This window comes from Streptomyces sp. NPDC098789, assembly GCF_044759975.1.
In the GTDB taxonomy this organism is placed as follows: Bacteria; Actinomycetota; Actinomycetes; order Streptomycetales; family Streptomycetaceae; genus Streptomyces.
This window is the reverse complement of sequence record NZ_JBIWAJ010000003.1, coordinates 405195-462865: the sequence shown is the minus strand read 5'-3', so window position 1 is coordinate 462865 and position 57671 is coordinate 405195. Positions and strand designations below refer to the sequence as shown.

General features: G+C 73.1%; 39 protein-coding genes and 3 pseudogenes (1 of these 42 only partly in view). 19 read left to right on the top strand and 23 right to left on the bottom strand.

Translation table 11 applies throughout. The features are described 5' to 3' along the window. Positions 1 to 2234 carry the final stretch of an amino acid adenylation domain-containing protein gene (locus ACIQWR_RS09410; protein WP_404006155.1) on the top strand. The gene continues 8698 nt to the left of window position 1, outside the view, so only the last 2234 of its 10932 coding nucleotides appear in the window; the start codon falls outside the window, past its left edge; its stop codon occupies positions 2232 to 2234. Then, a complete protein-coding gene (locus ACIQWR_RS09405) occupies positions 2221 to 3924 on the top strand; it encodes an ABC transporter ATP-binding protein (RefSeq protein WP_404006153.1) in 1704 nt (567 codons plus the stop codon). Before ACIQWR_RS09410 ends, ACIQWR_RS09405 begins: the two co-directional genes overlap by 14 nt. An 85-nt stretch (positions 3925 to 4009) precedes the next feature. Here ACIQWR_RS09405 and ACIQWR_RS09400 read toward each other — a convergent pair whose 3' ends face one another. After that, the gene (locus tag ACIQWR_RS09400; RefSeq protein ID WP_404006151.1) at positions 4010 to 5122 is read right to left on the bottom strand and encodes an alpha/beta hydrolase-fold protein; all 1113 of its coding nucleotides are present in this window, start codon (positions 5120 to 5122) and stop codon (positions 4010 to 4012) included. Positions 5123 to 5300: 178 nt separating this feature from the next. On the opposite strand from ACIQWR_RS09400, the gene ACIQWR_RS09395 reads away from it, so the two are divergent. From ACIQWR_RS09395 to ACIQWR_RS09385, 3 genes are all read left to right on the top strand, one after another. Next, positions 5301 to 5513, top strand: a complete 213-nt coding sequence (locus ACIQWR_RS09395; RefSeq protein ID WP_404006149.1) for an MbtH family protein — start codon at positions 5301 to 5303, stop codon at positions 5511 to 5513. Positions 5514 to 5593: 80 nt separating this feature from the next. After that, positions 5594 to 7174, top strand: a complete 1581-nt coding sequence (locus tag ACIQWR_RS09390) for an amidohydrolase (protein WP_404006148.1) — start codon at positions 5594 to 5596, stop codon at positions 7172 to 7174. Then, positions 7171 to 7428 carry a hypothetical protein gene (locus tag ACIQWR_RS09385; protein WP_404006146.1) on the top strand — a complete coding sequence of 86 codons (258 nt, stop codon included), beginning with the start codon at positions 7171 to 7173 and terminating at the stop codon, positions 7426 to 7428. Before ACIQWR_RS09390 ends, ACIQWR_RS09385 begins: the two co-directional genes overlap by 4 nt. Positions 7429 to 7504: 76 nt before the next feature. Here ACIQWR_RS09385 and argB read toward each other — a convergent pair whose 3' ends face one another. The 5 genes from argB to ACIQWR_RS09360 form a co-directional block, all read right to left on the bottom strand. After that, entirely contained in the window at positions 7505 to 8446 is a 942-nt protein-coding gene (gene argB, locus ACIQWR_RS09380; RefSeq protein WP_404006144.1) for an acetylglutamate kinase, read from the bottom strand. A 20-nt stretch (positions 8447 to 8466) separates the two neighbouring features. After that, the gene (argJ, locus tag ACIQWR_RS09375) at positions 8467 to 9618 is read right to left on the bottom strand and encodes a bifunctional glutamate N-acetyltransferase/amino-acid acetyltransferase ArgJ (RefSeq protein WP_404006142.1); all 1152 of its coding nucleotides are present in this window, start codon (positions 9616 to 9618) and stop codon (positions 8467 to 8469) included. Next, complete coding sequence (argC, locus tag ACIQWR_RS09370; protein WP_404006140.1) at positions 9615 to 10658, bottom strand: N-acetyl-gamma-glutamyl-phosphate reductase; 1044 nt, start codon at positions 10656 to 10658, stop codon at positions 9615 to 9617. Before argC ends, argJ begins: the two co-directional genes overlap by 4 nt. After that, entirely contained in the window at positions 10655 to 11338 is a 684-nt protein-coding gene (locus ACIQWR_RS09365) for an isochorismatase family protein (protein WP_404006138.1), read from the bottom strand. The genes argC and ACIQWR_RS09365 overlap by 4 nt, the downstream gene beginning before the upstream one ends. Positions 11339 to 11659: 321 nt before the next feature. Next, positions 11660 to 12490 (bottom strand): aminoglycoside phosphotransferase, encoded by an 831-nt coding sequence (locus ACIQWR_RS09360; RefSeq protein ID WP_404006424.1) that lies wholly within the window; start codon positions 12488 to 12490, stop codon positions 11660 to 11662. A gap of 552 nt (positions 12491 to 13042) precedes the next feature. Here ACIQWR_RS09360 and ACIQWR_RS09355 point away from each other — a divergent pair. Next, positions 13043 to 13786, top strand: coding sequence for a restriction endonuclease (locus tag ACIQWR_RS09355; RefSeq protein WP_404006137.1), 744 nt, complete (start codon positions 13043 to 13045; stop codon positions 13784 to 13786). A gap of 38 nt (positions 13787 to 13824) precedes the next feature. Here ACIQWR_RS09355 and ACIQWR_RS09350 read toward each other — a convergent pair whose 3' ends face one another. Beyond that, complete coding sequence (locus tag ACIQWR_RS09350) at positions 13825 to 14253, bottom strand: ATP-binding protein (protein ID WP_404006135.1); 429 nt, start codon at positions 14251 to 14253, stop codon at positions 13825 to 13827. A gap of 176 nt (positions 14254 to 14429) precedes the next feature. Between ACIQWR_RS09350 and ACIQWR_RS09345 the strand changes: the two genes are divergently transcribed. After that, on the top strand, positions 14430 to 15719 hold the full coding sequence (locus tag ACIQWR_RS09345) for an aromatic acid exporter family protein (protein ID WP_404006133.1): 1290 nt from the start codon (positions 14430 to 14432) through the stop codon (positions 15717 to 15719). On the opposite strand, the gene ACIQWR_RS09340 is transcribed toward ACIQWR_RS09345, so the two are convergent. From ACIQWR_RS09340 to ACIQWR_RS09325, 4 genes are all read right to left on the bottom strand, one after another. Further along, positions 15655 to 16215, bottom strand: a complete 561-nt coding sequence (locus ACIQWR_RS09340) for a DUF6817 domain-containing protein (RefSeq protein WP_404006131.1) — start codon at positions 16213 to 16215, stop codon at positions 15655 to 15657. The two genes, ACIQWR_RS09345 and ACIQWR_RS09340, sit on opposite strands and share 65 nt — an antisense overlap. 97 nt (positions 16216 to 16312) lie before the next feature. Then, positions 16313 to 17581, bottom strand: a complete 1269-nt coding sequence (locus tag ACIQWR_RS09335; protein ID WP_404006130.1) for an MFS transporter — start codon at positions 17579 to 17581, stop codon at positions 16313 to 16315. A 44-nt stretch (positions 17582 to 17625) separates the two neighbouring features. Then, positions 17626 to 19638 carry a PEP/pyruvate-binding domain-containing protein gene (locus tag ACIQWR_RS09330; protein ID WP_404006127.1) on the bottom strand — a complete coding sequence of 671 codons (2013 nt, stop codon included), beginning with the start codon at positions 19636 to 19638 and terminating at the stop codon, positions 17626 to 17628. After that, positions 19635 to 21086 (bottom strand): acetyl-CoA carboxylase biotin carboxylase subunit family protein, encoded by a 1452-nt coding sequence (locus ACIQWR_RS09325; RefSeq protein ID WP_404006125.1) that lies wholly within the window; start codon positions 21084 to 21086, stop codon positions 19635 to 19637. The genes ACIQWR_RS09330 and ACIQWR_RS09325 overlap by 4 nt, the downstream gene beginning before the upstream one ends. A gap of 386 nt (positions 21087 to 21472) precedes the next feature. Here ACIQWR_RS09325 and ACIQWR_RS09320 point away from each other — a divergent pair, with 386 nt between their 5' ends. The 3 genes and pseudogenes from ACIQWR_RS09320 to ACIQWR_RS09310 all read left to right on the top strand — a co-directional run bounded on the left by ACIQWR_RS09320 (position 21473) and on the right by ACIQWR_RS09310 (position 25185). After that, positions 21473 to 23233, top strand: coding sequence for a diacylglycerol kinase family protein (locus ACIQWR_RS09320; protein ID WP_404006422.1), 1761 nt, complete (start codon positions 21473 to 21475; stop codon positions 23231 to 23233). Positions 23234 to 23303: 70 nt separating this feature from the next. Then, positions 23304 to 24251, top strand: coding sequence for a YihY/virulence factor BrkB family protein (locus tag ACIQWR_RS09315; RefSeq protein ID WP_404006123.1), 948 nt, complete (start codon positions 23304 to 23306; stop codon positions 24249 to 24251). 129 nt (positions 24252 to 24380) lie between these two features. Then, positions 24381 to 25185 (top strand): annotated as a pseudogene (locus ACIQWR_RS09310) (phosphatase PAP2 family protein). 35 nt (positions 25186 to 25220) lie between these two features. Here ACIQWR_RS09310 and ACIQWR_RS09305 read toward each other — a convergent pair. The 5 genes from ACIQWR_RS09305 to ACIQWR_RS09285 form a co-directional block, all read right to left on the bottom strand. Further along, entirely contained in the window at positions 25221 to 27716 is a 2496-nt protein-coding gene (locus ACIQWR_RS09305; RefSeq protein WP_404006122.1) for a glycoside hydrolase family 9 protein, read from the bottom strand. A gap of 171 nt (positions 27717 to 27887) precedes the next feature. Next, positions 27888 to 29330 carry a GH1 family beta-glucosidase gene (locus tag ACIQWR_RS09300; protein ID WP_404006120.1) on the bottom strand — a complete coding sequence of 481 codons (1443 nt, stop codon included), beginning with the start codon at positions 29328 to 29330 and terminating at the stop codon, positions 27888 to 27890. 49 nt (positions 29331 to 29379) lie between these two features. After that, positions 29380 to 30273: a carbohydrate ABC transporter permease gene (locus ACIQWR_RS09295; RefSeq protein ID WP_404006118.1), complete on the bottom strand. Its 894-nt coding sequence runs from the start codon at positions 30271 to 30273 to the stop codon at positions 29380 to 29382. A 4-nt stretch (positions 30274 to 30277) separates the two neighbouring features. After that, positions 30278 to 31297 carry a carbohydrate ABC transporter permease gene (locus ACIQWR_RS09290; RefSeq protein ID WP_404006116.1) on the bottom strand — a complete coding sequence of 340 codons (1020 nt, stop codon included), beginning with the start codon at positions 31295 to 31297 and terminating at the stop codon, positions 30278 to 30280. A 143-nt stretch (positions 31298 to 31440) separates the two neighbouring features. Beyond that, positions 31441 to 32799, bottom strand: a complete 1359-nt coding sequence (locus ACIQWR_RS09285) for an ABC transporter substrate-binding protein (protein ID WP_404006114.1) — start codon at positions 32797 to 32799, stop codon at positions 31441 to 31443. A 443-nt stretch (positions 32800 to 33242) separates the two neighbouring features. Between ACIQWR_RS09285 and ACIQWR_RS09280 the strand changes: the two genes are divergently transcribed. Next, on the top strand, positions 33243 to 34295 hold the full coding sequence (locus ACIQWR_RS09280; RefSeq protein WP_404006112.1) for a LacI family DNA-binding transcriptional regulator: 1053 nt from the start codon (positions 33243 to 33245) through the stop codon (positions 34293 to 34295). A gap of 130 nt (positions 34296 to 34425) precedes the next feature. On the opposite strand, the gene ACIQWR_RS09275 is transcribed toward ACIQWR_RS09280, so the two are convergent. Continuing rightward, positions 34426 to 36174, bottom strand: coding sequence for a glycoside hydrolase family 6 protein (locus tag ACIQWR_RS09275; RefSeq protein WP_404006110.1), 1749 nt, complete (start codon positions 36172 to 36174; stop codon positions 34426 to 34428). 716 nt (positions 36175 to 36890) lie between these two features. Here ACIQWR_RS09275 and ACIQWR_RS09270 point away from each other — a divergent pair. From ACIQWR_RS09270 to araA, 7 genes and pseudogenes are all read left to right on the top strand, one after another. Next, positions 36891 to 37886: pseudogene (locus tag ACIQWR_RS09270) on the top strand (cellulose binding domain-containing protein); the annotation flags it as partial. Continuing rightward, positions 37862 to 38887: pseudogene (locus tag ACIQWR_RS09265) on the top strand (sugar ABC transporter ATP-binding protein); the annotation flags it as partial. The pseudogenes ACIQWR_RS09270 and ACIQWR_RS09265, both read left to right, overlap by 25 nt. Beyond that, positions 38884 to 39930 carry an ABC transporter permease gene (locus ACIQWR_RS09260; RefSeq protein WP_404006109.1) on the top strand — a complete coding sequence of 349 codons (1047 nt, stop codon included), beginning with the start codon at positions 38884 to 38886 and terminating at the stop codon, positions 39928 to 39930. The pseudogene ACIQWR_RS09265 and the gene ACIQWR_RS09260, both read left to right, overlap by 4 nt. After that, positions 39927 to 40901: a galactofuranose ABC transporter, permease protein YjfF gene (gene yjfF, locus ACIQWR_RS09255; RefSeq protein ID WP_404006108.1), complete on the top strand. Its 975-nt coding sequence runs from the start codon at positions 39927 to 39929 to the stop codon at positions 40899 to 40901. The genes ACIQWR_RS09260 and yjfF overlap by 4 nt, the downstream gene beginning before the upstream one ends. Positions 40902 to 41036: 135 nt before the next feature. Then, positions 41037 to 42743 carry a ribulokinase gene (locus tag ACIQWR_RS09250; RefSeq protein WP_404006420.1) on the top strand — a complete coding sequence of 569 codons (1707 nt, stop codon included), beginning with the start codon at positions 41037 to 41039 and terminating at the stop codon, positions 42741 to 42743. Beyond that, a complete protein-coding gene (locus ACIQWR_RS09245; RefSeq protein ID WP_404006107.1) occupies positions 42740 to 43411 on the top strand; it encodes an L-ribulose-5-phosphate 4-epimerase in 672 nt (223 codons plus the stop codon). The genes ACIQWR_RS09250 and ACIQWR_RS09245 overlap by 4 nt, the downstream gene beginning before the upstream one ends. 16 nt (positions 43412 to 43427) lie before the next feature. Continuing rightward, positions 43428 to 44939 carry an L-arabinose isomerase gene (gene araA, locus ACIQWR_RS09240; protein ID WP_404006106.1) on the top strand — a complete coding sequence of 504 codons (1512 nt, stop codon included), beginning with the start codon at positions 43428 to 43430 and terminating at the stop codon, positions 44937 to 44939. Between the two features lie 118 nt (positions 44940 to 45057). Here araA and abc-f read toward each other — a convergent pair whose 3' ends face one another. Beyond that, positions 45058 to 46656 (bottom strand): ribosomal protection-like ABC-F family protein, encoded by a 1599-nt coding sequence (gene abc-f / locus ACIQWR_RS09235; RefSeq protein ID WP_404006105.1) that lies wholly within the window; start codon positions 46654 to 46656, stop codon positions 45058 to 45060. Between the two features lie 247 nt (positions 46657 to 46903). Next, positions 46904 to 47389, bottom strand: coding sequence for an MFS transporter (locus ACIQWR_RS09230; protein ID WP_404006104.1), 486 nt, complete (start codon positions 47387 to 47389; stop codon positions 46904 to 46906). Here ACIQWR_RS09230 and ACIQWR_RS09225 point away from each other — a divergent pair. Continuing rightward, positions 47284 to 47634 carry a DUF4259 domain-containing protein gene (locus tag ACIQWR_RS09225; RefSeq protein WP_404006103.1) on the top strand — a complete coding sequence of 117 codons (351 nt, stop codon included), beginning with the start codon at positions 47284 to 47286 and terminating at the stop codon, positions 47632 to 47634. The genes ACIQWR_RS09230 and ACIQWR_RS09225 overlap by 106 nt on opposite strands. An 88-nt stretch (positions 47635 to 47722) precedes the next feature. Here ACIQWR_RS09225 and ACIQWR_RS09220 read toward each other — a convergent pair whose 3' ends face one another. Genes ACIQWR_RS09220 through ACIQWR_RS09205 form a run of 4 tightly spaced genes read right to left on the bottom strand, consistent with a single transcriptional unit; the run spans position 47723 to position 57503 of the window. Further along, positions 47723 to 50575, bottom strand: a complete 2853-nt coding sequence (locus ACIQWR_RS09220) for a condensation domain-containing protein (protein ID WP_404006102.1) — start codon at positions 50573 to 50575, stop codon at positions 47723 to 47725. After that, on the bottom strand, positions 50565 to 52358 hold the full coding sequence (locus tag ACIQWR_RS09215) for an amino acid adenylation domain-containing protein (RefSeq protein ID WP_404006101.1): 1794 nt from the start codon (positions 52356 to 52358) through the stop codon (positions 50565 to 50567). Before ACIQWR_RS09215 ends, ACIQWR_RS09220 begins: the two co-directional genes overlap by 11 nt. Before the next feature lie 46 nt (positions 52359 to 52404). After that, on the bottom strand, positions 52405 to 54321 hold the full coding sequence (locus tag ACIQWR_RS09210) for a non-ribosomal peptide synthetase (RefSeq protein ID WP_404006100.1): 1917 nt from the start codon (positions 54319 to 54321) through the stop codon (positions 52405 to 52407). Further along, positions 54318 to 57503 (bottom strand): amino acid adenylation domain-containing protein, encoded by a 3186-nt coding sequence (locus tag ACIQWR_RS09205; RefSeq protein ID WP_404006099.1) that lies wholly within the window; start codon positions 57501 to 57503, stop codon positions 54318 to 54320. The genes ACIQWR_RS09210 and ACIQWR_RS09205 overlap by 4 nt, the downstream gene beginning before the upstream one ends. Positions 57504 to 57671: the final 168 nt, after the last annotated feature.

Genomic DNA, 57671 nt, shown 5'->3' with positions numbered 1-57671 from the left:
GCGTGCTGCTCAACACCGTGCCCATGTGGACGCGGGCCCGGCCGCACGACACGGTCGGGGAGTACCTGTCGGCCGTACAGGCCGCCCGGGTCGACGCGATGGAGCACGAGCACCTGGGGCTCGGCGAGATCCAGCGCGCCAGCGGCCACGACACCCTGTTCGACAACCTGTTCGTGCTCCAGAACTTCCTGGACATGGACGCGCTCCACGAGATGAACGCCCGCCACGGCATCACCGACGTGAAGTCGGACGACTCCACCCACTACCCGTTCACCTGGGTCGTCACGCCCGGCGACCGGCTCACGGTCAAGCTGGAGCACCGCCACGGCGACAGCGCCGACGCCCGTCGCCTCCTCGACGACTACGTCGGACTGCTCCAGGACCTGGCCCGGTCCACCGGACCGGTGGGCGCGCTGCCCGGCCTCGGGCCGGTGCCCGGGCCCGCCGACCGCACGGAGATCGGCACCGACACGGTGGTCGACCGCTTCGACCGGGCCGCCGACCGCGCACCCGGGCGGATCGCTCTCGTCGCGCACGGCCAGAGCCTGACCTTCGCCGAACTCCAGAGCCGCAGCCGCCTGCTGGCGGGCGTACTGGCCGGACGCGGCATCGGCCCCGAGAAGACCGTGGGCCTGGCGATCCCGCGCACGCTGGACTGGATCGTGGCACTCTTCGCCGTACTGCGCACCGGTGCGGGGTACGTGCCGCTGGAGCTGGACCACCCGGACGAGCGGATCGCCACGATCGTCGCGGACGCCCGGCCCGAGGTGATCCTCACCGTCAGTTCCGTCTCGCCCCGGCTGACCGGCGACCTGATCGAACTGGACCGGCCCCTTCCGGAGGCCGAGCCGCTCGTGACGTTCACGCCGGACGACCCGGACCGGCTGCGGCACCCCGCGTACACGATCTACACCTCCGGTTCGACGGGGAAGCCCAAGGGCGTCGTGACCGAGTACGCCGGACTCACCAACATGCTGATCAACCACCAGCGCCGCATCTTCGCACCGGTGCTGGCGGAGCACGGCGACCGGATCTTCCGGATCGCGCACACCGTGTCGTTCGCCTTCGACATGTCGTGGGAGGAGCTGCTGTGGCTCGCCGACGGCCACGAGGTGCACATCTGTGACGAGGAACTGCGCCGCGACGCGCCCGCCCTGGTCGACTACTGCCGTGAGCACGGGATCGACGTCATCAACGTGACCCCGACCTACGCGCAGCAGCTGGTGGCCGAGGGCCTGCTCGACGACCCGGACCGGCGCCCCCCGCTGGTGCTGCTCGGCGGCGAGGCGGTCACCCCGACGCTGTGGAAGCTGCTCGCGGAGACCGAGGGCACGGTCGGCTACAACCTGTACGGACCCACCGAATACACCATCAACACCCTGGGAGTCGGCACCTTCGAGTGCGAGGACCCGGTGGTGGGCGTGGCGATCGACAACACCGAGGTGTTCGTCCTGGACCCGTGGCTGCGGCCGCTGCCGGACGGGGTCCCCGGCGAGCTCTACGTCTCGGGCGTCGGCATCGCCCGCGGGTACCTGCGCCAGCCGGCCCAGACCGCGCACCGGTTCGTGGCGTCCCCGTTCGGCGAGCCCGGCGAGCGCATGTACCGCACCGGTGACCTGGTGATCCGGAGGCCGGACGGCAACCTGATGTACCTCGGTCGCACCGACCAGCAGGTCAAGATCCGGGGCCACCGCGTGGAGCTGGGCGAGGTCGAGGCCGCGTTCGCCGCGCACCCGGCGGTACGGTTCACCGCCGCGGTCGCCCAGCCCGACCCGCAGGTCGACGGCGCCTACCGGCTGGCCGCGTACCTCGTGCTCGCCCCCGGCTCCGACCTGGCGGCGGCCGCCGCCGAAGTGGGCGCCGGACTGCCGGACTACATGCGCCCGACGCACTACGCTCAGGTCGACAGCATCCCGCTCACGGTCAACGGGAAGGCCGACACCAAGGCCCTGCCGGAGCCCAAGCCGCTGGGAGCACTGACCACTTCGGGCGAGCGCGGCCCGGAGACCGAGACCGAGACGGTGGTCTGCGAGTTCTTCGCGGAGGCCCTGGACCTGGACGACGACGAGGTGAGCGCGGTCGGCGATTTCGTCTCCCTCGGAGGACACTCCATGCTGGCCGTACGACTGGTCGGACTCCTGCGCCGCGAATTCGGCCCCGTGATCACCATCCGTGACCTGCTCACCCTGCGAACCCCCGAAGCGATTGCCCGGCACCTCGATGACAATTCCTGACGTCCAGGGATCCCGCCGCCCGGGATCCGACATCCTCCGCACCGCCATACGCCGCAATCGCGGCGCCATGGTCTGGGGCACCGTCCTCATGGGCCTGTACCAGGCGGGCGAGACCGCCTTCCCGATCGCACTCGGCCTGATCGTCGACCACACGATGCGCCAACGGAGCCCGGAGGCGCTCGCCCTCTCGGTCGCCGCGCTGGCCGTGATCATCACGACGGTGTCGCTGTCGTGGCGGTTCGGGATGCGCATCCTGCAGAAGGCCAACACGACCGAGGCCCACGAGTGGCGGGTGCGGGTCGCGGCCTGCGGCCTCCAGCCGGTGGCCCGGGACGTGGACCTCAAATCCGGCGAAGTGCTCACCATCGCCACCGAGGACGCCGACCAGACCGCCGACATCGTCGAGGTCGTGCCGATGCTGATCAGCTCCTCGGTCGCGGTGCTGGTCGCGGCGGTCGCGCTGAGCCTGGCGGACCTGCGGCTCGGCCTGCTGGTCATGGTGGGTACGGTCGCGATCCTCTCGACCCTCAGCGTGATGTCGAAGCGGATCGGCAGCAGCACCAAGGAGCAGCAGGCCAGGGTGGCGCGGGCGGGTGCGAAGGTCGCCGACCTGATCACCGGCCTGCGCCCGCTGCACGGCTTCGGCGGCAACCAAGCGGCGTTCCGGTCCTACCGGAAGGTCAGTACGGAGGCGAAGGAGCAGGCGATCACGGTCGCCCGGGTGAACGGTGCCTACACGGGCGCCGCGCTGGCCCTGAACTCGATCCTCGCGGCCGCGGTGACCCTGACCGCCGGCTGGCTGGCCTTCGACGGGCAGATCAGCATCGGTGAGCTGGTCATGGCCGTGGGCCTGGCGCAGTTCATCATGGAACCGCTCAGGCTGTTCTCGGACATGCCGAAGTACGTGATGATGGCGCGCGCTTCGGCGGAGCGGATGGCCCTGGTGCTGTCCGCCCCGCCGGTGGCGGCCCCGGGGACGGCGCGACCGGCCCCCGGTGGGGACCTGGAGATCGACTGCGTCCGGTACGAGTCCCTCCAGGGCCTGAAGTTCCACGTCCCGGCTGGCGAGTTCACGGCGATCACGGTCTACCAGCCGGGGGCGGCGGCGGAGCTCGCCTCGATCCTGGCCGTGAACGTACCGCCGGCCGCCTACGGCGGAGCGGTGCGGCTCGGCGGGCAGGACCTGGCGGAGCTGGCCGTCGAGGCGGTCCGCGAACACATGCTGGTGAACCCGTACGACGGGGAGATCTTCGCGGGAACCCTCCGCACGAACATCGACCCGTCGGGCACCAGCGGCTCGGTCGCCGAGGCCGTCGAGGCGTCCATGCTGACCGATGTCGTCGCCCTGCACCGGCAGGGACTCGACTACGAGGTGCGCGACCGCGGTGCGAACCTCTCCGGGGGCCAGCGCCAGCGCCTTTCGCTGGCCAGGGCCCTGGCCGCGGACTCCGACGTGCTCGTCCTGCGGGACCCGACGACGGCCGTGGACGCGGTCACCGAGCAGCTCGTCGCACGCAACATCGCGAAGCTGCGCCGGGGCCGTACCACCGTCGTCATCACCAGCAGCCCGGCGCTGCTGGACGCCGCCGACCGGGTCCTCGTCGTGGACGACGGAGTCGTCACGGTCGAAGGCACGCACCGGCACCTGCTGGCCACCGACCCGGCGTACAGCGCGGCGGTGACGCGGTGAGCCGGTGAACGCGTTGACCGGGTGACACAGCGAAGGGGCCAGGGGCCCGGCGATCCGCCGGGCCCCGGGCCCCTTTCATCGTGCGTCAGGCCAGTGCCCAGGCGACGTCCCTGAGCAGGGCCTGCCGCCAGCCCGCCCGGTCGTGGCCCGAGGCCGAGCGGGAGATCCGTACGGTCGCACCGGACTCCTGCGTGAGGGCCTCGACCCGTTCGCAGTGGGGGAGCATGCGCGTCTCGTGCTCGCCCAGGTCGAAGGCGATCCGCAGGCCGGTCGGGGCGGGCCGCTCCCGCAGGCGCGCGGCCATGGTGCCCCCGACCGGACCGCCCAGGGGGTCGGGGAGATCCGCCGCCTGCGCCGTCCACCAGAACGAGCCCGACTGACAGGCGACCCGGGACACCAGCTCCGGGAACTCCGTGGCCGCGTACAGGGCGCTCAGTCCGGCGAGGCTCTGCCCGGCGACCACCAGATGGTCGGGGTCCGCGGGCACCCCGCACTCCGCCACCAGCGGCAGCAGCTCGTCCCGTACCGCCTCCCACAGCTCCGGTCGGCACCCGAATTCGGCCGGCCGGTCCTTGGCCGGTACGAAGACCAGCGTGACCGGGGGCATGTCGCCGGCGGCGAAGGCCGCGTCGAACGCGGTCACGGCGGGGTGCAGGTGGAGCCAGTCGTCCCCGTCGAGCAGGAGGACCACCGGTCCGCCACCACCCACCGGGTGGACCCGCACGGTGCGCCGTCCGCCGAGCCGTTCGCTGGCCCACCGGATCCGGGTGCGGGGCAGCGGCAGCACGTCGTCGGCGCCGACGGCCGGCCAGTGCGGCTGCGGGGGAGCGTCCGGGGTGGCGGCGATGGACCGGTCGCCGCCGGCTCCGACCGGGTTCAACGGGTCGGCGTAGGAAGCGCCGTCCGCGAGGAACTGGTAGGTCACCCGCAGGCGTGCGGGCATGGGCACCTCGGCGTACCAGCAGTCCGTGTCACGCCACCGGAGCAACGGCACCGGATCCGACCAGCTCTCGAAGTCGATGACCGCCGGGGTGCCGCGCCACAGGAACAGGGCGGCCCAACCGCCGTCACCGGAGGGCGCGTACGCGGGCCCCGCCGCCGCCCAGAACGCGTCGGTGCCGGGCGCGTCGGACAGGCCGAAGGCGGTGAAGGGACTCTCCCCGCCGTCCTCGGCCCGGACCCGTTCGCGTACACGCATCAGTGTCTCCTTGTGAGGGGGAATGGGAAACGTTAAGCTCTTGGTTTAGGCGAGCCTAACCTAAGTGTCTGGTTCACCTCCTTCCCGACCCCATAGTTCATTCACGATCGAGCCGCCGCGCGGGTCCACCCGCCCGACGGCACCCGCCGGTCCATCCGGCTCCAGGAGGAACCCAAAGATGAGCACCAACCCGTTCGACGATGCCGACGGCCGTTTCCTGGTCCTGGTGAACGACGAGGGCCAGCACTCGCTTTGGCCGTCCTTCGCCGAGGTGCCGGGTGGGTGGGCCGTCGCCCTGGAGGAGACCGGCCGCGACGCGTGCCTGGAGTTCATCGAGTCCGCGTGGACCGATCTGCGCCCCCGCTCCCTCGCGGCGGCCACCGGCGCCTGACCGGGGCGGCCCGGAGCCGGTCGGCCTCGGCCGGTCCCACTTCCCCGAGACGAGACCGCTGAGCGACGGACGGACTGCCCATGCTGTGCACGAGGTTGACGAACGCGAACTTCCTCACCATGGACCCGGTCCACCCGGTCGCCCACGACCTGGGCATCTGGCGGGGCCGGATCGTGGGCCTGGACGAGGCCGTGACCGCACTCCCCGCGCGCGAGGTCATCGACCTGCGGGGCGCCACCGTACTGCCCGGGTTCATCGACAGCCACGTCCACTTGGCGTGGACCGGGCTCAAGCGGAGCGCACCGAGCGTCGCCCCCTGCGAGCGGGTCGAGGACGTGCTGGCGGTCGTGGCGGAGGCGGTCTCCCGCCACGGCGCGACCGGCGCCTGGGTGGACGTGATGGGCTACGACCAGCGGTCCCTGGGCCGTCACTTGACCGCCGCCGAGCTGGACACCGTCAGCCGCGGGCGCAAGGTGTTCCTGATGCACGACTCGGGTCACGGGTGTGTGGTCAACAGCGCGGTCCTGCACCTCCTCCCCGCCGATGTCCCGCACCAGGACGGCTTCCTGGCCGAAAGCGCCATGACCGCGGCGCGCCGGCTCCGGCTGCCCTACGCCCAGGCCGAGATCGCCGACGCCGTCGAGCGCGCGGCCCGTACCTGCCTCGCCGAAGGCGTGACCGCCGTCGCCGAGGCGGGCATCGGAGGCGGCCTGCTCGGCCACAGCCCCGTGGAACTCGGCGCCTATCAACTGCTGCGGGACCAGGGGCGGTTGCCCCTGCGGGTCCAGCTCATGGCGGCGGGCGACACGATCAGCCCGCGCGACACGCACCGGGAGGACGGCTTCCCCCGCGCCCTGGACCTGGGCATGCGCACCGGATTCGGCGACGACTGGCTGTCGTTGGGTGCGCTCAAGATCTACACCGACGGCGGCATGATGGCCCGCACGGCCGCCCTCACCGCCCCCTACACGGGCATGGACCACACCGGCCAGCTCCAGGACGATCCCGAGGTCATCACCCGGCTCATCGTGGACGGCCACCTGGCCGGCTGGCAGCTCGCCGTCCATGCCATCGGCGACCGCGCCGCCGACCTCGCGCTCGACGCGCTGGAGCGGGCGCAGCGCCTGAGACCCCGCCCGCAGGCGCGGCACCGGATCGAACACGCGGGCCTGATCCGCCCCGACCAGCTCCCGCGCTTCGCGCGCCTCGGCGTCAGCGCGGTCGTCCAGCCGACCTTCCTGTACTCCTTCGGGGACGACTACGCACAGGTGATGGGCGCGCAGCGGGCACCCTGGATGTACCGGGGCCGCGGGTTCCTGGACCACGGCGTGACGCTCGTGGGGAGCTCGGACCGGCCCGTCACGGACGGGGCGCCGCTCCGGGCCGTCCAGTTCATGGTCGAGCGCGCGTCCGCCTCCGGCCGGCTGATCGGTCCGGACGAGGCGATCACCGTCGAGGAGGCGCTGCGCGCCTACACGGTCGCCGGCGCGTACGCCTGCCGGTGGGATGACAGCGCCGGCAGCCTCACCCCGGGCAAGCGCGCCGACCTGGTCGTCCTGGGGGACGACCCGCGGCGTGTCGAACCTTCCCGGATCGGCGGCATCGAGGTCGTGGCCACAATCATCGACGGACGCGAAGTGACGGAAGAAGGAAAACTGTGAGTGGTGTCATCGGTACGGGCCCTGTGGGCGTCCAGGCCACCGGCATGGAAGAGCTCTCCCCGCTGTGGGAGGCGCCCGCCGTCCCGCCGCGCTGGGTGATCTGGCACGCGGGCCGGGGGGAGTCCATGGTCTTCGACCGGTACTTCAACATCCCGGTCGATGTGGACGACGCGGTCCTCGGGGAGGTCCTGCGCCGGATGCGCGAGGCGGGGGCGCCGGAGAGCGACACCTACCCCGGCCGCGCGTGCGGATAGCAGCGCGGCGGCGAGGCCGTTCACGGGGCGGGCGGAGCGGTGCCGCGTTGTCGGCGGTCACGCGCCGCCCGCCCCTTTACTCGTGCTCCTCGTCCTCGTCCGGAACCACCGTGGTGCCCGGACCGTTCTCGGTGAAGACGCCGCCCAGCAGCGCGTGCGGCACCCGGCCGTCGATGACCTGCGCCCTGTGCACGCCCGCGCGTACGGCCCGCAGGCAGCCCTCCATCTTGGGGAGCATGCCGCTCGCGAGTCCCGGCAGCAGCGTCTCCAGCTCACCTGCCGTCAGGCGTTCGATCACCTCGGTGCTGTTCGGCCAGTCCGCGTACAGTCCCTCGACGTCGGTCAGGACCACCAGCCGGTCCGCGCCGAGGGCCACGGCCAGGGCCGACGCCGCGAGATCGGCGTTGACGTTGTAGACCTGTCCGTCCGTGCCCCGGGCGACCGGCGAGACCACGGGGATCCGCCCCTGTTCCAGCAGCGTGCGCACCGTATGGGGCTCCACGGCCACGACGTCCCCGACGAGGCCGATGTCCACCGGCCGCCCGTCCACCCACGCCGGGCGCCGAACGGCGGTCATGGTGTGCGCGTCCTCACCCGACAGGCCCACGGCGAAGGGACCGTGGGCGTTGAGTGCGCCGACGAGCTCCCGCTGGACCCGGCCGGTGAGCACCATGCGGACGATGTCCATCGTCTCCGGCGTGGTCACCCGCAGCCCGGCCTCGAAGCGGACCTCCAGGTTCAGGCGGTCGAGCATCGCACTGATCTGCGGCCCGCCGCCGTGCACGACGACGGGACGCAGGCCCGCGTGCCACAGTTCCACCACGTCCTGGGCGAACGTCCGGTGGAGCGAGGGGTCCACCATGGCGTTGCCGCCGAACTTGATGACGACCGTGCGGCCTTGGAGCTCCTCCAGCCAGGGCAGGTCCGCCGCGGTCGGCTCGGTGGCTCCGGCGGCTCCGGGCGCTCCGGGCGTAGGGGCCGCACCAGCGGTACCGCGTTGTTCGAGGAGCGTCCTCATCCGTGTCGTCTCCGTCCCGTTCACGAGCTGTACGCGCTGTTCTCGTGGACGTACTCGGCCGTGAGGTCGTTGGTCCAGATCGTGGCGGAGGCGTCTCCGGAGCGCAGGTCCACGGTGACGGTGATCTCGCGGCCCGACAGGTCGACCTTGTCCCGGGACTCACCCGCCGCGCCGTCCCGACACACCTGGACACCGTTGATCGACACGTCCAGGCGGTCCGGATCGAAGACGGCGGAGGTGGTGCCGATGGCGGACAGCACGCGGCCCCAGTTCGGGTCCTCCCCGTGCAGCGCGCACTTGAGGAGGTTGTTGCGGGCCACGGACCGGCCCACCTCGACGGCGTCCTCGTCCGAGGCCGCGCCGACCACCGTCACCTCGATCTCCTTGGAGGCGCCCTCGGCGTCCGCCACCAACTGGCCCGCCAGATCCAGGCACACGGCGTGCACGGCCTCGGTGAAGGCTCCCGTGTCCGGTACGGATCCCGAGGCGCCCGACGCGAGCAGCAGCACGGTGTCGTTGGTGGACATGCAGCCGTCCGAGTCCACCCGGTCGAAGGTGGTGCGTACCGCCTCGCGCAGTGCGGTGTCGAGCACGGCCGCGCTCACGTCGGCGTCCGTCGTCAGGACCACCAGCATCGTGGCCAGTCCGGGGGCGAGCATGCCCGCGCCCTTCGCCATGCCGCCGACCGTCCAGCCGTCGCGGGACGCCACGGCGGTCTTGTGCACCGAGTCCGTCGTCTTGATCGCGACGGCCGCGTCCTCGCCGCCCGTGGGCGACAGCCGGTCGGCGGCGGTGGCGATGCCGGCCGTCACGCGGTCCATCGGCAGCCGTACGCCGATGAGGCCGGTGGAGCAGACCGCGACCTCGTCCGGGGCCACGCCCACGGCCCGCGCCGTGCGCTCGGCCATCTCCCGCGCGTCGTCGCCGCCGGCCGGGCCGGTACAGGCGTTGGCTCCACCGGAGTTGATGACGACGGCGGAGGCCCGTCCCCCGGCGAGCACGCGCCGGGACCAGCGTACGGGCGCCGCCTGCACGCGGTTCGAGGTGAAGACACCGGCGGCGGCGCGCGACGGCCCCCGGTTCACCACCAGGGCCAGGTCCGGATCACCGGACTCCTTGATGCCGGCGGTCACTCCGCAGGCAAGGAATCCCCGGGCGGCGGTCACACTCACGGAGCCACTCCATTCGTGGGCAGGCCCAGCCATTCGGGCAGGCCGAGGGCGATGTTCATGCTCTGCACCGCGCCACCCGCGGTGCCCTTCGTCAGGTTGTCGATGGCGCTCACGCAGATCAGCCTGCGGGCGTCCGGGTCCACGGCGATCTGCACCTGGGCCGTGTTGGAGCCGAGGACGGCGGCGGTGGACGGCCACTGACCGGCCGGCAGCAGCCGGACGAACGGCTCGTCGGCGTACGCGGCCTCGAACACCGCGCGGACCTCCCGTTCCCCGGTGGCACTCGCCGCCACGTCGGGGCGGAGCCGGGCCGAGCAGGTGGCCAGGATGCCCCGCGGCATGGGTGCCAGGGTGGGGGTGAAGGAGACCGTCACGCGTTCGCCCGCCACCCGGGACAGGTTCTGCGCCAGTTCGGGTGTGTGTCGGTGGCCGCCCCCGACGCCGTACGGGCTCATGGAGCCCATCACTTCCGCGCCGAGCAGGTTCGCCTTGAGGGACCGACCGGCGCCCGAGGTCCCACTGGCCGCGACGATCACGGCCTCGGGCTCGACCAGCCGGGCCGCGTAGGCGGGGAACAGCGCCAGAGTGACCGCCGTCGGATAGCAGCCCGGTACGGCGATCCGCGTGGTGGCCCTCAGTTCCTCCCGGGCTCCGGGCAGTTCCGGCAGGCCGTAGGGCCAGGTCCCGGCATGGGCCGAGCCGTAGAACCGCTCCCAGGCGGCCGGGTCGCGGAGCCGGAAGTCGGCGCCGCAGTCCACGATCAGGGTGCCCGGCTCCACCGCCCCGGCCAGCGCGGCGGACTGCCCGTGCGGCAGCGCCAGGAAGACCACGTCGTGGCCGCGCAAGGACGCCGCGGAGGTCTCCGTCAGCATCCGGTCGGCAAGGTCGGACAGGTGGGGTTGCACGGACCCCAGCGGCCGGCCCGCGCTGGTGTGCGCGGTCACCGCGCCGATCTCCACACCGGGATGCGACGCCAGCAGGCGCAGGATCTCCCCGCCCGCGTAGCCGCTGGCACCGGCCACCGCGACCCGTACGGTCATGTTCTTCCGTTTCTCTCGATACGTGCGAGGGTGCGTGGCACCCTGCCGAGCAGCAGGTCGCGCAGCACGGCCTCGGTCGTGCACACCACCCCGCTGCGTGCCGCCCACCGCAGGGCCATGGCGTGCTCCTCGGCGGTGAAGTCGGCCACGGCGTCGGCGATGACGAAGGGCTGGATGTCGTTCATGAACGCATCGGCAGCCGTCAGCAGGACGCCGAGGTGGGCGTACACCCCACAGACGATCAGCTGGTCGCGCCCCTCCTCGCGCAGCAGTCTTCCGAGGTGGCTGCGGAGGAAGGCGTTGTGCCGCACATTGGCCAGCACGTGCTCGCCCGGGCGCGGGGCGAGTGGCTCGATGATCGCGGCGGCCCCGGGATCGTCGCCGATGCCGGGGCCCCAGACATCGGCGACCAGGCCGCGCTGACCCGGTTGTTGGGCGGCCGGCTCGGCGCTGAAGACGACCGGTATGCCGAGCGTCCCGGCGAGTTCGCGCAGTGCGGCGATGTTGTCGACGAGCTCCACGACGGGGGACTGCTCCGCGGGGAACGCCCCCACGAAATGGTTCTGCATGTCGTGTATCAGCAGGGCGGCGCGGCCGGGATCGACGGTCCAGCCGACGCAGGACGGGGGAAGCGCGGAGCGGTCAGGCATGGGGTAGGAGTCGGCGACATGAGGCCCCATGGTGAATTCCTTCCCCTGATGGCGCGCGCTCGCGCAGCCCCGCTCCCCGACTGAGATTTAGCTTAGCCTAACCTAAGTGTGCGGTTGTGTGGTCGCCCTGGCCATGCGGCTCGCCCAGCGACCGATCGCACGCAACTGCTCTTCGGCCGAGTCGAGTTGCCCGCGCGTCTGGGCGGCCATGGCCCGGGTGGTCGCCGTATCGCAGGCGATCCACACGTGATCGCCGGACTCCAAGCGCGTGGGAAGCGCCGATCGCAACGCCTCGGCCGGCCCGCCCCACCGTCGCGCCGCGGCCCGGGGACGACTCCCGCGGCCGTGCCGTCAGGTGGTGCCGCGGGTGGCGAGGAAGGTGGCCCATGCGGCGGCGGACTGGGCGATCGAGTCGGCCGTGGGCCTCTTTTCGGCGGCGAGGTCGTGCCAGCGTCGGGCCTCGGCCCGCGCGAGGACCGCGACGGCCCTCGGCTCGGCGTCGGTCCAGCCCGGCACCCGGGCCGCCCACTGCCACGCCTGCTCGGGGGAGTGCCCGCCCGTGGACACCAGCCGCATTCCCCACAACGCCGTGTCGATCCAGGCCGGACCGACCGATGCCCATGACCAGTCGACCAAGCGGGCCCGGCCGCCGCCCTCCACCAGGATGTTGGTCGAGGCGGGGTCGGTGTGCAGCAGGCGCGAACCGGCGAGGAGCTCCGCGTCGCCGTCGGCGCAGTAGTACCCCCAACGGTCCCAGGCGGTCGGCAGTCGTACCGCGGGCGGTGCGGGCAGCGGCGCCAGTTCGGCCAGCGCCGCGACGACCGGCGCGAGATCCGGCGAGCCGGGCACGAAGTCCGCGTCCCGGCCGCGTACTCCTTCGAAAGCGAGAAGGTGCCATCCGTGACCGGCCAGCCGCCACAGGACCCGTGGCGCGCTCGCGGGCAGGTGGGGGTTCACCGCCTCTTCGAGATCCAGCTCGTCCACGGGCGACCAGTCGGGCCCCCACCACGAGTCGTCCTCCCCCGGACCGGCATCGGCGGCGGGGGCACGCTCGCGCTGCCCCTTGACGAAGACGCACGCCCCCGATTCCAGGTCCAGCACGGAGGCGATGCCCGCCGCGGCGGAGTGCTCCGCGTCGCGGGCGGTGAACACGGTGCCGAGGCGCTCACCGACGGCGGCCACCAGCACCTCGGGGAGCTGCGCCCAGCTGACGCGCCCGGACGTCACCTCAGGCCCCGGGCGGCGGACGGTGGTCGGGCGGCGAGGGAGGGTTCCTGTCCGGCGTGACGGGCCCCGGCGGGCGCCCGCTCGGCTTCGGTGTCACGGGCCCCCTGGGCGGCTTCTTCGCTTCCATGACCGTCATGCCGAGCAGCGTAGACACCGGCCCCGGTGGCGTGCGGTAGGGCTTCCCGACACGGCTGGTTCCAGTCGGGCGGTGGCGGATTTCCCAATGGTTCTGGCTGGTGGTCGGCCGGACGCGGCGTGCGATGCGCGCGAACAGCACTGGGCTCGCGCCTCGCGACCACCGGCCAACGGCCCACCAACACCCCACCGACGACGGGTCCGGCGCGGTACCCCTGTGTCACTCCCCGTTTGAGGACCGGATTCCCGGCTACACGCGAGACGTCCGCGGTCCCGAACCCGTCTGGGGTTCGGGACCGCGGTCTGCGCGAACGAGTGAGGGGAGACTCCGGCATGAGGTCGTCGAGGCAGGGCGGAGGGATAGGCGGAGGGATGTCCGGGCGCGGCTCGGCGTCCCTGGTGCGCGACGTGGTGCTGGCGGTCGGGCTGGTGGCGATCTGTCTGGGGGGCCTGGCCGTCTTCCTGCGGAGCACCGGAGCGGACGGGGCCGGGGCGTTCGTGATCCCGCTCGGCACCGCGGTGCTGCTGGCGACGGGCGTGGCCCTGGCGAAGCGGGGCATGTCACCCGACCGCCGCCACCCCCGTACGGACCTGGCGGACCTGCCGGGCGCGCCGAGCACCGCCGATGCGTACGTGGGGTCCGACGCGTACGCGGGATCGGTAGCGCAGGAGGTGCCCGATATCGGGTCCGGGGCGCTGGACCACGCCGCGGTCGACGCCGACGGCTTCGAGCACGCGGTGGCCGCGCTGTGCGCCCGCGACGGCTGCACCGCGGTGGAGGTGGTCGGGGGTGCGGGCGACCTCGGCGCCGATGTCCTCGCGACGACCGCGCAGGGGCTGCGCGTCGTCGTCCAGTGCAAGCACTACGGCGACGGGAACCGGGTCGGGTCGCAGGACCTCCAGCGGTTCGGCGGGACCTGCTTCGCCGTCCACGAGGCGGACGTGGCGATCCTCGTGACCACCAGTTCCTTCACCGCCCCGGCCCTGGAGTACGCCGCCCTGTGCGGCATCGTCTGCGTGGACGGGGAGGCCCTGGCGGCGTGGACCGAGTCGGGGGCGGCGCCGCCCTGGGGCGCCGTCGGTGACGACACGACGGCGCCGGTCCCCGTGGCCTGAGCCCCGCGGCGGCCCGTACGCGGCCCGGGCCCCGGTCGTCATCCGGACAGGGGCCGACCGTCGTGCGGGTCCGGTCCGCCCGGGGGCCGGAAGCAGGCGGTGATGGCCTTGCCGCCGTGGCGGGCGTGCGCGTCCCACGTGTCGGAGAGCGCGTCGATGATCGCGAGTCCACGGCCGGAGGTGGCCGTGGTGCTCGGGTCCCGGGGAGCGGGGAGGTGCGCGTCCTCGTCGCTGACGCTCACGTGCAGACAGTGGCTGTCCCAGGTGAGGACGAGCTGGGCCGGACTCCTGGCGTGCACGTGGGCGTTGGTCACCAGTTCGGACACGGTCACGAGGATCGCGTCGACCGTCTCCGGCGCATCGGCCGTCCAGGGCAGCGACTCCAGGTGCTCCCGCGTCCAGGTGCGCGCCGCGCGCACTCCGTACGACACCGGAATCGACCGGGCCCAGCCCACTGCTCGCAGCATCATGTCCTCCTCACGAGGCGACGGAGGGAAGGACCTCCGCCCGCCGCATGCGCGTGTGCCCGGCATTGCGCGCGTCAGCCGTGCCGCGGCCATCGGGCCGGGGCGCGCCACACCCCGTGGCGGAGAAACGATCAGCCCGGAGGCGTCATCGGCGAGGTCCCGGGCAGGACCGGAACATGCCCGAAATGATCACGAACCTCGTCACCCGTGTCGCGCGGCGCCGCCGCGAGCCCGTCGCCGTCCAGGCCCTGCGGTCCACCGCGGCGGCCGTCGTCAGCTACTCCGTCGCCCTGCGCCTGAGCGATGAGCCGAGCCCGCTGACGGCCCCACTGACGGCGTTGCTCGTCGTCCAGGTCACCCTGTACTCGACCCTGACCACCAGCGTCCGCAGGGTCAACGCCGTGGTCGTCGGCGTCCTGATCGCGATCGGCTTCAGCGCGCTCGTGGGGCTCACCTGGTGGAGCCTCGGCCTGCTCATCCTGGCCTCCCTGGTGGTGGGCCACCTCGTCCGGGTCGACGAGTTCGTACCCGAGGTGGCGATCAGCGCCATGCTCGTCCTGGGCGTCGGCCAGGTGACGGACACGGCCTGGGACCGGGTCCTGGAGACCGTCATCGGCGCGGTGATCGGACTGCTCGTGAACCTGCTGCTGGCGCCGCCGCTCTGGGTGGGCCCGGCGGGCGCCGCGATCACCGACCTCGCCTCGCGCATGAGCCGGCTGCTCGACCACCTCGGTGAGGAAGCCCCCGGTGCGGAACCCCAGGGACCGGGCCGGGTGGCGCAGGCGGCGGCCCGGCTGCACGAGGCGCGCCGCCTCGACAACGACATCGCCCAGGTCGACGCCGCCCTCCGGCAGGCCGAGGACAGCCTCCGGCTCAACCCGCGGGTCAAGGAGGGCCTGCTCTTCAGGCTGGTGCTGCGCACCGGTCTCGACACCCTGGAGATCTGCGCGGTGGTGCTCCGCGTGGCCTGCCGGACGCTGACCGACCTGGCCAGGGCGCGCCCCGACGGGCCGCTCTTCGACGCCGGGACCACGGCCGCCCTCCAACAGGTGCTGCGGCACACCGCGATCGCCGTGGAGAGCTTCGCCCAGTTGATCACTGCCCAGGTCAGCGCCAACGCCGAACAGGCCGAAGCGCGCCTGGCCGGAGAGCTTGCGGTGGCGCGGGAGCACCGTGACCGGCTCGCGGACCTGCTGCTCGCCGCCACCCGCGCGCGTCCCGAGCACTGGCAGCTGCACGGCGCTCTGCTCGCCGAGATCGACCGGGTCCTGGACGAGCTGGACGTCGAGACGCGCTCCCAGCGCCTCATGGAGGAACTCGACCAGCACGCCCGTAACCGCCCCACCGACTCCCTACGGGGCCGCCTGTCCACCCGCCTCCGCGCCCCGCGCGCCCGCACGGTCAGCCGAGGACCGCGCTCACCTCGCGGCGGGTCGCCTCCGACAGGAGCGGAGCCCAGCGGGTGAAGAGCTCCCGCAGGCCCGCCCCGTTGCGCTCGCGGAAGGACGCGTTCACCTTGGCCAGGTCCAGTTCGTTGGCCACCGTGAGCTCGGCGAAGTCACGGCGCTGCCGCGGGGACGGGGTGAACTCCTGCCCGGTGAAGCGGTCACGGAAGGTCACCGGCGCCCCGTCCGGGGCGGCCAGGCTGGGATAGGAGGCCTTGCGGTCGCAGCTGGCGTAGAAGTAGACGAGTTCTTCGGCCTCCTCACCGATCGCCTCGGTGAGGCGGGCGCGCTCGGAGAGCTCCAGCAGGCTCAGGGGCAGCCCGTCCGTGCCGTAGAAGGCGTGGCACAGGGCCGCGGTGCGCAGGGCGGGCCGTGCGCCCCACTCGGCGAGCAGCGCCTCGACGCGCAGCAAGTGGGTCAGCAGGGTTCCGCCGGAGTGCTTGGTCGTCTCGGCCCCCAGCTCCTTGAGCAGGGCGATCGCCGGGGAGTCGGTGTGCTTGTCGTCGCTGTCCGTCATGCGCACATCATGACGCGGCCCCCGCGCCGGTGTCCGGCGGGACCGGAATGCGGACACCGGGACCGTCCCGCCGCCGGGCCGCGCCCGTCCCGCCGCGTCACGGCTGACCGGCCGCCGGCCGCGCCCCCTCCCGGCGCAGCCGTCGCAGGGCGACGCCCACCACGAGCAGCAGCAGACACGTGCCCACCGCCGCGTGCACGAGCAGCGCGTCCAGGCGGTCCGCGGCCAGGTAGGCGCCGACGGCCAGCGCCACCAGCGCGCACACGCCGCGGTCGATGATGGACTCCACCGACAGCAGGGTCGCCCGGTACGGCGTCGCCGGGATCGCCGCGTTGATCAGGTTGCGCTGCACGGGATAGGCCAGGCCCGCCGCCGCGGCGAACACGCACAGCCACAGGATCGTGCCCGGTGCTCCGGACAGCGTGGTCGCGGCGAGCGTGAGGGCCATGACCACACTGAGGACGGTCACGGCGGTGGTGTCGGACACCCTGCCGCGCATCCAGCCGGTTCTGGCCGACCCCACGGCCTCGGCGACCGTCATCGCCGACAGCACGGCGCCGTGGTCGGCGACGGGGAGGTGCTTCTCCAGGAGCAGCGGCTGGAAGAGGTTGACCTGGCAGATGCGGGCGAGCGTGAACACGGCCACGCCCTGCACCATCAGTGGCCCGAGCGACCGTGACCTGCCGAGCACCCCCACGGCCTGACGGGCCGAGTCGAGGAGCCCGACGCGCGCCACGGGCGGGTGGTCGGCCCCGCGCGGAGCTGCGATGGCGGGCAGAGCGGCGGCGCAGGCCAGCGAACCGAGCGCGGAGAGCGCCGTCAGGACGTACGGCGCATCGTGGCGGACGTGCGTCAGTACGCCCACGAGGGGCCAGCAGGCGATCTTCGCCCAGAGGCCGAGTGCTCGGGCGGTGCCCTCGGCCTGTACGTAGTGTGCCTGCGCTCCGTGCTCGCGCAGGTACTCGTACAGGTAGGCACTGGAAGCCCCGGACACCAGCGACCGGGCGGCGGCGATGGCCAGGAAGTGCGCCATGAAGCCGGCGAACGACGGCGAGGCGACCGGAAGGAGGTTCGCCGCGACCATCACGACCGCCCCGAGCTGCATGCAGCGTCGCTGCCCGATGCGGTCGGCGACGACGCCGGTGGGTATCTCCAACAGGCAGAACGCCACGTAGTAGACGCTCTGGATGCCGAAGATCTGGCTGTCCGACAGGCCTGCCCGCTTCTGGTACTCGTAGAAGACCGGCATCCACCACAGCAGGTTGAACAGCAGTTGGAAGCCGTTGTTCAAGCGGATCGCGCGGAGCACCGCGGCGGGCGGCCGGACGCGGCGCGCCGTGCGCGCACGCAGGAGCGAGAGGGGCATGGGTCGACCTTCGCTGGGGCGGTGTGCGGGAAGGGGTGGACGGGTCAGGCGCTGTAGGGCCGGAGTTGGAGAATGCGGAGCGCGCCGTCCGGCCCGAGCAGCCACTCGACGTCGAGCGGTCCGGCGAAGGTGTAGTCCGTGGCGAAGTGCGACTGGAGCAGCCGGCCCGCCAGGGCCAACCGGGCCAGGTGGCCGCGCGTCTCCTGCGGGAGGTCCTCGGGGGCCGCGCCCAGCGAGGTGGTGCGGCCGCCGCCCTCGACCGTGTTGTACAGGTACTGCAGGGGCAGCGTCCGGCCGTCGACGACATCGGCCGTGGACCCGTGCGCGCAGTTGAGGTACACGTTGCGGAAGTCGGCCCGGTTGGTCGGATTGCAGGTGACCATGACGCCGCCGAGCGGGGACGGCTCGTAGCGCTGGACGATCACCCCCATGTAGGTGTCGTCCAGGGAGATGCCGGCCTGGTGGCGCAGCCGCACGCTGCGCGGGGACAGCAACGAGGCCCACACCTGCCGGATGGCGTCCAACAGCCCCGGCAGGTCGGCGACCTTGGTGTGCGACTCGTAGATCCCGGCCGCGGAGAAGCCCGGCAGGTCCTCGGCGTTGGAGGAGGACCGCACGGCGAAACGGCTCGTGCCCGCCAGGTGCTCGACGACCTGGGCGTCCAGGGCCCGCACCAGGTCCTCGGGTACGGGAAGGGTGCGCACCAGGTGCTGCAATTGCACGCAGATCGAGTCCACGGCGTCCATCGCGTGGAGTTCCAGGGCCATCTTCAGCTTGCCGATGCTCTGTTGCACGGCCGGCGAGGAGTTCAGGAAGCGCTGCTGGACGGAGAAGGGCACGGCGACGCCCGCCGGCGCCTGGACGTGCCGGGTCAGGAACTCGCTCGCGTGCTGGGCGAGATCGCCGTCCTCGGGCATCCGCAGCCGGGCGGCCAGGTGCCCGAGCAGATCGGCCCGGGGCGGCCGGGGCACGGAGTAGTAGCCGGTCAGCCGGGACGAGCCGTGGCGCAGGACGTGGTGGAGCTCCCCGAGGTTGGCCGCCTTGGTGCCGTAGCGGTTGCGGTCGACGGCCCGCAACGCGGACAGCGGCACCAGCGGTACGTCCGTCACGTGCGGGGCGTCCAGGCGCACCCGCTGGGTGTGCCACGTCGGTTCGGCGAGGTCGGAGGGCTCCTCGGCGGGCTCGATGACGAACCCGTCGGCGGTGACCTCGTAACGGACCCAGGCACCGTCCCACTTCTCGTCGGCGATCGTGTCGAGGACCCCGCGGACGATGGCGTTGGGGATGCCCCAGCCCGCGGCCAGCATGTTGGTGTGCGACAGCGGGGTGGTGGGCAGGGCGTTGACCAGACCGGCGAGCCGCGGGATGTCGTCGGGGACCACCGGCATGGCGACGATGTCGTACCAGGCCAGGTCCGCGCGGGCGGCCAGGTACTCCTCGCCCGAGGCGAACGCGCGGAGCCGGCCGGTGGCGCGGGCGAGGGCCAACGGCACGAAGGGCGCCGTCGCCAGGAGCGCGTGCCCCCGGGCGCGGGGCACCACGGTCTCCGGCACCGCCGCGAGGGCGTTCTCCTGGCCGTGGTTGGCCGGCTTGACCAGCAGTTCGAGCGCGGGATCGAGGTGGGCCCGGACGAAGGCGTGGAACTCGATCAACAGCTCCGCGCCCATCGTGTCGGCCTCGGTGGTCTCCAGCACCATGAAGGGCTCGTCGTGGTCCGGACCGCCCAGGGAGCGCAGCGACAGGACGCCGAGCAGGAACCTGCGCGCGGGGTCCTGGTAGACGTCGTGGTTGAAGCGGTCGAGTTCGGCGTCGAGCTGTTCGAGGGTCAACCCCTGGATCTCGGTGGCTATGTAGTTGACGTGGAAGGAGTGCACGGCGCTGTCGAGGACGTGCCACAGGCCCCGGTCCCGGTCCACGACCACCTTCACGTACGGGTGCCCGCCCAGCACCCCGGCCAGTTGCTCGAAGAGGGGCAGCATGAGCAGGGTGTCCACGGCGGCGCCCCGGGGGGACGGTGCGGGGGCGGTGGTGTCGGGTTCGGTGTCGGCGTGCGTCATGCGGGGCTCCCGGGCGTCGAGCGGTCGGCGGACGTGGGGGAGGGGATGGTGGCGGAGGCGGGTCCGCCGGCGGACAGGGTGCGGAACGGGGCGGGCGCGGACGCCTGGGTGAGGGCGTTCGGGAGGGCCGCGAGGATGCGGCCGCAGTCGGCCAGCAGCTGCGGCCCGGACGCGGCGCGCAGGAAGCAGAGCGCGGCCATGGAATTGGCCCCGCCCGCCTCCTCGTACGGCGGGACCGGACTGCCCGGCGGGAGGCTGTGTTCGCGCACCAGCTCCACCCGGGATCCCGGCGCGACCAGGGCGGCCCAGTCGACCGCGGCGAAGTCCCAGGCCGGGAGTTCGGCCCAGGGCCGGCCGTCGGGACCGACGGCGAGGACGACCAGGGAGCCGGCGGCGCCCACGCCCTCGGTCAGCATCCGTTCCGGGTAGTCGACCTCCCGGCCGAGCAACTGGCGCACCAGCATGCCGATCATGTCCACTCCGAAGACCGTCTCAGCCTGCCGGGTGGTCATCACCCCGCCGAAGCGGGCCGCGGTCTCGATCAGCCACACGGCCCCGTCCGGGCCGAGCTTGATCTCGGTGTGGGTGGCGCAGGTGTCCAGTCCGAGCGCGTCGACGGCGGCGCGCGACACCTCCTCGATCCGGCGCTGCGCCGCGACCGGGAGGGCGGCCGGGGCCAGGCTCGCCCGCTCCGTGAAGGGCGCGACGGTCGGCAGGCGCCCGGTGACGCACAACGGGTGGTAGCGGCCGTCGGCGACGATCCCCTCCACGCTGACGTAGTCGCCCCAACCGGCCGCGTCGAACCAGTCTGCGGCCTCCCCGGTCACGATCTCCTCCAACAGGAAATCGCTGACGCCCTCGTCAGCGGCGTGCAGCTCCGCGTAACCCTGCGCGGACGAGGCCTCCATGACGGAGCGTCCGGTCTTCCAGGCCTCTTCGGCCTGCTGCTCGTTCCACACGGTGAGGTGGGCCGTGGACCCCGCGCTCCACGCGGCCTTGAGCAGCAGCGGAGGCCTGAGGGAGTCGAAGGCCGTCGTGATGTCCTGCGGTCCGTGGACCTCCGCGAAACCCGGTACGGGCACCCCGGCGTCACGCCAGATCCGGCGCATCAGCCGTTTGTCGCGCGCCCCGGCGACCCGCTCCCCGGCGCCGCGCAGGCCGAGCCGCAGGCACGCGTGGGCGACGGCGACCACCGCGTACTCCGACAGGGTCAGCACCGCCTCGGCGCCGACGCGGCGGGCGTGGGAACAGATCAGTTCGACCAGTTCCACCCCCTCGCCGGGCGGCGCGGTGGTGACCGACGCGCACCCGGGCCGCCACACCGACTCGGTGACCCGGGGCAGCGGCGCGAGCGCCAGGACGTGCACCTCGGCGTGGGCGGCGATCTTCGGGACCGCGTACTCCAGGGGAGGGCCGCCCTTGGCGTAGACGAAGAGGATCGGGGTCATGGTGCTCCTGGGGTCGAAGGGGACGCCGCTCGGTGCGACGGCGTCGTCGGCGGACGATCCCCGCGCGGTGTCTCCGCGCGAGGACCAGGGGCGGCGCGAGCGCGACGGATCAGGGGTCGACGGACGGGTGTAGGCCTACTCGATTAGGTGATCGCCAAACACCGGCGCACCTCAAGTGGCCCAGCTACGGGGGTATTTCGGCCACCCCGCGGGGCCCGTACGGACCACCCGTCCGCGCCGGACGAGCGGTGCGGACGGCGCCACCCCGGCAGGAGGACGGAAGGGGCCCTCCCGCCGGCGGACGGGCGTCGGCGGGGCGCATCCGGGCGGCGTTCGGGGGCAGGCGGGGGGCAATGGCCAGGCAAGTGAAGGGAACCCCCGTGTCGATGTCTCCCCCGGCCCGCGCCCTGAGACGTGCCCGGTTCGCGCTGGTGCTGCCGGTGCACCTGGCGCTGCTGATGGTCGTCGGACGGTCGGTGACCGGCTCGCTCGCCGGCTACTGGCCGCTGTCGGCGGAGGACGGGGTCAACCGGACCCTGGCCGCTCATCGAGAGCCGGTCCTCGACGGCTTCACCCAGTGGCTGTCACTGTTGGCGAACACCCAGGTGATCACCGGCCTCACGCTGGCCTGCGTGTTGGCCCTGCTGCTGACGCCGCCGGCGCCGCGGTGGGCCGAGGCGGGGTTCCTCGCCGCGGCCGTCGCCGTCCAGTCGGCGATGTTCCTCCTCGTGACCCTGGTCGTGGAACGGCCGCGCCCCGACGTCCCCCACCTGGACCTGGCACCGCCCACCTCCAGCTTTCCCTCGGGGCACGTGGGCGCGGCCGTGGCCCTGTACGGGGGCCTCGCCGTGCTCACCCGGGTGGGGACGCGCGGCGCCTGGCGCCGGCCCGTGGCCGCGCTCCTGCTGTTGGTGCCGCTCGCGGTGGCGACCTCGCGGTTGTACCGGGGGATGCACCACCCCTCCGACGTGCTGGGCGGCCTGCTCAACGGCGCGGTGACGCTGGCCGTGATCGGGACCGTCCTGCTGAGCGGCCGCCGCCGGGCCCCGGAGCGCGGAGGGGCCCCCTCCGAAGCCGCACCCACCACACCGGCCGCGGGCGAGTCCGTGCGCTCCTCCCCGAACCCTCCGGCTTCGTCAGGGGTCGGACGTACCGTCGTCGTGCGGCATCCGCACGGGTGCGACGACGCACTGGCCGAGCGCGTCGGGGCCGTGCTGACCCGGCACGGTCACGCCGCGCAGCAGTGGATCCTGACCGGTGAGGACCTCCCGTGCGGTGAACTCGCCGCGGAACTCGACGCCGCCGCGGTCGCGCTCGTCGTGGTCTGCGGCGGCGACGGCACGGTCCGCGCCTGCGCCGAACTGCTGGCGGGCACCGGCATCGAGCTGGTGGTCGTGCCGTGCGGTACGGGCAACCTCCTCGCCCGGAACCTGGGGCTCGCACCGGATCCGGTGACCGCCCTGGAGGAGGCCCTGTCGGGCGGGTGCCACGGCATCGACGTGGGCCGGATGCGGGGCGACGGCATCGAGCCGGCCCGGTTCGTGGTGATGGCCGGCGTCGGCTTCGACGCGGCCATGGTCCAGGACGCGTCGCCGCGCCTGAAGTCCCGGCTGGGCTGGGCCGCGTACGTCGTGTCCGCCCTGCGCCACCTCGGCGACCCCGGCATCCGGCTGACGATCCGGCTCGACGGCGGGCGCCCCCTGCGGCGCCGGGCCCGGATGGTGGTGATCGGCAACGTCGGCATGCTCCAGGGAGGCCTGCCGCTGCTGCCGGAGGCCCGGGCGGACGACGGCCGCCTCGACGTGGTCCTGTTCGCACCCGGCGGGCCCGCGGGCTGGCTGGCCGCCGCCGCGCACCTCACCCGGCGGACCCTGCGCGCACCCGCCTCGCGCCGGCCCGGAGCGGGGGCGGGGGACGTCGCCGGGGGAGCGCTGGAGTACTTCAGCGCCACCCGGGTCGAGATCCGTTGCACCGCCCCGCAACCCCGGGAGATGGACGGGGACGCCGTCGCCCCCGGAGTCCGCCTCACCGTCGAGATCGACCGCGGCGCCCTGCGCGTACGGCTGCCGCGGGCGCTGCCCGGCACCGGAGCCGAGGCACCGCCCGCCGCGGCGCTTCCGGCCGCGGCACCGACCCCGCACCACTGAACGCCCTTACCGGGAGGGCTCGTTCCATGCGATGTGGACAGACGACGGTAGAGAGGCAGGCAGGGAGACGATGGGCACCGCGACACGGGTTCCGCAGCGACGCGACGTGGAGGGCGAGGAGCTGTCCGCCGACGAGGCCTGGGCCGCCCTGCGCCGCTACGGCGGCTGGAGCCTCGCGCGCGACTCCTTCCTGCGCTTCCGCTACGCCGACGGCTTCAGCCACTCCCGCGCGCTCGCACTGCAGACCGTCCTGACCCTCGTCCCGCTGGCCATCGCGGCCGTCGGCCTGTCCGGCGTCCTGCACACCGAGGAGGTGGGCCGAGTCGTCGAGCTGACGATCCGGCAGACCACGAGCGGGCCCAGCCAGGACCTCGTCGAGGACGCGCTGGGCGGGAGCCGGCGCTCGGGGGGCGGCCAGGCGGCCCTCTGGCTCGGTCTGCTGTTCGCCCTGGTCAACGTCACCACCGGGCTCTGCCAGGTCGAGCGCGGGGCGAACCGCATCTACGGCAACGAGCGGGACCGGCCGTTCCTGCGCAAGTACACGCGCGGTCTGCTCATGGCCGCCCTGGCCGGCTTCCCGCTCGGGCTCAGCTTCATCCTCACCGTCCTCGGCCACGACCTCACGCGGGCGGTGGCCGAGGTCTACCGGCTCGGCCCGGACACCACCCGCGCCTGGGAGATACTGCGCTGGCCCGTCGGGATCCTGCTGGCGGTCCTGGCGACGAGCGCGATCTTCCGGCTCTCCCCGCGCCGCGCCCAACCCGGCTACACCTGGTTGGCCTTCGGCGCGGTGGTCCACCTGGTGCTCTGGCTCACCGCCACGTGGGGGCTGAGCCTGTACGTCGGCGCGAGCGGCTCCTTCAACAGCGTGTACGGGCCGCTCAGCGCGGTCATGTCCCTGCTCCTGTGGTCCTACCTCACCTCGATGGCCCTCTTCCTCGGGCTGTCGTTCGCGGCCCAACTGGAGGCGGTGCGCGCCGGGGTCGAGGATCCGATCGCGCCGGACCCGGGCGTCTGACCGGCCCGGCCCGGCCCCGCTCCCGCTCGACGGGCCCGTACCGCCCCCGCCCCTTCCGACCCGAACGGAGGCGCCGCCACCATGGCACAGCGCACCACCCGGCGGCCCGGGCGGCTCGCCCGGCTCGTCCTGCCCCTGCGGGCCTTCCTCGCCCGCCATTGCGGTCCCGACGCGACCTACGGGACGCGGCTGCTCCTGGCCTCGGCCGCCGCCGCGGTGACGGCCGTGCCCTTCGCGCTGGCGCTCGTACTCGTGGAGTCCGGGTGGCCCCCGCTCCACCGGCTCGACCGGGGAGCGGCGCAGCGGCTGCACGAGAGCGCCCTCGCCCACCCGGCGTGGGTGCGCGTGCTGGAATTCCTCACGGGTGTCCTGTGGGACCCGGTGACGATGCGGCTGCTGGTGGCCGCGCTGGTGGTGTGGCTGCTGGTCCGGCGCGCCCGGCGGCTGGCCGCGTGGGCGGCCGTCACCGCCCTGTCCGGCAGCCAGATCGGCCTGCTGGTCAAGAACGCGGTGGAGCGGGCCCGGCCGCGGTTGCCCGATCCCGTCTCACACGCGCCCGGCTACTCCTTCCCCTCCGGCCACGCCATGACGGCGACCACGTCCTGCGCCGTCCTGCTGCTGGTCCTGCTCCCGATGGTGCCCCGGGCCCGGCGTCCCCTGGCGTGGGTCCTGGCGGTGACCTCCGTGGTCGGCGTGGGATACACCCGGGTCGCGCTGGGCGTGCTGGGTGAGCGACGTGGTCGGGGGCGTGCTGCTGGGACTGGTCGTGGTCACCGCCACCGCGCTCGCCTTCCAGGCCTGGCGGACCGAGAGCGGCCTACCGCCCACCGCGCCGGCCGACGGCCTGGAGCCGGAACTCACCTCCCCCGAACCCGAACCCGAACCCCCCGTGGACGTCACCACCCACCACCCCCCTGACCGCCACGACCACTGACCCGCCTCGGCCCCACCGGCTTCCCGCCCGCCGGCTCAGGAGCAGGCGGCTCCGTTCAAGGTGAACCGCGTCGGTACCGCGTTCGGACCCGAGTACGTCGCCTGGAACCCGAAGCTCGCGCCGGCGCCGGGGGCCAGTGAGCCGTTCCAGCCCGCGTCCCGGGCGGTCACTGCGCTGCCCGCCTGGGTCACCGTGGCGTTCCACGCGGTGCCGATCCGTTGATCGCCGGCGAAGGCGAACCCGAGGGTCCAGGCGGGGATCGCCGACGTCCCGGTGTTCTGCACGGTCACCGTCGCCGTGAACCCGTCGGCCCAGGAGTTGTCGATCCGGTACGTCACCGCGCAGGAAGCCGCCGGCGCCGTGTCGTCGTCCACCTCGGTCGCCTGGAAGGTCGCCGCGCGCACCCCCGACCCGCCGACCGTGAACATCGCGCTGCCCGGTACCGCGTCGGCGTCCTGGGCGGCGGACACCGAAACCCGCTGCGCGGTAGCCCAGTCGGCCGGAGTGAACACCAGGGTCGTCCCCGCCGTCACGGCCAGGTCCTGGTCACCGGAGCTCCGGGCAACCGTCACGGTGACGTTCTGCGCCGGCGCGATCGAGAGCCGGACCCCCACCGTGGCCGTGCCGCCCTCCGTGACGGCCACCGCCGCCGGTGTCACCTGCACCGCGGGCACCGCCGGAGCGCCGCGCCGCTCCGCGGCGAAGGCGGCCAGCCACGCCAGCGAGGCGTTCCAGTTGATCGCCACCTCGTTGGTGGAGTACGAGCCGATGTCGTCCACGTAGCACGCCGCCGGCGCGCAGCCCGCGAGCTTTTCCTTGGCCACCGGGTCCTCCAGTCCGGCGTTCGGTCCGCCGGCGAAGGAACCGGCCGGCGGGTGCGGCAGCGAGGCGTCGTTCTGGTGCGCCCAGAAGCGGTGGTGCTGGTTCTCGGAGGCACGCTCGCCATAGCCGGTGACGTAGGACAGGTCGAGCGCGTTGCGCCCGAGCAGGTAGTCCATCGATTCCAACGCGCCCGCTCGATAACGCTGTTGGCCGGTCAGTTCGTACGCGACGGCCAGCACCATAGCGGCGTTGGTGACGGAGCTGTTGGAGCCCCACGCGTAGGCGGTGGGGGAGATCGGCACCGCGTAGCCCTGGCCGGACATGGTGGACAGGTGGGTGTCGGCGGCCGCGGTCAGCAGACCGCGCACCCTGGCCAGGTCGTCGGCGGGCAGGGCCACGCCCGGGACGGTGGCGAGGGTGATCCGGCCGAGCGTCGCGGTGCCCCCCCACCAGAACCCGTCGGCCGGCCTGGCGTGCAGCGGAGAGGCGGTGACGGCGTCGCGGTACTGCGACTCACCCGTGGTGGCCAGCAGTTCGGCCGCCGCCCAGTAGAACTCGTCGGTGACGTCGGCGTCCTCGTACGCCCCGCCGCCGGTGTTGTCGGTCGCCGGGGCGAGCACGTTCGGGTTGGCCTTCGCGACGGCCCAGGCGCGACGGGCCGTGTCCAGGCAGCGCGCGGCGAAGGTGTTGTCGTACGGCGCGTACACCCGGGCGCACTGCGCGGCCACGGCTGCCAGATTGAGCGTCGCTGCCGTCGACGGGGGATGCAACTCGCGCTGTGCGTCGTCGAGTTCGGGGCGGGTCGGCAGTCCGGTCCACTGGGCGTCGTGCATCTTGTGGAAAGCCATCCCGGCCATCGGCCGGCCCGTCGGGACCTGCATCCGCAGCAGGAACTCCAGCTCCCAGCGGGCCTCGTCCAGAACGTCCGGCGTCCCGTTCCCGCGCTCCGGTACGCGCAGCGTCGCGTCGCCGAGCGCCGCCTCTCCGCCCGAGCGGGTGGCCCGCTCGAAGGAATTGACGACTTCCCAGACGGCTATGCCGCCGTTGACCACGTACTTGCCCTGGTCTCCGGCGTCGTACCAGCCGCCGCGGACGTCCAGCCGGTAGTCGCACACCCCCGCCTGGCAGGGGACGCTGGTGTCGCCCTTGTTGGGTGCCACGCCGAGGTGCCCGGCCGGGCGGGCGTAGGCGCTGCCCGCGAGGGCGGGGTCGATCGCTATGCCGCTGCGCTGCTGATAGAAGAACGACATGCTGTCGGCGCGCAGTCCGTCGTACAGCGACGCCGAGATGTCGAACGGGTGGCTGGCCCGGCCGCCCACGACCAGGGTGAATCCGGTGCCGGTACCGGTGTACGCGCCGAAGTCCACCAGGTGCGTCGACTCGCCGGAGGCCTGGTCCGCGCCCCGCACCGAGGTGCTGCCCGAGGCGACCACTGCCCCGGAGGTGTCGCGCAACTGCCAGGTCGACGGCGAGGTGGCGGAGCTGACCACGGTGGCCCGCTTGGGGCCGTCGGGCAGATAGCCGAGCTGATTGACCCGGACGGTCGTGGCGGCGGGCGCCGCGAGGGCGGTCGCGGCGGTCGTGTCCGCAGCGAGAGCGGACGGCGTCGTGAACGCGGTGGCGGTCAGGGCGCTCGCCGCCAGGGCGAGTCCGGCGAGAGCGGCGGCCGCGCGGCGCGGCGCGCCGCGGGCGGAGAGGGAAGGAGGCACGGTCGGGAGGCCTTCCTTGTGTGTGGGGGGAGCGGGCGGGAGGTGGGGGCGGAGGATTGGGAGCGCTCCCACTCCTCACATGAAGCCCGGGTTGAAGCGGTCACGTCAAGAGGTCGTCGGGGTGCCGGTGCCGAGAGGGCGCCGACGGCGCGCCCCGGGTGCCCGCAGGCCCTATGCGTCGCCAGGGGCGCGCAGTTCGCCGGTCCGCGCCACGGTCGCGTACCAGTGCGCGCTCGATTTGGGGGTGCGCTCAAGGGTGTCGTAATCGACGTGGACGGCGCCGAACCGCTTCGCATAGCCGTAGGCCCACTCGAAGTTGTCGAGCAGCGACCAGAGGAAGTAGCCGCGTACGTCCGCCCCGGCGGACAGCGCGCGATGTACGGCGTCGAGGTGGGCGTGGACGTAGGCGGCGCGCTCGGGGTCGTGGACCGTGCCGTCGGGGCCGACCTCGTCCTCGTACGCCGCCCCGTTCTCGCTGACGACGAGGGGCAGGCCGGGGTAGCGGGTGGCGGTCCGGGTCAGCAGGTCGTACAGCGCGCTCGCGTCGACCGGCCAGCCCATCGCCGTACGCTCGCCCGGCGCCCGGTGGAAGGCCACCTCGTCCGCACCCGGCCAGGGCGAGTGTTCGCTGTTCCCGTGGCCGTCGTCCTGTGGCCCGCGGTGGCCCGGCGCGACGTGCGAAACGACCGTCGGGGTGTAGTAGTTGACGGCGAGCAGGTCCAGGGGCTGGTGGATCGTGGCGGTGTCGCCGGCCTGGACGAAGGCCCAGTCGGTCAGGTGGGCGGTGTCGGCGAGGAGGTCGTCCGGGTAGGCGCCCTCCAGCATGGGGCCGAGCCAGATCCGGTTGCCGACGGCGTCGATGCGGCGGGCCGCGTCCCGGTCCTCGGTGGAGGGGGTCAGGGGGCGGATCTCGTGGAGGTTGAGGGAGACCGCGAGCTGGGCGTCCCCGGGGAGGGCGGCCCGCAGGGCCCGCGCCGCGAGGCCGTGGCCGAGGTTGAGGTGGTGGGCCGCGCGCAGTGCGGCGACCGGGTCGGTGCGCCCGGGGGCGTGGACGCCGGAGCCGTAGCCGAGGAAGGCGCTGCACCAGGGCTCGTTGAGGGTGATCCAGTGCTTCACCCGGTCGCCGAGGGCGTCCGCGACGTGCCCCGCGTAGGCGGCGAACCGTTCGGCGGTCGCGCGTGCCGGCCAGCCGCCGGCGTCCTCCAGTTCCTGGGGCAGGTCCCAGTGGTAGAGGGTGAGGGCGGGTGTGATGCCGGCGGCGAGCAGCTCGTCGACGAGCCGGCGGTAGAAGTCCAGGCCCCGCTGGTCGGCGGGGCCCCGGCCGGTCGGTTGGACCCGGGACCAGGAGACGGAGAACCGGTAGGAGCCCAGGCCGAGTTCGGACATCATCCGGACGTCGTCGCGGAAGCGGTGGTAGTGGTCGACGGCCACGTCACCGGTGTGGCCCTCGAAGACCCTGCCCGGGGTGTGGGAGAAGGTGTCCCAGATGGACGGGGTACGGCCGTCCTCGCGGGCGGCGCCCTCGATCTGGTAGGCGGCGGTGGCCGTGCCCCAGAGGAAGCCGGGCGGGAAGGTGCGGGCGGCGGTGAGGGGCCGGGTTTCGGACGCGGTCATAGGAGGGCGCTCCCAACGCGAGTGCGGGTGAGGGTGTGGTGCGGGCAGGTCAGTTCTTGACGGCGCCGGCCGTGATGCCGCCCACGATGTGCTTGCCGAGCAGGGCGAAGACCAGGAGCAGCGGCACGGTGGAGATGAGCGCGCCGGTCAGTACGACGGCCTGGTCGACGGTGTGGTTACCGGCGCCGAGGCCGGCCAGCGCGACCTGGAGGGTCGGGTTGCCGTCGGGGGTCAGGGCGATGAAGGGCCAGAAGAAGTCGTTCCAGGACTGGACGAAGACGAGCATGCCCAGGACGGCCATCGCGGGCCGGGCCACCGGGAAGACCACGTGCCAGATGATGCGCAGGCTGTGCGCGCCGTCCATCCGGGCCGCCTCCACCAGCTCGACGGGCAGGGCCTCGATGAGGTACTGGCGCATGAAGAAGACGCCGAAGGCGGCGACGAGCGAGGGCAGGACGACCGACTGGAGCTGGTCGACCCAGCCGAGGTCGGTGATGATCTGGTAGAGCGGGATCACGCTGAGCTGGGGCGGGATCGTCATGGTCGCCACCACCAGCGTCAGCAGGGCGCTGCGGCCGCGGAAGGGCAGTTTGGCGAAGGCGAAGCCGGCCAGGGTGGAGAACAGGACGGTGGACAGGGCCACGAGCCCGGCCACGACCGTCGTGTTGATCAGGGCCCCGCCCATGTCGACCTGGTTCCAGGCGAAGGCGAGGTTGTCGAAGAGCCGGGGGCCGGGCAGGAGCGGCGCCGGGGCTTCGACCACGCGCTCGCCGGAGTGGGAGGCGGCGACCAGGTTCCAGTACAGCGGGAAGAGCGAGACCAGCGCGGCCAGGCCCAGCAGGACGTACGTCAGCGGTCCCGCGTGGTGCTGACGCCCCGCCCCCCGGCGCACGCGCCGCGTGCGCGGTGCCTTGGTGATGGTCGTGTCGGATGCGTGGGCCATGAGTTCAGCTCCCCGCCTTCCTGCGCTTGTGGTGCGAGCGGGAAACCAGCGCCTGGACGCCGCCGATGAGCAGGAGGAGCAGCAGCATGACCCAGGCGATGGCGGATGCCTGGCCCAGTGCGCCGGTGACCCACCCCTTCTCGTACATGAGCAGGCTCAGCGTCTGGAACTGGTTCCCGCTGCCTCCGCTGATGCCGATGCTGCCGCCGAAGAGCATCGGTTCGCCGAAGAGCTGGGTGGCGCCGATGGTGGACACGATCACGGTGAACACGATCGTCGGCCGGATGGACGGGATGGTCACGCTGACGAACTGACGCCAGCGGGACGCCCCGTCCAGCGCCGCGGCCTCGTAGAGGTCCTGCGGTACGGCCTGCATCGCCGCCAGGTAGATGAGCGCGTTGTAGCCCGTCCAACGCCACGTCACGATGGCCGAAATGGCGATCTGGGCCGGCCACTTGGAGGACTCCCAGGCGACCGGGTCGAAGCCGACCCAGCCCAGCACCGTGTTGATCAGGCCGTAGTCGGTGTTGAACAGCTGGGCGAAGACGAGCGTCGCCGCCGCGATCGAGGTGGCGTAGGGGGCGAGGACCGCGACGCGGAAGAAGCCCCGTCCGCGGAGCCGGTAGTTGAGCAGGTGGGCCAGACCCAGGGCCACGAGGAGTTGGGGAACGGTGGAGATCACACCGATGGTGAAGGTGTTGGCGAGGGCGTTCCAGAAGAACTCGCTCGTGGCCAGCGCCCGGTAGTTGTCCAGGCCCCTCCACTGGGCGGTGCCGCCGAGCTCGACCCGGTGGAGCGAGAGCCAGCCCGTGTAGATCAGGGGGAAGAGCCCGAAGGCGGCGAAGGCGAGGAAGAAGGGGGCGACGAAGACGTAGGGCACCGCCTTCAGATCGAAGCGGTAGAGCGCACTGCGCAGTCCGCTCGCGCCGGAGGGCCGCTGCTCGCGGGAGCCGGCGCTGGGGCCCGGGGGCTGTGCGGCGGGCGGCGGCGAGCCGCCGCTGGTCGCCCGTACGGAGGTGGCCACGAGGGCGTCCTTCCAGGTCGATGAGTGCGGTGGTGCGGTGGTGCGAAAGCGACGGCCCGTGGCCACCCGCGGTGGTGCGAAGGCGGCGACCCGTGGCCACCCGAGGGGAGGCGGCGGGTGGCGACGGGCCGTCGAGGGCCCCGCTACTTGTCGATCTTGTCGTCGACCAGCTTCTTGACGTTGTCCCAGGCCTTCGCCGGGTCGGTGCCGCGCTGCTCGATGTCGAGGATGCCGTTGTCGGTGAGGAAGGTCTTCACCTGGCCGTCCCAGCGGCTGATCGGGGCGGGCGTGATGCCGGCCGCGGCCTGCGAGTAGATCTTGCCGACCGGGGTGTCACCGAAGTACGGCAGCTTGGCGTCCTGGACCGCCGGCGAGCCGAGGGTGTCCTTGGAGGAGGGAATGTTGCCGTTCACGCCGAAGACCTTGGCGTGCTGCGCCGGCGCGGTCAGCCAGGCCGCCAACTCGGCCGCCTCCTTGGCGTGCTTGCCGGACTTCGGCACGGCGAGGAAGGAACCGCCCCAGTTCCCGGCGACGGGCGGTGCGGCGATGTCCCACTTCCCCTGGTTCTCGGGGCCCGCCTGCTCCTTGATGATGCCCGTCATCCAGCTCGGGCAGGCGACGGTGGCGAACTTCGCGTTCTTGAAGGCCGCGTTCCAGGTGCCCTTCTCGTCGAACTGGCGCAACTTCGCCGTCAGACCGCCCTGGGCGGCCGTCACGGCGGTGTCCCACGCCTTCTTCACGCCCGGGCTGTTCGCGTAGTCGAGCTCGCCCTTGGTGTTGGCGTACTGCACGGGTTCGCTGGCGACCACGGCGTTGAACAGGCCGCTCGCGGAGTCGTGGAACGCGGTTCCGGCCGGGGCGTTCTTCTTGTAGGTCTCGCCGGTCTGGATGAACTTCGCCCAGTCGCCGGCCCAGAGCTCGGCGACCTCGGTGCGCTCGGTCGGCAGCCCGGCCTTGGCGAAGAGGTCCTTGTTGTAGCAGATGGCCATGGGGCCGATGTCCGTGCCGAGCCCGATGACCTTGCCGTCAGCCGTCGTGGCCTGCTTGACCTTCCAGTCCAGGAACGCGCCGAGGTCGGCGCCGCCCGTGCTGCGCAGGTCGGTCCACTTGTCGGCCATCGCCGACCCGGTCGCCTCCGCGATGTAGCCGACCTCCAGAGCCTGGATGTCCGCGAGGCCGCTGTTGCGGGAGAGGCGCAGCTTGAGCGTGTCCCAGTACTTCTGACCGTCCGCGACGTTCGATTCCTCGATCTTGATGTTCGGGTGTGCCTTCTCGTACTCGGCGTAGAGCTTGGCCCCGGTGGTGTTGTCGTAGCCGAAGGAGCCGAAGGTCCCGATCCGCAGCGTGATCTGCTCCTTGCCCGCCTTGTCCGCCGTGCCCCCGTCTCCGGCGCCGTCGTCGCCGCAACCGGTGAGCAGGGCCGCACCGGCCGCGACGGCGACGGCTACGGAGATCGCCTTGATCGTGGTGCGGCGTCCGCGTCTGCTGCTGGAAGTGCGCATTGAACTCTCCTCGTCCCAGGTGGTGCTCGTTGTGCGCCGGGGGGTCCGGCGGGGTTGTTCGCGGCTCGGCGAGGTGCCCGCCCGGACCGATGTGAAGGCCGTTGTCGCCCCCTCGAATGGGAGCGCTCCCACGTCGTGCCGGAAGGTTGCTGCCTCGCAGGGGCGGGTGTCAAGAGGTGAACGCGGATTCATTACCGCGGAGTTGCTGGCACGCGTGCGGCCCCGCATCCCGGAACGGCCCGTCGTGTCGTGGACGTGATCGTGGCGCGGCGAGGGAATCGAGGTTAGTGTGGGAGCGCTCCCATATGCTGTGTCGGCGTAGCGTGTGCCGCAGCGACGGGCGGGGTCCATCATCGTGCCCGGTGTACCCGTTTCACCTGCTCAGCCGGCCGGGCCGGGGCCCCGCGCGGGGGGCGACGACACACGAGGGGAGTTCGGAAATCGTGAGCGGACGGCAGAACGACAGGCCCACCCTGGAAGAGGTCGCGGCCCTGGCCGGCGTCGGCCGGGGCACGGTCTCCCGGGTCATCAACGGCTCGCCCCGGGTGAGCGAGCAGGCCAGGCAGGCCGTCGCCCGCGCCATCGCCGAGCTGGGGTACGTACCCAACCAGGCGGCCAGGGCGCTGGCCGGCAGCCGGACGGACGCGGTCGCCCTGGTGATTCCGGAGACCGAGGCCAGGCTCTTCGCGGAGCCGTACTTCCTCGACCTGATCCGCGGGGTCAGCGCCGAACTGGCCGAATCCGACAAGCAACTGCTGCTCACCCTGGTCCGGACCGAGGCCGAGCGCCAGCGGTTCGAACACTACTCGGCCGCCCAGCGCGTCGACGGCGTGCTGTTGGCGTCCGTCCACGGTGACGACCCGCTGCCCGACCGGATCGCGAAGCTCGGGCTGCCGGTGGTCATGAACGGACGGCGTTCCGAGGCCGAGCCGGTCGACTACGTGGACTCCGACAACATCGGTGCGGGACGCGCGGCCGTCGCCCACCTCGTGGGCCGGGGCCGCAGTCGGATCGCGACCATCAGCGGCCCCCTCGACATGTACGTGGCCCGCGCGCGCCTCGGCGGCTACCGCGCGGGGCTCGCCGAGGCCGGGATCGCACCCGACGAGTCCCTCGTGGCGGTCGGGGACTTCACCGAGGAGGGCGGCCGGCGGGCGATGCGCGAGCTCCTGGAGCGCAGCCCCGGCCTGGACGCGGTCTTCGCCGCCTCCGACGTGATGGCGGCCGGCGCGCGCGGGGTGCTGCGCGAGGCCGGGCGGGAGGTCCCCGAGGACGTCGCCCTGGTCGGCGTGGACGATTCGATGGTGGCCCGGCTGATGGATCCGCCGCTGACGAGCGTGCGCCAGCCGATCGAGGAGATGGGACGCACGATGACCCGGCTGTTGCTCGACAAGATCACGGAAGGGTCCCGGGACCAGGGCGCCCCGGGACGGGGGAGGGGCGAGGGGCCGTCCCGGGTGCTCCCCACGGAACTGGTCGTGCGGGCTTCCTCCTGAGCGGTCCGGTACGCGGGCTCCCCAGGAGGGCGGCCGCCCACCGGACGAGCGGTCCGGAGGGGCGTCCCGAAGCCCGGAGCGGTGCGGAAACCGGTTTCCGCACCGCTCCGGGCTGCTCACCCGCGGTGGGTCACAGCGCCGGGTAGGCGTTCTTCATGAGCTCCTGGAACTGCGCCGAGAACCACTGGCCCGCGAGCGGCGAGTCCGGGAGGGCGCCCGACATGCTGTTGCCGTTGCGCACGTTGCCCGTGTACGTCGGGTCGCACATCCGGTCGAAGCCCTTGCCCTCGTTGTTCGGGATCTCCTTGCTCGCGCCGTCCGACTCGCCCGGCGGCTTCATCCACACGTAGGCGTCGATGCCCGCCGCCGGAGCGGCCTGCGGTCGTTCGCCGAGCCCGGCGCCCGACTGGTTGCACCAGTTGCCGAGGTGGATGCGCCGGTCGTAGCGGCCCCCGTTGACGTAGGTGTCCACGCTCGTCAGCGGTCCGGCCGCGGTCGGGCGGGCCGCGCCGCCCCAGCCGTTGCGGGAGGTGTCGATCAGCATGCCGATCTTCGAGTCGAAGCCGATGGAGGCCAGTTTGGTGCGCATGGCCTGGGCGTACGACAGCTCGTCGGTGTACCGGTTCCAGTCGACCCACTTCGACTGGCGCACGGAGGTGCCGCCCACTGAGTCGTCGATCGTGAAGTGGTCCTCCTTCAGGGCGCTGAAGTTGGCCGTGTTCACGATGAAGCCCTGCACGTCGGCGACCGTGGAGCCCTCGGCGGTGGCCGCCTGCTTGAGGATCTCGGCCGAGGCGCCGAAGTTGTCGTCCCAGCCGAGCCAGCCGTGGTGGCCGGCGTCCAGGTAGTTGTAGACGTTGGCGAGCGATCCCAGCTTGTTCAGCGCGTAGCCGACGCCCTTGACGTAATTGCCGTTGGCCTTCATCACGTCGCAGTTGGGCGTGGCCGTCGGGCGCCCGGAGACGTTGGTGACCAGGTTCGGCAGGGAGTCGAGCTCGACCGTGTTGACGATCCGCAGCCCCGCGTACTTGGGGTCGGCGAGGATGGCGGCGATCGGGTCGATGTACTGGGTCTTGTACTTGTCGATGTCGGTGGGGCCCAGTTCGCCGTTGGAGGAGAGCGCGGAGCAGTCCCGTCCGGGCAGATTGTAGATCACCAGCTGGACGACGAGCTCGCCGCTGCCCTTCTGCGCGAGCGCTGCGTCGAGGTGTGCGCGCAGGCCCATGCCGCCGTTCACGCCCGCGATGGCCGCGGTGCGGTCCAACCAGACGCCGGTGGGCTGGTTCGACACCTTGGTGCCGCCCGGTTCGGCGGCGGCCTTGGCGGACCACTCGGGGTTCACGTACACCTTGGCGCCGGCGTACGGGTTGTCGGCCTTGCCGCCGGTCGGAGGCGGTGTGGTCGGAGGTGTGGTGGGGGGTGTGGTGGGCGGAGTCGTGGGAGGTGTGGTCGGGTCGGTGGCGCCGTTGCAGGTGACGCCGTTGAGCGTGAAGGTCGCGGGGACGGCGTTCGTGCCGGTGTGCGAACCGTTGAAGCCGAAGGACGTCGAACCGCCCGTGGCCAGCGCCCCGTTGTAGGACAGGCTCTTGGCGGTCACGGCGGCCCCGGACTGGGTGATGGCGGCGTTCCAGCCCTGGGTGACCTGCTGCCCGTTCGCGTAGGACCACTGCACGTTCCAGGAGGCGACCGGGTCGCCGGTGTTGGTGATGATCACGTTGGCGCCGAAGCCGGTGTTCCACTGGTTCGTGATCTGGTACTCGACCTTGCAACCGGCGCTGGCGGCGCCGGCGTTGGCGGTGAACACGGTGGCGGTGGCGCCGGCGGCCGTGACGAGGCTGAGGGCCGCCAGCAGGGCGGTGCGGGGGATCGTGCGGCTCATGTCGTGGGGTGCCTTTCAGTTCTGGGTGCGCGGGCGGTCGCGCGGCCCGGTGCCGAATGCGGGTGGGGTGCGATCAGGGCTGTTCCGGAGGGGTGGTGCCGGGTGTTCTCGCCGTACCGCCCCGCGACCAGGGGTGACCCGGGCCGGGGGGTCGAGCCGATGAGCGGAGCCGCGACAGCCCGCCTCGATCGAGGGGCGTGTCGCAGGTGTGGACGGTCGGGCCGTGGCCGGATGACCGTCGGCGGGTGGGGAGTCGAGCCACTGGCGCGGGTCTTCGTGGGCGAGGCCGGGGATCAGCGGGAGATCGCGGACGCCGGTGGCGTGCGGGGCGTCCACCAGGTCCCGCGTGCCGGTGGCCTTCTGGCCGCCGCCCGGCAGGTAGCGCTGTCGCGCAAGGTCGGCGCCGTTCCGCCGAGCGGCTCCGACAGGTGCGGGGCCGTCGTATGCGAGAGCCCCGCACCTGTCGGAGCAAGGTCGCGCCGTGACGGCGTACCGAGTGTGGAAGCGCTCCCACTCGCTGGGCCCAGACCGTAGCGTCAACTGTCACCAAGTAAAAGGGGGGTTGAGTAAATTTCCCGCGGAACCCTTTCGACTCTTCACGTCCCTTGACGGCGCTGCATCCCGTCTGCACAGTGGGAGCGCTCCCACTCGTTCGGAGGTTGCGCGCACTCGTTCTTCCCCTTCCGTCTCCCCGAGCCGCGAGGAGAACCATCCGCATGTCCGTACACCCCCCTCCCGGACCATGCGTCCGACGCGGAATGCTGACCGCGTCGGCCGCGGCCCTCTCGCTGTCCCTCCCTCTCGGCCTCACGGCCGTCGGCGCCACCACCGCCGCGGCCGCCGGGGTCCAGTGCGGCGTCGACTACAAGACCAACGACTGGGGTTCGGGCTTCACCGCCGAGCTCACCCTCACCAACCGGTCCGCCACCCCACTCGACGGCTGGACCCTCACCTACGACCAGTCCGGCGACCAGCGGCTCACCAACGGCTGGAACGGCATCTGGAGCCAGTCCGGCAGAACGGTCCGCGTCGCGGCCCCGGACTGGAGCAGGACGGTCGCCGCGGGCGCGGCCGTCACCGCGGGCGCCCAGTTCACCTACAGCGGGACCAACGCCGCCCCCACCGCGTTCGCGGTCAACGGCACCTCGTGCACCGGCGCCCATCAGCCTCCGGTCGCCGTCCTGACCAGCCCCACCGCCGGCGCCGTCTACACCGGGGGCGACCCGGTACCGCTCGCCGCCACCGCGGCGGCGGCGGACGGAGCCACCGTCGGCAAGGTCGAGTTCTACAGCGGTACCACGCTCCTGGGTACGGACACCACGGCGCCCTTCACCTTCGCCGCCACCGGCCTCGCGGCCGGTTCCCACTCCCTCTACGCCAAGGCGTACGACGGCCTCGGCGCCTCCGCCGAGTCGCCCCCCGTCGGCATCACCGTCGCCGCCGGCCCCGCCCTCGTCGCCACCCCCGCGCAACTGCCCGTGCGCCGGGGGGAGTCGGGCACCTTCGATCTGTTGCTCTCCGCCCGGCCGGCCGCCGACGTCAAGGTGAGCGTGGCCCGCACCTCGGGCAACACCGACCTCACGGCGACGCCCGCCGAGCTGACCTTCACCCGGGGGAACTGGAGCGCCGCCCAGAAGGTGAGGGTCACCGCCGGGACCACCGGCAGCGGTTCCGCCGTCTTCACCGCGACCGCCCCCGGCCACGCCAAGGCCGAGACGAGGTGCGGCAACTGTTCGCGGTGATGCGCCGGTTGCGCGACCAGGGCGTGGCGATCCTCTTCGTCTCGCACTTCCTGGACCAGATCTACGAGATCTGCGACCGGATGACCATCCTGCGGGGCGGCAGACTGGAAGGCGAGTACGCGATCGGCGAGGTGAGCCAGGTCGAACTGGTCGCCCGCATGATCGGCGGCGAACTGGTGGGCCTGGAGGAGCTGTCGGACACCACCCGGCGCGAGCCCGCCGCCGAAGCCGGAACCACACCGTTCCTGCGCGCCGAGGGCCTGGGGCGCGCCGGCGCGATCGAGCCGTACGACCTCAGTATCCGGCCGGGTGAAGTCATCCGCCTGGCAGGGTTGTTGGGCTCCGGCCGTACCGAGGTGGCCCGGCTGCTGTTCGGCGCCGACCGCAGTACCCGGGGTTCGGTGCGGATCGAGGGCGCCGACGTCGCGCTGCGCACGCCGCGCGCCGCCATCGCGCACGGGATCGCCTTCTGTTCGGAGGATCGCAAGAACGAGGGTCTGGTCGCGGAGTTGACGGTGCGTGAGAACATCGTCCTCGCCCTGCAGGCGGCCCGCGGCTGGACGCGTCCGCTCTCCCGCTCCGAGCAGGACGAGATCGCGGTGCGCTGGATCCGGTCACTGGACATCCGCCCGGACGACCCCGAGGCGCTGGTGCGCCATCTCAGCGGCGGCAATCAGCAGAAGGTGCTGCTGGCCCGCTGGCTGATCACCGACCCCAAGCTGTTGATCCTCGACGAGCCGACCCGGGGCATCGACATCGGCGCCAAGGCCGAAATCCAGAAGTTGGTGGCCTCGTTGGCCCTGGACGGCATGTCGGTGCTGTTCATCTCGGCCGAGCTGGAGGAAGTGCTGCGGCTCAGTCACCGGGTGGGCGTGCTGCGGGACCGCCGACTGGTCGCCGAGCTGCCGAACGACGGATCGCTCACTCCCGAGCGCGTCATGGCGACGATCGCGAGCGGAGCCCGGTCATGACCAAGCACCGGCTCTTCTGGCCCGCCGCCGTGCTCGTGGCCCTGCTGCTGGCCGACGTGGCGTTCACCCCGGACTTCTTCGCGCTCCGGATCAAGGACGGGCACCTGTACGGGAGCCTGATCGACATCCTCCACTTCGGCGCTCCGCTGATCCTGGTGGCGCTGGGCATGACGCTCGTCATCGCGACCAGGGGAATCGACCTCTCGGTCGGCTCCACCGTCGCCATCGCGGGCGCGCTGGCCTGCCTGCACATCAGCGGGGCCGCCGATCCGGCGAGCCCGGCCACCGTGTTCGGCGCCGTCGCCATCGCCCTGGCGGTGGCCCTCGTCCTGGGAGCGGTCAACGGCGTGCTGGTGGCCGGGGTCGGCGTCCAGCCGATCATCGCCACCCTCATCCTGATGGTGGCCGGACGCGGAGTCGCCGAGCTGGTGACGGACGGGCAGATCATCACCGTCACCAGTGAGCCCTACAAGCTGATCGGCGGCGGATACTGGCTCACCATGCCGTTCGCGATCCTGCTCGCGGCCGCGGTCGTGGTGCTGACCTCGCTGCTGACCCGGCGCACGGCGCTGGGACTCCTGCTGGAGTCGGTCGGCGGCAACCCGGTCGCCAGCCGGCTGGTCGGCATCCGGGCGATGGGCCTGATCTGCCTGGTGTACGTCTTCAGCGCGCTGTGCGCCGCGGTCGCGGGCCTCATGATCAGCTCGAACGTCTCCAGCGCGGACGGCAACAACGCCGGGCTCTGGATCGAGCTGGACGCCATCCTCGCCGTGGTGGTCGGCGGCACCGCGCTGACCGGCGGGCGGTTCTCGCTCGGCGGGACGGTGATCGGGGCGCTCATCATCCAGACCCTGTCCACCACCGTCTACACGATAGGCATCCCGCCGGAGACCACCCTGGTCTTCAAGGCCGTCGTGGTGATCGCGGTCTGCCTGGTCCAGTCACCCGCCTTCCGGGCCAAGGCCGCACGCCGGCGGGCCGGGACCGGGCGCGACACGAGGCCGCGCCCGTCGGCGGCGGAGAACACGGAGGTGGGGGCATGAGCGCGAGCGTGGCGGCCCGTGGCCGCGGGTACATCCCGCTGCTGGTCACATCGGCCCTGCTGGTATCGATGTTCGGCGCGGGATCCGTCCGGTACGACGGCTTCTTCTCCGGGCAGGTGCTGCTCAATCTGCTCATCGACAACGCCTTCCTGTTGGTGGTCGCCATCGGGATGACCTTCGTGGTGCTGACGGGAGGGATCGACCTGTCGGTCGGCGCGATGGTGGCGCTGTCGACGATGATCTCCGCCTGGCTGGTGGAACAGCACGGCTGGCCGCCGCTGCTGGTCATCCCCCTGGTCCTGGTGGTGGGGACGGGGGGCGGACTCGTCATGGGGTGGGTGATCCACTCCTTCGAGATCCAGCCCTTCATCGTGACGCTCGCGGGCATGTTCCTGGCCCGTGGTCTCTGTTACACGATCAGCATCGACTCGATCTCCCTCACCGATCCGACCTACACGGCCTTCGCCCAGACCAGGATCCCGCTGCCCGGTGAGCTGTTCGTCTCGCCCAGCGCGCTGATCGCGGTGGGCGTACTGGCGATCGCCTTCGTGGTCCTGCACCACACGCGGCTGGGGCGGAACGTGTACGCGCTCGGCGGCAGTGAGCAGTCGGCCCGGCTGATGGGGCTCCCGGTCGGGCGGACCAAGATCGCCGTCTACGCCGTCAGCGGCTTCTGCTCGGCGCTGGGGGGAGTGCTGCTGACCTTCTACATGCTCTCCGGCTACGGGCTGCACGCGGTGGGCCTGGAGCTGGACGCGATCGCCGCCGTGGTGATCGGCGGGACGCTCCTGACCGGAGGCTCGGGGTACCTGCTCGGTACCGCGCTGGGGGTGCTCGTGCTGGGCCTGATCCAGACCGTCATCAGCTTCCAGGGCACGCTCAGCTCGTGGTGGACCAGGATCGTGGTCGGCGGCCTGCTGTTCGTCTTCATCCTGCTCCAGCGGCTGATCTCCGGTCGCCGCGAGGCCTGATCGCCGACGGGCGCACCCCTTGACAGGCCAATTGTTAACGCTAACAATCACGGCGGTACCCCGGCCGGCGCCCCTGTGCCCCTCGGGGCTCCGTACGAAGGATGTGAAGTGTCCGTGAACCCTCCCACCCAGACCATGGAGAGCCATGTCGTGGGTGTCGACTTCGGCACGCTCTCCGGCCGCGCCGTGGTGGTCCGCGTCCGCGACGGCGAGGAGGTCGGCTCGGCCGTCCACGTGTACCCGCACGGTGTCATCGAGCGTGAACTCCCCACCACCGGACGGCTCCTGCCGCCCGACTGGGCCCTTCAGCACCCCGAGGACTGGCGAGAGGTGCTGCGCACCGCCGTCCCCGCCGCAGTGGCCGCGAGCGGCGTGGACCCGGCCACCGTCATCGCTATCGCCACCGACTTCACCGCGTGCACCGTGCTGCCCGTGCGGGCCGACGGCACCCCGCTCGCCGAGACCGAACTGGGCGTGCGCCCGCACGCCTGGCCCAAGCTGTGGAAGCATCACGCCGCTCAGAGCCAGGCCGACCGGATCAACCGCCTCGCCCACCTGCGCGCCGAGAAGTGGATCTCCCGCTACGGCGGCAGGATCTCCGCCGAGTGGCAGTACGCCAAGGCGCTCCAGGTGCTGGAGGAGGACCCGGACACCTACGCCGCCACCGAGCGCTGGATCGAGGCCGCGGACTGGATCGTCTGGCAGCTCGCGGGCGTGGAGACCCGCAACACCTGCACGGCGGGGTACAAGGGCATCCACCAGGACGGTCAGTACCCCACCGAGGACTACCTCGCCGCCCTGCACCCCGACTTCGCCGACTTCGCGCGCACCCGGCTGGAGCATCCGCTGTCGCCGCTGGGCTCGCGGGCCGGCTCCCTCACCGCCGAGGCGGCCGCCTGGACCGGGCTGCCCGAGGGCATCGCCGTCGCCACCGGCAACGTCGACGCCCACGTCGCGGCCCCGGCTGCCCAGGCCGTCGAGAACGGGCAGCTCCTCGCCATCATGGGCACCTCCACCTGCCACGTCGTCAACGGCCCCGCCCTCGCCGACGTCCCCGGAATCTGCGGAGTCGTCGACGGCGGCATCGTGGAGGGCGCCTACGGCTACGAGGCCGGGCAGAGTGCGGTCGGCGACATCTTCGCCTGGTGGCTACGCCAAGGAGTGCCGACCCACTACCGCGCGGAGGCCGAAGCCACCGGCGAGGACCTGCACCAACTGCTGTCCCGCAAGATCGCCGACCAGCCCGTCGGCGGCCACGGCCTGGTCGCCCTCGACTGGATGAACGGCAACCGCTCCACCTTGGTGGACCACCACCTCTCCGGCGTCATCGTCGGCCTCACCCTCGCCACCCGCCCCGAGGAGATCTACCGCGCCCTGTTGGAGGCCACCGCCTTCGGCACCCGCACCATCATCGACGCCCTGGAGCGGGGCGGCGTGCCCGTCACCGAGTTCATCGTGACCGGCGGGCTGAAGCAGAACCCGCTGCTCATGCAGATCTACGCCGACGTGCTGCGCCGCCCCGTCTCCCTCGCCGAGTCCGCCCAGGGCCCGGCCCTCGGCTCCGCCATCCACGCCGCCGTCGCCGCCGGCGCGCACCCGGACGTGCGCACCGCGGCCGCCGCCATGGGTCGGGTGCGGCGCGGGGTCCACCAACCGGACACCGGGCGCGCGGACGCGTACGACCGCCTCTACGCCGAGTACCGCGCCCTGCACGACCACTTCGGTACGGGCCCCGACAAGCTCCTCCACCGCCTCCGTGCCCTGCGCAACGAGGCGCTCACCGCCCCGCGAACCGACCCCGAGGCCACCCCGGCCGTCCAGAAGAGCGAGGTCCGACCATGAGTTCCCCGATCGATCTGCTGCGCCGCCAGGTCAGCGACCTGCACCAGGAGCTGGTCCGCTACGACCTCGTCGTCTGGACGGCCGGCAACGTCTCCGCCCGCGTCCCCGGCGAGGACCTGCTGGTGATCAAGCCGAGCGGCGTCGCGTACGACGAGCTGACGCCTTGGAACATGATCCTCTGCGATCTGGACGGCCAGGTCGTCGAGGGCGAGCATTCCCCGTCCTCGGACACCGCCGCGCACGCCTACGTCTACCGCCACATGCCCGAGGTGGGCGCGGTGGTCCACACCCACTCGACGTACGCGAGCGCCTGGGCCGCCCGCGGCGAGGCGGTGCCCTGCGTACTGACCGCCATGGCCGACGAGTTCGGCGCCGAGATCCCCGTCGGCCCCTTCGCGCTGATCGGCGACGACTCCATCGGCCGGGGCATCGTCGAGACCCTACGGGGCCACCGCTCACCGGCCGTCCTGATGAAGAGCCACGGCGTCTTCACCATCGGCAAGGACGCCAGGGCCGCCGTCAAGGCCGCCGTGATGTGCGAGGACGTCGCCCGCACCGTCCACATCTCCCGCCAGCTCGGTGAACCCCTGCCGATAGCGCAGGACGACATCGACCGCCTCAACCACCGCTACCAGAACGTGTACGGCCAGCAGTGCGCTGCCCGCTAAGGAGACCCACGCCCCGATGAAGGCACAGAAGGCAATCCAGGGCCGCGAAATCTGGTTCCTGACCGGCAGCCAAGGGCTGTACGGCGACGACACCCTGCGTCAGGTCGCGGAGCAGTCCCGCCGGATCGCCGACGCGCTCGGCGACTGCGGCATCCCGGTCGACATCGTCTGGAAACCCGTCCTCACCGACGCCGGCGCGATCCGGCGGATCTGCCTGGACGCCAACGCGGACGACACCTGCGTCGGCCTCATCGCCTGGATGCACACCTTCTCCCCGGCGAAGATGTGGATCGAGGGCCTGGACGCGCTGCGCAAGCCGCTGCTCCACCTGCACACCCAGGCCGATGCTGCGCTGCCCTGGGCGTCGATCGACATGGACTTCATGAACCTGAACCAAGCGGCCCACGGCGACCGAGAGTTCGGCTACATCCAGTCCCGGCTCGGCGTCGCCCGCAAGACCGTCGCCGGGCACGTCGGCGACCCCTCGGTCGCGGCCCGGATCGCCGCCTGGGCCCGGGCCGCGAGCGGCCGATCCGAGCTGCGGAGCCTGAAGTTGGCGCGATTCGGCGACAACATGCGCGACGTCGCCGTGACCGAGGGCGACAAGGTCGAAGCCCAACTCCGGTTCGGCGTCTCGGTCAACACCTACGGCGTCAACGACCTGGTCGCGGCCGTCGACGCGGCCGCCGAAACCGATGTGAGCGCACTGGTGAAGGAGTACGAGGACACCTACCGCCTCGCGCCCGAACTCCGCGCGGACGGGGACCTGCACGACTCGCTGCGCTATGCCGCGCGGATCGAGCTCGGCCTGCGGGGCTTCCTGACGGAGGGCGGCTTCCACGCCTTCACCACCAACTTCGAGGACCTCGGAGGCCTTCGCCAGCTACCCGGCCTGGCCGTGCAGCGGCTGATGGCCGACGGCTACGGATTCGGCGGCGAGGGCGACTGGAAGACGTCCGTCCTGCTGCGCACGCTCAAGGTGATGGCCACCGGCCTGCCGGGCGGCACGTCCTTCATGGAGGACTACACCTACCACCTGGAGCCGGGACGGGAGCTGATCCTCGGCGCGCACATGCTGGAGGTCTGCCCGACCATCGCCTCGCACGTACCGTCCTGCGAGATCCACCCCTTGGGCATCGGCGGCCGCGAGGACCCGGTCCGGCTCGTCTTCGACGCCCGTACCGGGCCCGCCGTGGTGGTCGGACTGGCCGACATGGGCGACCGGTTCCGCCTCGTGGCCAATGAGATCGACGTGGTCGAGCCCCTCGAACCGCTGCCGAACCTCCCCGTCGCCCGCGCGGTCTGGCAGCCGCGCCCGAACCTGCGCACGTCGACCGAGGCGTGGCTGACCGCGGGCGCGCCCCACCACACCGTGCTGTCCAGCGCGATCGGGACGGAGGAGCTGGGTGACCTCGCCGACATCCTCGGCACCGAGCTGCTGGTCATCGACGCGGACACCACGATCCGCCAGTTCACGAAGGAGATCCGCTGGAACCAGGCGTACCACCGCCTGGCCCAGGGCTTCTGACGTCGACGGCGCGCGGGGCGTCGTCCCGGTCCCTCGCGGACCGGGGCGCCGCCCTTCGCCGTCTTCCCCGTCGCCCGCATCGGAGCGGCGAACGAACGACCTGAACGACCTGAACGCCCTACTGGACGCGGCCCGCCCGGAGCTGGAGTTCCTCCCCGCCGAATCCGGCGCTGAAGCCGGGGTCGTGCGAGACCGCGACGACGGTTCCCGGGTACTGGGCCAGGGCCTGTTCCAGCTCCTCGACCAGGGACGGCGCCACGTGGTTGGTGGGCTCGTCCAGGACCAGGAGGTCCACCGGCCGCGTCACCAACCGGGCCAGTGCCAGGCGCCGTTGCTGCCCCGCGGAGAGTGCGTCCACGGGCACGGCGAGATCGTCCTCGCGGAAGAGACCGAGGGCCAGCAGCTCCTCGGCGTACTCCTCGGCCGTGCCGGGTCGGCCGGCCCCGAAGGCGTCGAGCAGGGGGCGCCGGCCGGGCGCGGTGGGCAGTTCCTGCGGGAGGTAGCCGATGCGGTCCGGGAGCCGCACCGTCCCGGTGTCGGGCTCCAGGGCGCCGGCCAGTACGCGCAACAGGGTGCTCTTGCCCGCCCCGTTGGGGCCGGTCACCAGTACCCGCCCGCCCGGGGCGACCGTCAGCTCCTCGATGTGGAGCCGGTCCCCGACGGTGACACCGGCCAGGAGGGCGGGTTCGGCCCCGGGGCCCGCGGTCGTCAGGGCCGCGGTGAAGCGCAGCGGCTGCGGCGGGGCGGGTACGGGCGACTGCCGAAGGCTCCACAACTGCTGGCGGGCCGCGCGTACCTGGCCGCCGAGCTTGGCCTCGTGGGAACGGCGGTGCTTGCCGAAGCCCTCCCGCGGGTCCTTTCCGCTCACGGCCATGCGCCGGCCGGCGGAGGCGACCAGCCCTTCGGCCCGGGCCAGTTCGGTCGACCATTCCTGGTGGCGCTGCTCCCAGCGCGCCCGGGCGGCGGCTCTGGCGGTGCGGTAGCCGGACCAGCCGTCGCCGTACCGGGTGATCGAGCGGGTGTCGCGGTCGACCTCAAGGATCGTGGTGGTGACCCGCTCCAGGAAGCCGCGGTCGTGGGTGACGGCGACCAGGGTGCCGCGGTGGGCCCGCAGCTGCCCGGCCAACCAGTCCACGGCCTCGCGGTCGAGGTGGTTGGTCGGCTCGTCCAGCAGCAGCAGCTCCGGCTGCGCGGCCAGGACACAGGCCAGCGCCAGGCGGGAGCGCTCCCCGCCCGAGAGGGTGCCCAGGACCCGGTCGACGCCGATGTGCGCGAGGCCCAGCCCGTACATGGCGGCCTCGACGCGCGCGTCGGCCTCGTAGCCGCCGCGTTCCTCGAAGGCGGTGCTCAGCTCCCCGTACGCCGCCAGCGCCGCGGCGTCGGTCAGGTCCTGCTCGGCCGCGCGCATGCGCCGTTCCAGTGCGCGCAGGTCGGCGAGCGCGTCGTCGATGGCGTGCCGGACGGTGAGGGCGGGGTCCAGGTCGAGGCTCTGGGCCAGGTGGCCGGTGCCGCCGGGAAAGGCGACGGTGAGCTCGCCGGTGTCGGGGCGTTCGAGCCCGGCGAGCAGGCGCAGGAAGGTGGACTTGCCCGATCCGTTCTCTCCGATCACCCCCGCCCGTTCACCGGGGCGGACGGTGAGGGTGACCTGGTCCAGGACGGAGCGGTCACCGAAGCTCTTGGAGACGTCTTTCATCGCCAGTTGGGCGCGTGCGTGCATGATTCATTTCCCCGGGTGGGTGCGAACAGGGGGGGCGGCGGGAAACGCCGGGCCGCCGCAGCTCATCGGAGTGCGGTCGGCGCGGGCGTGGCGCCCTGAATCAGCGGAAGTCGTAGTGCGAACCCATGCTCCGACCATAACAAGACGAATCGGCTCGCAGCATCCGCAATTCGCGGGAGTCCGTGCGATCAGACGGTGAAGTCCCGTGGTGGGGCCGGTCCGGTGGCCGCCGCCATCGGGCCGGCGATCAGGCACGCGAGGAACAGGACGACGCCCCCGCGAGCGGGGCCACGACCAGCGGGTCGCCCCAGAGCTGTGACAACGTCTCGCTGCGGCCCGTCCACGCCCGGAGGGGGCCGTGGACCAGGCCGGCGATCGCGAAGGTACCGAGCAGGACGCACGGCGGGTCGAAGCGGCCGCCGGTGCGGTCCGGGCGATCGCTCGGCAGGACGCGCCTTGCGGCCAGGGCCGCCAGAGCGAGGAGCGTGGTGATGAGCGGGGTCGGCCAGGCCGCCCCCGTGGCCATGAGCAGCCCGAGAACCGGCCCGGCGACGCTGGTCGTCGCGTAGATCCCCAGGGCCGCGGTCCGCTCGCCCGGTTCGGGGAATCCGCTGATCACCAGGGCCAGTGCGGCCGAGGTCACCAGAGCGCCGAACCCCCCCTGCACGGCGCGCGCCAGGAGCAGCGGCCCGAAGGAGGGGTGGGCGATCAGGATGCCGGGCACACTGGCCACGGCGAATCCCTCCGCTCTCCGGTGACCTGCGTGAACTGGCTGTCCAAGCCCTCGACCGCGTGGTCACCGACCCATGCGAACTCATGGAGCTCTGGGGCGGGACCGACGCGTCCGGCGCATGGCGGGGCACCATCGTCCAGCTGCGGACCTCGCTCCTGGATCCTCATGCCGGGCCCGGGCGTCTCCGTGTGCCCGATCTCCGCGCCGTCGTACAGCGCGCTGATGCGGCGGATGCCGGCTCATAACGGCCGGCGCGCGCGCACGCTCCCGATCGGGAGCGTGCGCGCGCGCCGGTGCAGGAGCGGTCCACAACGGTCTTGGCCGCCGCGGCGGTTACCGCTGCAAGTCGCCGATCATCGACGCGAGCACCGCGTGCAGCTCCTCGCCCGGCTCCGGACGCAGCGCCGGCGCGAGGCGGTCCGCGCGGTAGTGCCAGCGGTGGTCGAGGTCGCGGTGCACCTCGTCGGTGAAGGCCACGGCGCTGTCGCTGCCGAGCAGCGCGATGAGCTCCGCCGTCAGGTCGGACCAGGCCACGTGCCCGCTCACCGCGTTGGCCACGCCGTGCACCGGTGCGTCCAGGCAGGAGGTGACCGCGCGCGCCAGGGCCGCGGCGTGCACCCAGGGCGCCCCGTACCAGGCGTGGCCGCCGGTACCGGGAGCGGGCAGCGTCACGGGGCCGCCCGCCAAGGCTGCCTGGTACAGCAACCCGGTCGCACCCCAACGGAGTTGGTCCCGGAGCCGGTCGTGGGCTCCCCAGACGATGGGCGAGCGGACGGCGCTGGCGCCGCCGCGTCCCCCGGTGCCCGCCGCGGCCAGCAGGATCCGCTCGCACGCGATCTTGGCCCGGCCGTACGCGCTCAGCTCCTCCCGCGACGGCGATTCCTCCGCGACGAGGGCCTTGGCGGGCTGCCCGTAGGCGTCCACGCTGCTGACGAAGACGAACGGGCCGCCGTTCCAGGCGTCGACCATGGCCTCCATGGCGGCCACGTCCACATCGGGACGGGTGAAGGTGCACGCCGCGTGGATCACGGCGTCCGCCCGCGCGACGGCGGCGCGCAGGCCGTCCAGGTCGCCGAGGTCGCCCTCGACCACCTCGACGCCGTCGCCGCTGACGAGGTGCGCGGACTCGGGGCGGGCCAGGGCCAGCACCGGCCGTCCCCGCGCCGCCAGTTCGCGCAGTACGAACGCCCCGACGCCGCCCGTGCCACCGGTCACCAGGACCGTGCCCTCGCGCACCCGGCGCGGTCGCGCGGTGGTGGAGGCCGTCGCGACGGCCGTGGCCCGGTCGGCCGCGCGCCCGTCGAGCAGGGCCGCGACGGCCCGCGGCGTGCGGGTCTGCATGATGTCCAGGCCGACCAGCGGCAGGGTGAGCGCGGACCGCAGGCGCTCGGCGAGTTGGACCGCGGCCAGGGAGTGCCCGCCGAGCGCGAAGAAGTCGTCGTCCGGAGCGGGCCGCCGACCGAGCAGGCCGGCGAACGCCTCGGTCACCGCTTCGAGGCGGGGGCTCTTCGGGGCCGCCGGGACCGGGGCCTTGGGCAGCCGGGTGGTGTCCACCGCCCCCTCGGTCGTTCGCGGCATCTCGTCGAGCAACATGACGGCGACCGGCACCAGTTCGGGTGCGAGGACGCCGCGCAGGTGGGCGCGCAGCTGTACGGGCGAAGGCCCGCCGGTGCGGTTCAGTACGGCATAGGCGAGCACGGGACCGCCCGCCGGGGCCGCCACGTACGCGTCGGCCACGTCGGGGTGGGCCGCGAGGCGGGCCTGCGCCGGGTGACCGGTCGCCCGGGTCCGGGCGGGCCGACCGGGCAGCGCCGAGAGCCGCAGCGCGGGGTCCGCGGCCACCGCGGTCAGCAGCGCGGCGAAGGACGTGTCGAGCTCCGCGCCGGCCTCCTCGTCGAGGGCGGCCCGGCCGTACTGGACCAGGCTCCGCGGAGCCTGCGCGTCGAGCAGGCCGAAGGTCAGGTCGAACTTCGCCTCGGCGACGCCGACGTCGACGGCGCGCGCCCGCAGCCCCGGCAGCCGCAGCGCCGTCTGTTCGCCGACGAGGTCCCAGCTGACCCGGACCAGGGAGGACCCGTCCGCGCCGCGGGCCGCCGCCCCGAGCTGCTCCAGCACCAGGTCGAAGGGCACGTCGCGGTGCTGTTGGGCCTCCAGGAGCGCATCGCGCACGCGCTCGACGAGGGTGGCGAACTCGGGGTCCCCGGACAGGTCGACGCGGATCGGCAGGGTGTTGACGCACAGGCCCACCAGGCCGCGCATCGCCTGGCCCTCGCGGTGGGTGGCGGCGCAGCCGATGACGAGGTCCAGCTCGCCGGTGAGGCGGTGCAGCGCGGCGAACGCGGCGGCCAGGCCGACGGTGAAGACCGTGGCCCGGCGCTCCCGGCCGAGCTCGCGCAGGGCCGTGAGGACCTGCGCGTCGATCGCGGTCGCTCCGGTGGCCGCCGGGCGTTCGCCCGCGTCGGCCGGCGCCGTGACGGGCCGGGGGAGCGCCGGCGGGGTGGCTCCGGTCAGCCGGCGGGTCCAGTGGGCGAGGCCGTCCGACGCACCGGCCGCGGCGGAGTGCTCGCGGCGGGCGAAGTCCGCGTACTGCGGCGGCGCGGGCAGCGCGGGGGCGGAGCCGTCCGTCGCGGCGCCGTACAGCACGCCCAGCTCCTCCGCCACGGTCTGCAACGAGGCGCCGTCGATGGCGATGTGATGGAACGTCACCAGAACGGTGTGGTCCTCGGGGCCGTGCCGCAGGACGAGCGCGCGCGGCACCGTGCTGGCGGCCAGGTCGAACGGGCGGCGGGCCTCCTCGGTCAGCACGGCGTCGCCGTCGTCCGGGCACTCGACCACGTCCACCGCGACGGCGGCGGGCGCGGGCAGTGCCACCTGGTGGGGCTCCTCGCCCTTGCGGCCGTACCGGGTGCGCAGGATCTCGTGCCGGCCCACCAGTGCGGTGAGCGCGGCGCCCAGGGCGTCCAGGTCGAGCGGCCCGTGGAGTCGGGTCGCGAACGGCACGCTGTACTGGGCGCCGCCCTGCCCGAGCCGGTCCATCAGCCACATGCGGCGCTGGGCGCGGGTCAGCGGGGCGGGCCCGGTCGGACGGTCGGACCGCGGCGGCGGGACCGCGGCGCGGTCGGCGGCGCGGGCGCGGGCCCTGCGCAACAGCTCTTCCTGCAGGGCGGCGTTGGTGTCAGTGGCCATCGGTGTCCTCGGGCGCTTCGGGGTGCAGATCGGTGTGGGCGGCGAGCAGGGCGCCCTCGACCAGGGCGGCGTGTCCGGCCACCGTGGGGGCGGCGAAGAAGTCGGCGAGCGACAGCTCGACACCGAGCTCCTCGCGCAGGTCCTCGGCGACGACGAGGGCGAGCAGCGAATGGCCGCCCAGCCCGATGAAGTCGGCGTCGGGGCGCGTGACCTCGTGTTCGAGGTGGCGGCCCCACACGTCGGCGACGGCCTGCTGGAGCGGGGTCAGGGGCTCGGCCGCGCCGCCGTCCTCGGCGGCCGGCGCGAGATCCGCCAGGGCGTGCCGGTCGACCTTGCCCGAGGTGGTGAGCGGCAGCCGCTCGACGACGGTCAGCTCGTCCGGAACCATGTGCGCGGGCAGGAACGCGGTGAGCCGGGCGAGCAGCGCCTCGGCCCGCGGCACGGGCCCGGGGGCGGCCACCACGAAGGCGACCAGGCGCGCGTCGTCGGCGGTGGGGCGGCGCACGGTCACCGCCGCGTCGTCCACGTCCCACTGCTCGCGCAGCACGTGCTCGACCTCGCCCGGTTCGATCCGGAAGCCGCGCACCTTGACCTGGTCGTCGGCGCGGCCGTGGAAGGCGAGGACGCCGTCCGGACCGGCGGAGGCCAGGTCGCCGGTGCGGTAGAGACGGCCGAACCGCGGGTGCTCCACGAAGCGTTCGGCGGTCAGCTCGGGCCGCCGGGTGTACCCGAGGGCCAACCGGCTGCCGCCGATCCACAGTTCGCCGCGGGTCCCCTCGGCGACCGGCAGGTGCGCCTCGTCGAGGACGTGGGCCGTGGCGCCGGCCAGGGGGCGTCCGATGGGCACGGGCCCGTCGCAGTCGGCGTCGCTGACGCGGTGGGCGGTGGCGAAGGTGGTCGTCTCGGTCGGGCCGTAGCCGTTGACGAGCTCGATCCAGGGGAAGGCGCGCAGCACGGCCCGGGCGTGCTGCGCGGCCATCGCCTCGCCGCCGACGACCACCGTGCGCAGCAGCGAGAAGACGCGGGAGCGGCGGACGGCGAGCTGGTGGAACAGGGCCGTGGTGAGGAAGGCGACGGTGACGCCGTGCCGCTCCATCTCCTTGGCCAGGTCCTCGAAAGAGGGCCGGGCGGTCGTGCACACCACGACGGCGGCGCCGTTGGCGAGCGCCGACCACACCTCGAAGGTGGAGCCGTCGAAGGTGGCCGGGGAGTGCAGCAGCACCCGGTCGCGCGGGGTGACGCTCACGTAGTCCGGGTCGGTGACGAGCTCGGCGATGGCGCCGTGTCGGATCGCGACGCCCTTGGGGCGGCCGGTGGATCCGGAGGTGAACATGACGAAGGCGGTGTCGTCCCCACCGGGGCCCTCGCCGCCCCACTCCGGGCCGGTGAGGAACTCGTCGTCGGGCAGGGCGAGGACCGCGCCGGCCGGTCCGGCCGCCTCCAGCAGCTTGCCGTCGCCGACGGTCAAGGTGGCGCCGGAGTCTTCGAGCATGGCCGCGGTACGGAGCGGGGGGTGCGCCGGGTCGAGGGGGACGCAGGAGGCGCCGGCCCACCACAGGGCGAGCTGGGCGACGACGGTCCGGGCCGAGCGCGGCATGAGGAGCGCCACGGAGTCGCCGGGCCGTACGCCGCGGTCGCGGAGGTGGGTGGCGAGCCGGCGGGCCGCGGAGGCGAGCTGCGCATAGGTCAGGGTGGTGTCGCCGTCCGCGACCGCGAGGGCGTTCGGGGTGTTCGCCGCGTGCCGTGCCACCAGGGCGGGCAGGCCGGTCCGTGTCACGCTCACTTCGTCTTCTTCCGGTCGGTCGGGGAGGGGCCGCGAGGTCGTCACGTCAGGACCCCGGGGTCTGGGCGGTGGTGCGCCGCCGGTCGATCACGGCGGCGATCGCGCGCAGGTCGCTCTGGCGCAACAACTCGGGTGCGCGCAGGTGCACCCGGGTCTCCCGCTCCAGTACTTCGAGGAGCCGGGCCACGAGGATGGAGGTGCCTCCGGCGTCGCTGAAGTTGTCGTCCAGGGTGATGTCGGGGCGGCCGATCAGGTCGCGGACCGTGGTGAGCACGAGCAGTTCGTCGGCGCTCGCGTCCTCGGGCAGGGCGGCCCCGGTGGCGGCGTGCGCCCGCGCCTCCTCGGCCTGCTCGCGCAGGACGGCCCGGTCCACCTTGCCGTTGGCGTCCAGCGGGAAGGCGTCCACGACCCGTACCGCCGAGGGCACCGCCTGCTCGGGCAGCCAGGCCCGTACGGCGGCGAGGAGCTCGTCGGGGGAGGGCGCGGCCCCGGCGGCGGGCAGGACGTGCGCCACGAGGCGGGTCCGCCCGTCGGCGTCGCGCGGCGCCGTGACCACGGCGCTGCGGACGGCCGGGTCCTGCTCGAAGGCGGCCTCGACCTCGGCGGGTTCGATCCGTACGCCGCTGATCTTGACCTGGTCGTCCAGCCGGCCGAGGAACTCGATGCTGCCGTCGGCCGCCATGCGCACGCGGTCGCCGGTGCGGTACATCCGGTCCAGCTCGGCCAGTGCGGCGGGCGGGGCGGTGAAGCGGCGCGCGGTCAGTTCCGGGTCGAGGTAGCCGAGGGCGAGGCACGAGCCGCCGACGCGCAGCTCGCCGTCCTCGCCGCGCGCGAGGACGGCGCCGTCCGCGTCGGTGACGGCGACGCTCACGCCCGCGATCGGGGTGCCGATGGGCGGTGCGGCGTCGCTGTGGACGTCCGGGTCGTCCGCGCGCATCGCGTGGGTGGTGGTGACCACGGTCGCCTCGGCGGGGCCGTAGGCGTTGTGGACGGTGGCGGTCACGTCCGGGCCGGGGCGCCGGCGCATCCGGTCGCCGCCGACCACGAGGTGACGGACCGACAGGTCCTGCGGCCACGGCCGGTCCAGGAGCGGCTCGATCATGGGGGTCGCCGCGACGGTGACCGTGACCCCGGCCTCCCGCCACCAGTCGGTGAGGGCGGCCGGGTCCCAGCGGACCTCGTCGGGAGCGGGTACGAGCGCGGCGCCCGAGGTGAGGCCGCCCCACAGCTCCATCAGGTGCGGGTCGAAGGCGACGCCGATGAGCAGGGACTGGCGGTCGCCCGGGGCGAGCCCGGTCTCCGCCCGGTACCAGTCGAGGAGCGCGGCCAGGGCCGGGTCGGCTACCGCGACGGCCTTGGGGCGACCGGTGGAGCCGGAGGTGAGCACGGCGTACAGGGTCCCGGGCGCAGCGGTACGGGCGCCGGGCGCGACCGGCGCGAAGGCGGCCACGACCGAGGCGGCGGCGTTCGCCCCCGCTCCGGAGAGCGGCAACTCCATCAGCTCGACGTCCTCCTGACGCTTCGGCAGCACCGCCGGGTCGCCGATCAGGCAGACGACCCCGAGGTCCTCGGTGACCGCGTTGATGCGGCGTTCCCCGGGCCGCGGGCCGAGCGGCAGGTACACCGCGCCGATCCGGGCCAGCGCGACCGCCGTCACCACCAGGGCCGCCGAGCGGTCCAGGCAGACCCCGACGAGGTCGCCCGGGCGGACCCGGTCGGCCAGCGTCGCGGCGAGCGCGTCGGCGGCCGCGTCGAGCTGGGCATAGGTCAAGCGGTGCTCACCGTCGAGCACGGCGGGGGACTCGGGGGCGCTGCGCACCCACTCCTCGTAACGCGCCAGGACTCCGGGCGCGCCGGGTGCGGCGGCCGGGGCGCCGTGCGCGATGCTCGGCGCGGCGTGCGCGATGCTCGGCGCGGCGCCCGTGGGGTCGACGTCCGGTCGGGTGATCGGTGCGGCGGTCATCGTGACTCCTTCGGCGCCGTGAGGGCGGGGGCGGCGGACCGCGCGAGGGCGCGGGCCTGGTCGCTGAGGACCGGGTGCTGGAAGAGCAGGCGCAGCGAGGGACGCTCGCCCAGGTGCGGCTCCAGCCAGGCCGCCAGCTGCGCGGCGAGCAGGGAGTGCCCGCCGATGTTGAAGAAGTGCGAGCCCTCCTCGAAGCGGTCGTGCCCGAGCGTCGCGCGCCAGCCCCGCGCGAGCAGGACGACGGTCGGGTCGTCCGACAGCGTGGGATCGGACAGCAGCGCGGCCTCCTCGACCGGTGCGGCCGGGGCCAGTTCGGCGACCATGCGGGCCAGGGCGGTACGGTCGGGCTTGCCTCCGGCCAGCGTCGGCATGGCGTCGAGGAGCACCCAGCGGGCGGGCACCAGGGCGCCGGGGAGGCGGGTGCTCAGCTCGGAGTGCAGCGCCTGCTCGTCCCACGCCCCGCTCTCGTCGGCGCGCTCGCGGAAGGCGACCAGGCGGGGGCCGCCGTCGGCGCCCTTGTCGAGGACGACGGCGCAGGACCGACCGCCGAGCGCGGCGGACGCGGCGGCCTCGACCTCTTCGAGCTCGATGCGGTAGCCGCGCAGCTTGATCTGGTTGTCGCGGCGGCCCAGGAAGCGCAGCAGCCCGTCCTCGCCGCGGTAGCCGAGGTCACCGGTGAGGTAGACGCGCTCGCCGCCGAGGGCCGGGACGGTGACGAAGCGGGCGTCGGTGACCTGCGGGTTGCCGACGTAGCCCTCGGCCAATCCGGCGCCGGCGATGGCGAGTTCGCCGACCGCTCCGGTGGGCAGCGGGCGCAGTCCCTCGTCCAGGACGTGGACCCGTTCGCCGGGCAGTTCGCCGCCGAGCGGGATCTCGGCGCCCTCGATCAGGCCGTCGCGGGTGATCTCGTGCACCGTGGAGCTGATCGCGGCCTCGGTCACGCCGTAGACGTTGAGCACGGAGAACGGGGCGGCCGCTTCGGTGGCGGCGAAGAAGTCGCGCATCACGTCGGAGGGGATGCGCTCGCCGCCGAGCACGATCAGCCGCGGAGCCCAGCGGCGCTTCGTCAGGACGGGGAGGAACTCCTCGCGGGTGGCGAGGAAGTAGCTGGTGGGCAGGTTGGCCACGGTGACGCGCGCGGCGGCCAACAGCTGCGCCAGCTCGCCGCCGGTCGGCACGTCCTGCTCGGGCACCACCAGGCAGGCGCCCGCGTACAGCGAGGGCAGCACCTCTTCGAGGGCGACGTCGAAGGACGGCTGGGCGAAGAGGAGCACCCGGTCGCCGTGCCCGAGGTCGAACCGTTCGGCGGCGCCGGTCAGGTGGTTGACCAGGGCGTCGCGCCCGACGGCCACCGCCTTGGGTATGCCGGTCGAGCCGGAGGTGTGGATGATGTAAGCGGCCTTCGGCACGAGGTCGCAGGCGCGGGCGGTGGGCAGGACCTCGGCGCCGACGGCGGCGCTCGGCAGGTCCTGCGGAACGCGGACCGGGCTCGCCTCGGAGGTGAGGACGAGGGCGGGGGACAGCCGGCCGAGCAGCAGCTCCAGGCGTGCGGCCGGGTCGGACGGGGACAGCGGGCAGTACACCGCGCCGGTCCGCAGACAGGCGAGGAGCGTGACCACCGAGTCCACGCCGCGCGGCAGCACCGCGGCGACCGGCGCTCCCGCGCGCACTCCCGCGGCCAGCATCCGCTCGGCGAGCGAGGAGACCCGCGCGTCCAGGTCGCCGTAGGTGAGACGGCGGGCCCCGATCAAGAAGGCGGGCAACGACGGGTCCTGGCCGGCGGCCGGGTCGAGCGGGTCGCGGTCCGGCGCGGCGGCGACGGCGGGGAGCGCCTCCAGGGACGCGGTCGACGGGGCGAGCGAGCCGAGCTCGGTGGCCGGCGCGTCGAGGTAGGCGCGCAACAGGTCGAGGAAGCGCTCGGCCAGGAGCTCCGCCACGGCCTCGCCGAAGAGGTCGACGTCGTAGTCCCAGACGAGGGTCATGCCGGCCGCACCGTGCCGCAGGCTCACCCCGCGACGGTCGTCGGGGAGCAGCACCACGTCGAGGTCGAAGCGGGTGGTGCCGGTGTTGAACCCCTCGAACAGGCTGATCTCCAGGCCCGGCACGTCCAGTTCGGGCAGCGGTGCGTCGTGCGCGCTGAACATGACGTCGAAGAGCGGGTTGTCCGCGCCGGAGGTGTGCAGGCCGAGCGCCCGGGTCAACTCCTGGACGGGCACCTCCTGGTGGGGCAGGGCGCGGATGAGGGTGTCGGTCACCTCGTCCATGGCGTCCTCGGCCGGGGCGGACGCGTCCAGGGACAGGCGCAGCGGGATGGTGTTGACGAACATGCCGACGGCGTCCTCGAAGCCGCGCGGCCGGTTGCCCACGGCGGTGCCCACCACCATCTGGCTGCGACCGCTGTGGCGCCGCAGCAGTTCCGCGAAGAGCCCGAGCAGGGTGGCGAAGGGGGTCAGCCCGCGCTCCCGGGTGTGGGCCCGCAGCCGCTCGGCGAGGTCCGCGCCGATCGACTGGCGCAGCTGGCCGCCGTGGTGGCGGCGCCGGGCACCGGGCCGGGCGAGACCGGGCAGCGGCATGTCGTACGAGGCGTCGCGCAGCGTCTCGGACCAGTACGCCAGGCTCGCCTCCAGGGCGTCGGCGCGTACGTCCCCGGCGCGGGCGCGCACGTGGTCGGCGTACGAGCTGGGGGTGCCCAACTCGATCTCCTCGCCCAGCACCTGGGCGCGGTAGACGCTGAACACGTCGCGCAGCAGGATCGCGAAGGAGTGCCCGTCGTGGATCAGGTGGTGTTCCACGTGGATGAGCCGGTGCTGGTCCTCGGCGAGCTTGACGAGGGTCCAGCGCAGCAGCGGGGCCTCGAAGGTGTCGAGGGGGGTCTCCGCCTCGGTGCGCAGCAGCCGCGCGAACGCGGCCGCCGGGTCGGCCTCGCCGGAGAGGTCCACGGTGCGCAGCCGCGTCGCGCAGTCGTCGACCACCCGCTGACCCGGCATCGCACCGGCCACGGCCACGAGTTCGAGCCGCAGGCCGGGGTGGCGGGCGAGGGTGGCGGCGAGGCCGCTGCGCAGCGCGTCGACGTCTAGGGTGCCCCACAGGTCCAGGGAGGCGGTGAAGTTGTAGGCGCGGCTGCCCGGCTGCACTTCTTCGTGCAGCCAGACGATCTCCTGCGAGGAGGAGAGGGGGAGCATGGCGATCCCTTGGGTTGTCGGGTCGGATGGGCGCGGGCGCACGGTGGCGCGCCAGCGCGGCGGGGCGCCGACCGCTCCGCGGGTCGCGCGGCGCGGTCGGATGTCGGAGTTCGGGGGGGGGGGGGGCCCCCACAAAACCCCCAAGGCACCCCCCGCCACCCCCACCCA

Bases quoted from the DNA above. Each gene is read 5' to 3' on its own strand.
- ACIQWR_RS09405 (WP_404006153.1), top strand. From the start codon at position 2,221: ATGACAATTCCTGACGTCCAGGGATCCCGCCGCCCGGGATCCGACATC.
- ACIQWR_RS09400 (WP_404006151.1), bottom strand. From the start codon at position 5,122: ATGCGTGTACGCGAACGGGTCCGGGCCGAGGACGGCGGGGAGAGTCCC.
- ACIQWR_RS09395 (WP_404006149.1), top strand. From the start codon at position 5,301: ATGAGCACCAACCCGTTCGACGATGCCGACGGCCGTTTCCTGGTCCTG.
- ACIQWR_RS09390 (WP_404006148.1), top strand. From the start codon at position 5,594: ATGCTGTGCACGAGGTTGACGAACGCGAACTTCCTCACCATGGACCCG.
- argB (WP_404006144.1), bottom strand. From the start codon at position 8,446: ATGAGGACGCTCCTCGAACAACGCGGTACCGCTGGTGCGGCCCCTACG.
- argC (WP_404006140.1), bottom strand. From the start codon at position 10,658: ATGACCGTACGGGTCGCGGTGGCCGGTGCCAGCGGCTACGCGGGCGGG.
- ACIQWR_RS09365 (WP_404006138.1), bottom strand. From the start codon at position 11,338: ATGGGGCCTCATGTCGCCGACTCCTACCCCATGCCTGACCGCTCCGCG.
- ACIQWR_RS09355 (WP_404006137.1), top strand. From the start codon at position 13,043: ATGTCCGGGCGCGGCTCGGCGTCCCTGGTGCGCGACGTGGTGCTGGCG.
- ACIQWR_RS09350 (WP_404006135.1), bottom strand. From the start codon at position 14,253: ATGCTGCGAGCAGTGGGCTGGGCCCGGTCGATTCCGGTGTCGTACGGA.
- ACIQWR_RS09345 (WP_404006133.1), top strand. From the start codon at position 14,430: ATGCCCGAAATGATCACGAACCTCGTCACCCGTGTCGCGCGGCGCCGC.
- ACIQWR_RS09340 (WP_404006131.1), bottom strand. From the start codon at position 16,215: ATGACGGACAGCGACGACAAGCACACCGACTCCCCGGCGATCGCCCTG.
- ACIQWR_RS09335 (WP_404006130.1), bottom strand. From the start codon at position 17,581: ATGCCCCTCTCGCTCCTGCGTGCGCGCACGGCGCGCCGCGTCCGGCCG.
- ACIQWR_RS09330 (WP_404006127.1), bottom strand. From the start codon at position 19,638: ATGACGCACGCCGACACCGAACCCGACACCACCGCCCCCGCACCGTCC.
- ACIQWR_RS09325 (WP_404006125.1), bottom strand. From the start codon at position 21,086: ATGACCCCGATCCTCTTCGTCTACGCCAAGGGCGGCCCTCCCCTGGAG.
- ACIQWR_RS09320 (WP_404006422.1), top strand. From the start codon at position 21,473: ATGTCTCCCCCGGCCCGCGCCCTGAGACGTGCCCGGTTCGCGCTGGTG.
- ACIQWR_RS09315 (WP_404006123.1), top strand. From the start codon at position 23,304: ATGGGCACCGCGACACGGGTTCCGCAGCGACGCGACGTGGAGGGCGAG.
- ACIQWR_RS09300 (WP_404006120.1), bottom strand. From the start codon at position 29,330: ATGACCGCGTCCGAAACCCGGCCCCTCACCGCCGCCCGCACCTTCCCG.
- ACIQWR_RS09295 (WP_404006118.1), bottom strand. From the start codon at position 30,273: ATGGCCCACGCATCCGACACGACCATCACCAAGGCACCGCGCACGCGG.
- ACIQWR_RS09285 (WP_404006114.1), bottom strand. From the start codon at position 32,799: ATGCGCACTTCCAGCAGCAGACGCGGACGCCGCACCACGATCAAGGCG.
- ACIQWR_RS09275 (WP_404006110.1), bottom strand. From the start codon at position 36,174: ATGAGCCGCACGATCCCCCGCACCGCCCTGCTGGCGGCCCTCAGCCTC.
- ACIQWR_RS09260 (WP_404006109.1), top strand. From the start codon at position 38,884: ATGACCAAGCACCGGCTCTTCTGGCCCGCCGCCGTGCTCGTGGCCCTG.
- yjfF (WP_404006108.1), top strand. From the start codon at position 39,927: ATGAGCGCGAGCGTGGCGGCCCGTGGCCGCGGGTACATCCCGCTGCTG.
- ACIQWR_RS09250 (WP_404006420.1), top strand. From the start codon at position 41,037: ATGGAGAGCCATGTCGTGGGTGTCGACTTCGGCACGCTCTCCGGCCGC.
- ACIQWR_RS09245 (WP_404006107.1), top strand. From the start codon at position 42,740: ATGAGTTCCCCGATCGATCTGCTGCGCCGCCAGGTCAGCGACCTGCAC.
- araA (WP_404006106.1), top strand. From the start codon at position 43,428: ATGAAGGCACAGAAGGCAATCCAGGGCCGCGAAATCTGGTTCCTGACC.
- abc-f (WP_404006105.1), bottom strand. From the start codon at position 46,656: ATGCACGCACGCGCCCAACTGGCGATGAAAGACGTCTCCAAGAGCTTC.
- ACIQWR_RS09220 (WP_404006102.1), bottom strand. From the start codon at position 50,575: ATGGCCACTGACACCAACGCCGCCCTGCAGGAAGAGCTGTTGCGCAGG.
- ACIQWR_RS09210 (WP_404006100.1), bottom strand. From the start codon at position 54,321: ATGACCGCCGCACCGATCACCCGACCGGACGTCGACCCCACGGGCGCC.
- ACIQWR_RS09205 (WP_404006099.1), bottom strand. From the start codon at position 57,503: ATGCTCCCCCTCTCCTCCTCGCAGGAGATCGTCTGGCTGCACGAAGAA.